The sequence below is a fragment of the Sinorhizobium sp. M4_45 genome (assembly GCF_002885915.1).
GTDB lineage: Bacteria > Pseudomonadota > Alphaproteobacteria > Rhizobiales > Rhizobiaceae > Sinorhizobium > Sinorhizobium meliloti_A.
The window spans coordinates 337,117-379,378 of sequence record NZ_NWVE01000007.1 but is presented as its reverse complement, the minus strand read 5'-3'; the positions used below and the strand labels follow the sequence as shown (position 1 = coordinate 379,378).

Annotated in this window: 36 protein-coding genes (1 of these 36 cut by a window edge); 20 read left to right on the top strand and 16 right to left on the bottom strand. The window is 62.5% G+C overall.

Annotated elements, in window-relative coordinates; genetic code table 11:
- Positions 1–179 precede the first annotated feature (179 nt).
- The gene (locus tag CN933_RS20875; protein ID WP_018099328.1) at positions 180–1,115 is read right to left on the bottom strand and encodes a sugar-binding transcriptional regulator; all 936 of its coding nucleotides are present in this window, start codon (positions 1,113–1,115) and stop codon (positions 180–182) included.
- Positions 1,116–1,488: 373 nt separating this feature from the next.
- Between CN933_RS20875 and CN933_RS20870 the strand changes: the two genes are divergently transcribed.
- The 12 genes from CN933_RS20870 (at position 1,489) to CN933_RS20815 (ending at position 13,979) form a co-directional block, all read left to right on the top strand.
- Positions 1,489–3,117 (top strand): ABC transporter substrate-binding protein, encoded by a 1,629-nt coding sequence (locus CN933_RS20870; protein WP_018099329.1) that lies wholly within the window; start codon positions 1,489–1,491, stop codon positions 3,115–3,117.
- 92 nt (positions 3,118–3,209) lie between these two features.
- Entirely contained in the window at positions 3,210–4,223 is a 1,014-nt protein-coding gene (locus CN933_RS20865; RefSeq protein ID WP_018099330.1) for an ABC transporter ATP-binding protein, read from the top strand.
- Positions 4,220–5,218 (top strand): ABC transporter ATP-binding protein, encoded by a 999-nt coding sequence (locus CN933_RS20860; RefSeq protein ID WP_018099331.1) that lies wholly within the window; start codon positions 4,220–4,222, stop codon positions 5,216–5,218. The genes CN933_RS20865 and CN933_RS20860 overlap by 4 nt, the downstream gene beginning before the upstream one ends.
- Positions 5,215–6,141, top strand: a complete 927-nt coding sequence (locus CN933_RS20855) for an ABC transporter permease (RefSeq protein ID WP_018099332.1) — start codon at positions 5,215–5,217, stop codon at positions 6,139–6,141. The genes CN933_RS20860 and CN933_RS20855 overlap by 4 nt, the downstream gene beginning before the upstream one ends.
- 17 nt (positions 6,142–6,158) lie before the next feature.
- On the top strand, positions 6,159–7,040 hold the full coding sequence (locus CN933_RS20850) for an ABC transporter permease (RefSeq protein WP_018099333.1): 882 nt from the start codon (positions 6,159–6,161) through the stop codon (positions 7,038–7,040).
- A gap of 11 nt (positions 7,041–7,051) precedes the next feature.
- Complete coding sequence (locus tag CN933_RS20845) at positions 7,052–7,804, top strand: glycerophosphodiester phosphodiesterase family protein (protein WP_018099334.1); 753 nt, start codon at positions 7,052–7,054, stop codon at positions 7,802–7,804.
- Positions 7,805–7,881: 77 nt separating this feature from the next.
- A complete protein-coding gene (locus CN933_RS20840) occupies positions 7,882–8,796 on the top strand; it encodes a TIM barrel protein (RefSeq protein ID WP_018099335.1) in 915 nt (304 codons plus the stop codon).
- Between the two features lie 377 nt (positions 8,797–9,173).
- Positions 9,174–10,001, top strand: a complete 828-nt coding sequence (locus CN933_RS20835; protein WP_018099336.1) for a transporter substrate-binding domain-containing protein — start codon at positions 9,174–9,176, stop codon at positions 9,999–10,001.
- A 67-nt stretch (positions 10,002–10,068) separates the two neighbouring features.
- Positions 10,069–11,349, top strand: a complete 1,281-nt coding sequence (locus CN933_RS20830) for an NAD(P)/FAD-dependent oxidoreductase (RefSeq protein ID WP_018099337.1) — start codon at positions 10,069–10,071, stop codon at positions 11,347–11,349.
- 17 nt (positions 11,350–11,366) lie between these two features.
- Entirely contained in the window at positions 11,367–12,338 is a 972-nt protein-coding gene (locus CN933_RS20825; RefSeq protein ID WP_026169099.1) for an amino acid ABC transporter permease, read from the top strand.
- The gene (locus tag CN933_RS20820) at positions 12,328–13,209 is read left to right on the top strand and encodes a DMT family transporter (protein ID WP_018099339.1); all 882 of its coding nucleotides are present in this window, start codon (positions 12,328–12,330) and stop codon (positions 13,207–13,209) included. The genes CN933_RS20825 and CN933_RS20820 overlap by 11 nt, the downstream gene beginning before the upstream one ends.
- A 14-nt stretch (positions 13,210–13,223) precedes the next feature.
- Positions 13,224–13,979: an amino acid ABC transporter ATP-binding protein gene (locus CN933_RS20815; protein WP_018099340.1), complete on the top strand. Its 756-nt coding sequence runs from the start codon at positions 13,224–13,226 to the stop codon at positions 13,977–13,979.
- A gap of 302 nt (positions 13,980–14,281) precedes the next feature.
- Here CN933_RS20815 and CN933_RS20805 read toward each other — a convergent pair whose 3' ends face one another.
- Together CN933_RS20805 and CN933_RS20800 are read right to left on the bottom strand one after the other, a co-directional pair.
- Positions 14,282–15,094, bottom strand: coding sequence for a PfkB family carbohydrate kinase (locus CN933_RS20805; protein ID WP_018099342.1), 813 nt, complete (start codon positions 15,092–15,094; stop codon positions 14,282–14,284).
- A 77-nt stretch (positions 15,095–15,171) separates the two neighbouring features.
- The gene (locus tag CN933_RS20800) at positions 15,172–16,185 is read right to left on the bottom strand and encodes an SIS domain-containing protein (protein ID WP_018099343.1); all 1,014 of its coding nucleotides are present in this window, start codon (positions 16,183–16,185) and stop codon (positions 15,172–15,174) included.
- Between the two features lie 218 nt (positions 16,186–16,403).
- Between CN933_RS20800 and CN933_RS20795 the strand changes: the two genes are divergently transcribed.
- A complete protein-coding gene (locus CN933_RS20795; protein ID WP_018099344.1) occupies positions 16,404–17,135 on the top strand; it encodes a GntR family transcriptional regulator in 732 nt (243 codons plus the stop codon).
- A gap of 72 nt (positions 17,136–17,207) precedes the next feature.
- On the opposite strand, the gene CN933_RS20790 is transcribed toward CN933_RS20795, so the two are convergent.
- Complete coding sequence (locus tag CN933_RS20790) at positions 17,208–19,202, bottom strand: putative bifunctional diguanylate cyclase/phosphodiesterase (protein ID WP_018099345.1); 1,995 nt, start codon at positions 19,200–19,202, stop codon at positions 17,208–17,210.
- 428 nt (positions 19,203–19,630) lie between these two features.
- Between CN933_RS20790 and CN933_RS20785 the strand changes: the two genes are divergently transcribed.
- Positions 19,631–20,674, top strand: a complete 1,044-nt coding sequence (locus CN933_RS20785; RefSeq protein WP_018099346.1) for a class I SAM-dependent methyltransferase — start codon at positions 19,631–19,633, stop codon at positions 20,672–20,674.
- A 150-nt stretch (positions 20,675–20,824) separates the two neighbouring features.
- On the opposite strand, the gene CN933_RS20780 is transcribed toward CN933_RS20785, so the two are convergent.
- The 6 genes from CN933_RS20780 to CN933_RS20755 form a co-directional block, all read right to left on the bottom strand.
- Positions 20,825–22,048, bottom strand: coding sequence for a tetratricopeptide repeat protein (locus CN933_RS20780; RefSeq protein WP_102762224.1), 1,224 nt, complete (start codon positions 22,046–22,048; stop codon positions 20,825–20,827).
- 141 nt (positions 22,049–22,189) lie between these two features.
- Positions 22,190–22,684, bottom strand: a complete 495-nt coding sequence (locus CN933_RS20775; protein WP_018099348.1) for a hypothetical protein — start codon at positions 22,682–22,684, stop codon at positions 22,190–22,192.
- 98 nt (positions 22,685–22,782) lie between these two features.
- Positions 22,783–24,135, bottom strand: coding sequence for an HlyD family type I secretion periplasmic adaptor subunit (locus CN933_RS20770; protein WP_018099349.1), 1,353 nt, complete (start codon positions 24,133–24,135; stop codon positions 22,783–22,785).
- Between the two features lie 2 nt (positions 24,136–24,137).
- Entirely contained in the window at positions 24,138–26,225 is a 2,088-nt protein-coding gene (locus CN933_RS20765) for a type I secretion system permease/ATPase (RefSeq protein ID WP_018099350.1), read from the bottom strand.
- 103 nt (positions 26,226–26,328) lie between these two features.
- Entirely contained in the window at positions 26,329–28,374 is a 2,046-nt protein-coding gene (locus tag CN933_RS20760; protein ID WP_018099351.1) for a hypothetical protein, read from the bottom strand.
- A 132-nt stretch (positions 28,375–28,506) separates the two neighbouring features.
- On the bottom strand, positions 28,507–29,061 hold the full coding sequence (locus CN933_RS20755; RefSeq protein WP_018099352.1) for a hypothetical protein: 555 nt from the start codon (positions 29,059–29,061) through the stop codon (positions 28,507–28,509).
- A gap of 1,009 nt (positions 29,062–30,070) precedes the next feature.
- On the opposite strand from CN933_RS20755, the gene CN933_RS20750 reads away from it, so the two are divergent.
- The gene (locus tag CN933_RS20750; protein WP_018099353.1) at positions 30,071–30,859 is read left to right on the top strand and encodes a helix-turn-helix transcriptional regulator; all 789 of its coding nucleotides are present in this window, start codon (positions 30,071–30,073) and stop codon (positions 30,857–30,859) included.
- Between the two features lie 295 nt (positions 30,860–31,154).
- Here the strand turns inward: CN933_RS20750 and hppD are convergent, their stop codons facing one another.
- On the bottom strand, positions 31,155–32,267 hold the full coding sequence (hppD, locus tag CN933_RS20740) for a 4-hydroxyphenylpyruvate dioxygenase (protein WP_018099354.1): 1,113 nt from the start codon (positions 32,265–32,267) through the stop codon (positions 31,155–31,157).
- Between the two features lie 130 nt (positions 32,268–32,397).
- Here hppD and CN933_RS20735 point away from each other — a divergent pair, with 130 nt between their 5' ends.
- Entirely contained in the window at positions 32,398–32,877 is a 480-nt protein-coding gene (locus CN933_RS20735; protein ID WP_018099355.1) for an Lrp/AsnC family transcriptional regulator, read from the top strand.
- A gap of 9 nt (positions 32,878–32,886) precedes the next feature.
- Here CN933_RS20735 and CN933_RS20730 read toward each other — a convergent pair whose 3' ends face one another.
- A complete protein-coding gene (locus CN933_RS20730) occupies positions 32,887–33,348 on the bottom strand; it encodes a MarR family winged helix-turn-helix transcriptional regulator (RefSeq protein ID WP_018099356.1) in 462 nt (153 codons plus the stop codon).
- 79 nt (positions 33,349–33,427) lie between these two features.
- On the opposite strand from CN933_RS20730, the gene hmgA reads away from it, so the two are divergent.
- The 4 genes from hmgA to purU all read left to right on the top strand — a co-directional run bounded on the left by hmgA (position 33,428) and on the right by purU (position 37,595).
- Entirely contained in the window at positions 33,428–34,789 is a 1,362-nt protein-coding gene (gene hmgA / locus CN933_RS20725) for a homogentisate 1,2-dioxygenase (RefSeq protein ID WP_018099357.1), read from the top strand.
- 80 nt (positions 34,790–34,869) lie between these two features.
- Complete coding sequence (locus CN933_RS20720) at positions 34,870–35,886, top strand: fumarylacetoacetate hydrolase family protein (protein ID WP_018099358.1); 1,017 nt, start codon at positions 34,870–34,872, stop codon at positions 35,884–35,886.
- 11 nt (positions 35,887–35,897) lie between these two features.
- The gene (gene maiA / locus CN933_RS20715) at positions 35,898–36,551 is read left to right on the top strand and encodes a maleylacetoacetate isomerase (RefSeq protein WP_018099359.1); all 654 of its coding nucleotides are present in this window, start codon (positions 35,898–35,900) and stop codon (positions 36,549–36,551) included.
- A gap of 159 nt (positions 36,552–36,710) precedes the next feature.
- Positions 36,711–37,595, top strand: a complete 885-nt coding sequence (gene purU, locus CN933_RS20710; protein ID WP_018099360.1) for a formyltetrahydrofolate deformylase — start codon at positions 36,711–36,713, stop codon at positions 37,593–37,595.
- A 46-nt stretch (positions 37,596–37,641) separates the two neighbouring features.
- On the opposite strand, the gene lpdA is transcribed toward purU, so the two are convergent.
- The 4 genes in view from lpdA to CN933_RS20690 are tightly spaced (at most 6 nt apart) and all read right to left on the bottom strand, a layout consistent with a single transcriptional unit that may run on beyond the window.
- Complete coding sequence (gene lpdA / locus CN933_RS20705) at positions 37,642–39,036, bottom strand: dihydrolipoyl dehydrogenase (RefSeq protein ID WP_018096636.1); 1,395 nt, start codon at positions 39,034–39,036, stop codon at positions 37,642–37,644.
- Positions 39,037–39,042: 6 nt separating this feature from the next.
- Positions 39,043–40,323 carry a dihydrolipoamide acetyltransferase family protein gene (locus CN933_RS20700; RefSeq protein ID WP_018096637.1) on the bottom strand — a complete coding sequence of 427 codons (1,281 nt, stop codon included), beginning with the start codon at positions 40,321–40,323 and terminating at the stop codon, positions 39,043–39,045.
- A 4-nt stretch (positions 40,324–40,327) separates the two neighbouring features.
- Positions 40,328–41,341, bottom strand: a complete 1,014-nt coding sequence (locus tag CN933_RS20695) for an alpha-ketoacid dehydrogenase subunit beta (protein ID WP_018096638.1) — start codon at positions 41,339–41,341, stop codon at positions 40,328–40,330.
- Between the two features lies 1 nt (position 41,342).
- On the bottom strand, positions 41,343–42,262 hold the 3' portion of the coding sequence (locus tag CN933_RS20690; RefSeq protein ID WP_026168781.1) for a 3-methyl-2-oxobutanoate dehydrogenase (2-methylpropanoyl-transferring) subunit alpha. Its footprint extends 313 nt past the window's final position; only the last 920 of its 1,233 coding nucleotides appear in the window; the start codon falls outside the window, past its right edge — the gene reads right to left on this strand; it ends in the stop codon at positions 41,343–41,345.

Here is a 42,262-nt window from a genome sequence, read left to right as displayed (position 1 = left end):
GGAGCAGCCCGGTAGCTCGTCAGGCTCATAACCTGAAGGCCGCAGGTTCAAATCCTGCCCCCGCAACCAAACACATACACATGCACGTACACACGAAAAGGCCCGCATCAGCGGGCCTTTTTGCGTTTGGGGGCTCCCCAGCGCCGATGCGGCCGTCGTCCAATGCGGATTCCGGTCCATCACCTCTGCAGCATCGCCATGGCGCTGTCGGCGTCGGTGATCATGATCGTCGGCAGCCTCGCCCGTGCCAGGGCCAGGAGAATGTCGTGCTTGTGCGAACCGCCCGAGGCGACGATGCGGCAAGGGATGCGGCGGTATTCGTCGAACTCGGGCGAGAGCACCTGACGGTTGAGCGGGTGATCGACGGGATTTCCTTCGGCGTCGACATACCGGCCGAGGAGATCGCCGACCGCACCGAGGGCTATGAGGTCGCTCACCTTCGTCCCCTCCGGAAGGCCATAGCGCACCTGCAGCGAGTGCTGCGACATGTCGCCGGCGCTGAGATAGGATATGTCGACGTCGCAGATCTGGCGGAAGGTCTTGCGGAACACCGACTGGGCAATCACGGCCTCGCGCGATTGCGGCGTTTCGGCATAGATCGGCGCGACGAAATAGTGGCATTGCGCCTTCAGCACCTCCGCGAAGCCGCGGACGATCTCGAAGGTGTTGATCTCCGAACCATGCGTCAGCCCGCCCATCATCGATCGGACATCGATCCTGGGCTCGTTGGCGGGCGTCATATGCTGCATCGTCTCGCGCAAGGTCGCTCCCCAGCCAACGCCAATGGAATGTGGTTTCCGCGCCTGGATCAGGCGATCGAGATAGGCGGCGGCTCCGCGCCCGATAACGGCATGAACAAAGCGCGGATCGGCAGGGGTGGGCATGACCACGGCATCATCCAAGCCGAAACGGTCACGCAGCCGCGATTCCAGTTCGACACTCTCGACAAGGGGCGAACTGAAGCTGACCCGGACGACGCCCTGCTCCAGCGCCGCGGCAAGAAGCTCGTTCACCCTCCGGCGTGTGAGATTCATGCGTTCGCCGATCTGGGCCTGCGTCAGTCCTTCCACATGGTAGAGCCAAGCGGCCTTGGCCATCAGTTTCTGCTGCCCCATGCACCCCCCTGCAACGTTGCGCGTCTGCTCAGACCGCATGTCATCCTTAATCGGGCAAGGCGACATGGAGAAGAGTTACATACGTCACATCAGTGTTACACATGTGAACTAATTGGCTTCTGACGATGTTCAGTTGGACGCCTTACTCCCCATGACTGCAGCTTCATTCATTGTCGCTTTGCACGGCGCGTCGACCGGCGGCGCGGATGGGCAGACGATCCCTCCGAAGGAGCTGAGGCGCCTAACGGCTCGCCGTCGAGCCCCTGTCACGAAAGTTTCACCCAAACATCAGGAAGACGACGTCTGGCGGAACTAGACCCGACGCTGAACGGCATCCGCGCGGGTGCTCGATTCCATCCAAAAGGAGAGTCTCATGCTTTCAATCAATCGGCGAGCCGCGCTCGGCCTCATGGGCGCGACTGCGGGCAGCTTGATCTTGCCGCGCTTCGCGTTCAGCCAAGGCAAGCGCCCGTCCGTTACCATCGCGGTGCAGAAGATCACCATCAACAATACGCTCGACGTCTGGAACGAGCAGTCGAATGTCGGCGAGCGCGTGTTCTTCCCAAACCTTTGGGAGGGCCTGATCCTGCGCGACTGGATGGGCAATCAGGGTCCGGTCCCCGGCCTTGCGACGGAATGGAAGCGTATCGACGACAAGACTCTCGAGCTGAAGCTGCGCCAGGGTGTGAAGTTCCACAATGGCGACGAACTCACGGCCGACGACGTCGTGTTCAGCTTCTCCGCGCAGCGCGTGTTCGGGGACACTCAGCCCGCAGGCGGCAAGACCGTTTTCGAGGATGAGCACAAGCCCGCAACCGCCAAGGAGCTGCCGGCAGTCGTGCCGGGCACCGGGCGGCGCCTGTGGCCGGCGCTTGCCGGCGTGGAGGCCGTCGACAAATATACCGTTCGCTTCCACAACGCGACGCCGGACGTCACCATCGAGGGCCGCCTTTATGCCTTCGGCAGCCAGATTGCCAACCGTCGCGCATGGGACGAGGCGGCGACCTATATGGACTGGGCACGCAAGCCGATCACCACCGGCCCCTATATGGTCGGCGAACATAAGCCGGACGTTTCCTTGACGCTCGTCGCCTTCGACGACTACTGGGGCGGCCGCCCCCCGCTGGAGCAGATCCGCTTCGTCGAGGTTCCGGAGGTTTCATCCCGCGTCAACGGCCTGCTCTCCGGCGAATACGACTTCGCCTGCGACCTGCCGCCGGACCAGATCGCCGCGGTTCAGGCCGCACCCGGATATGAGGTCCAGGGCTCGACGATCCACAACCACCGCATTTCCGTCTTCAATGTCCAGAACCCGACCCTTCAGGACCCGCTCGTCCGCCGGGCGATGACCCATTCGATCGACCGCCAGGCGATCGTCGATGCGCTCTGGTCCGGTCAGACGACCGTGCCGGCCGGCCTGCAGTTCCCCTTCTACGGTGACATGTTCGTCGAGGGCTGGACGGTTCCGGAATATAATCCGCAACTCGCCAAGGACCTCCTGAAGCAGGCCAATTACAAGGGCGATGCGATCCCGTTCCGCCTTCTCAACAATTACTACACGAACCAGACTGCGAACGGCCAGATCATGGTCGAGATGTGGAAGCAGGTCGGCCTCAATGTCGAAATCCAGATGAAGGAAAACTGGGGCCAGATCCACGACCCGTCCGGCACGAAGGGCGTGCGCGACTGGTCGGCCGGCGCCTCCTTCAGCGATCCGGTCTCCTCGATCGTCGCCCAGTTCGGCCCCAACGGCGAGGTTCAGCAGAAGAAGGACTGGGCAAATGCCGAGGCCAACCAGATGGCCCAGATCCTCGAAACGGAAACGGATCATGCGAAGCGCAAGAAGGCATTCGCCCGCATGCTCGAGATCTGCGAGCGCGAGGACCCGGTCTATCAGGTGCTTCACCAGAACGCGGTCTTCACCGGCATGAAGTCTTCGTTGAAGTGGAAGGCGGCGCCCGCCTTCGCCATGGACTTCCGCGCCGCCAACTGGGCGAGCTGAATTCGATCCAGCCGTGTTCCGGCAGCCCGGCGGCTGCCGGAATTCCTTGAGGACCGAGCGGCGATGCCGCGGTCGAACACCGGGAATGAGAAATGGGCGCTGCCAAATCGGATCTCGTAGCGTTGCGGGACCTGAAGGTCGCATTCGATGGCGTTCAGGTTCTGCATGGCATCGATCTCAATGTTGCCAAAGGAGAGGCTGTCGGCCTCGTCGGCGAGTCGGGATGCGGCAAGTCCGTGACCTGGCTCGCGGCTCTCGGGCTGCTTCCGGGCAAGGCGGCGGTCACGGGTTCTGTCCGGATCGACGGCCGCGAACTGTGCGGGGCACGCCGCGCGGCTCTCGAGGAGGTCCGCGGCGGGCGGATAGCAATGATTTTCCAGGACCCTTCGAGCTCTCTCAATCCCGTATTGCGCATCGGCCGCCAGATCGCCGAGGCGCTTTACATTCACCACGGTCTTCGCGGGGATGCGGCGCGCCTCGAGGCCCTGCGGCTGATGGACATGGTCGGCATTCCCGATGCGGCGCGGCGCTTCGACCTCTATCCGCACGAATTTTCCGGTGGGCAGTGCCAGCGCCTGATGATCGCGATGGCGCTCGCGGGCCAGCCGGACCTGCTGATTGCCGACGAGCCGACCACGGCGCTCGACGCGACCATCCAGGCGCAGATCCTCGATCTTCTGAACACGCTTCGGGCCGAGACCGGCATGGCGCTGGTCTTCATCAGCCATGATCTGGGCGCGGTCTCGCAGGTTTGCGATCGCGTATGCGTCATGTATGCCGGCCGGATCGTGGAAGAGGGAAGCGTGGCGCAACTCTTCTCGGAGCCGCGGCATCCCTATACGCGGGGACTGTTCGATGCCATTCCGCGCATCGACGGGCCGCGCGATCGGCTGATCCCTATCCGGGGGACTGTACCGAACCCGAAACATCTGCCTGCGGGCTGTTCCTTCTCGCCCCGCTGCCCCCGCGCCGTCGACGCCTGCGGGAGCGATTACCCGCATCTCGAGCCCCAAGGCGACGGGCGCCGCCTTGCCTGCATGCGCCCCGTACCGACGGTCACGCGCGGCGACGCCGAGAGAAGAATTCCCGAAGGGCTGATGTCGTGACTGCGCTCATCGAAGCGGACGAACTCGTGCGCATCTACGAAGTCCGGCGCGGGCTCTTCGGCCGCCCAAATCCCGTGCGTGCCGTCGACGGAATTTCGCTCGCGGTCATGCCCGGCGAGACGCTCGGAATCGTGGGCGAATCGGGGTCCGGCAAATCGACATTGGGGCGGATGCTTCTGGGGCTCGATCCGGCGCAGGCCGGCGAGGTGCGCTTCGCGGGAAGCCCTATGCCGAAATACGGCACCGCCGGGTGGCGGGCGCTGCGCGCCAAGATGCAACTCGTCTACCAGGATCCGCTTGCGGCACTCGACCGGCGCCTGACGATTGCCGCGCAAATCGGCGAGCCGCTCGATATTCACGGGCTCGTCCCGAAAGAACACCAGGCCGCCCGCATTGCCGAGCTGATGGCGGCTGTCGGGCTTCGTCCCGACCAGGCCGGGCGCTTCCCGCACGAGCTTTCCGGCGGCCAGCGGCAGCGGGCCGTCATCGCCCGCGCCCTTGCTTCGCGGCCGAAGCTCCTGGTGTGCGACGAGCCCGTCTCCGCCCTCGATGTTTCGATCCAGGCGCAGGTCGTCAATATGCTGCGCGACCTCCAGGAAAAGAACGGCATCGCCATGATCTTCATCAGCCACGATCTGAAGGTCGTACGCAACGTCGCCGATCGCGTCGCGGTCATGTATCTCGGCCGGATCGTGGAGGAGGCTTCTTCCGACGTGATCTTCCGGTCGCCGCAGCATCCCTATACGAAGGCGCTGGTTTCGAGCGTCCCGGTCCCGGGCAAGCCGCTCGAAGGCCGGGTGATCCTGCAGGGCGAGCCGCCGAACCCGGCCGACCGTCCCTCGGGCTGCGCCTTCCATCCCCGCTGTCCCGTTGCGCGCGACATTTGCCGCACGAGGGTGCCTTCACTTCTCCGGACCGGCAACGGCCGGACGGCCGCCTGTCATGCCGTGGCGGGCGAAACCGCCTCGGTCGAGACCATGAGGAGACGGGCATGATCCGCTTCGTTCTCGTGCGTCTGATGCGCGCCGTGATTACCATCCTGGCCGTGGTGACCTTCGCTTTCGTCGTGCTGCGCATGTCGGGCGATCCGGCCCAGGTGATGCTCGGTCCCGATGTGCCTCAGGACGCCGTCGATGCGTTCCGCAAAGCCTGGGGCCTCGACCAGCCGATCTGGATACAATACCTCGCCTATATCAAGTCGATCTTCACCGGAGATTTCGGCGTGTCCATGCGCGACAAGGCCTCGGCGCTCCACCTCGTCCTGGAGCGGGTGCCCGCGACGCTGCAATTGACGCTTCCGGCGCTGATCCTGAAGCTGATGATCGGTATCCCCGCCGGCGTCTATGCCGCGCTCCACCGCCAGAGCTTCGCCGATCGCGGCGTGATCACGCTGGCGATCATCGGCTTTACCGTTCCGTCCTTCGTCATGGGCCTCGTGCTCGTGCTGATCTTTTCGGTTCTTCTCGGCATGCTGCCCTCCGGGGGCCAGGATACCTGGATGCATGGAATTCTGCCGACGATCACGATGAGCATCGGCGGGATCGGCATTCTTGCCCGTTTCTCGCGCAGCGCCATGATCGAGGTGCTTGGGCAGCCCTATATCCGCACGGCCTCGGCGAAGGGGCTGAAATGGCGCGACGTCATCTGGAGCCATGCGCTTCCCAACGCCGCAGTCCCGATCGTCACCATCGTCGGCTTCATGGTCGGCTCGCTGATCGCCGGCGCGGTGGTGGTGGAGTCGATCTTCTCCTGGCCCGGTATCGGGCGGCTGCTGATCGTCTCGGTCAGCAACCGCGACCTCGCCGTCGTTCAGTGCATCCTGCTGATCATCGCTGCAGCAATGGTGATGTCGAACCTCGTCGTCGACCTGCTCTATGGCTGGCTCGACCCGCGGCTGCGTTCGCATGCCGGGCATTAGATCCAAGGAGATGCGCTATGGCTTCCGTTGATCTGGCAGAGAGATCGCCTCTTGCGGGATGGCTACGAGGCTCCCTTTCCTTCCTTCGCCGCAAGGTGCCGCTTTCGGTGGCCTTCGGCTTCCTCTGGCTCGCAGCGATGATCGTCATCGCGCTTTTTGCCGGGTATCTGCGCCCCTATGACATCACGGCGATGGATCTGACGAGCCGGCTGTCGGCGCCCGGAACGCTCAAGCACTGGCTCGGCACCGACGAGCTCGGCCGGGACGTGCTGTCGCGGCTGATCCAGTCGATCCGCGTCTCGCTGATCATCGCCTTCGGTGCGACGCTGCTTTCGGCGGTCTTCGGCACGGCGCTCGGCTTCGCGGCAGCGCGGTTCCGGGGCCTGACCGAGCATTTGGTCCTCGCGCTTGCCGATTTCCAGGCGGCCCTGCCATTTCTCATCATGTCGCTGGCGGTGCTGGCCTTCTTCGGCTCCTCCATGGTGCTGCTCGTCTGTCTCATGGGCTTCTACGGCTGGGAACGCTACGCGCGCATCGCCCGCGGCCTTGCGATCTCGGCCGGGGCGCAGGGCTATGCTGCCGCGGTGGTCCAACTCGGCGCCACCCCGGCGCGGGTCTATCTCCGCCATATCCTGCCCAATGTCGCATCGACGCTGATCGTGTCGATGACGCTGACGTTTCCGGAGATCATCCTGATGGAAAGCGGGTTGTCATTCCTCGGTCTCGGCGTGCAGCCGCCGGAAACGAGCCTCGGCAACATGGTCGGCTTCGGGCGCGAATATCTGACCCGCGCTCCCTGGATCATGCTCGCTCCGGCTGCCGTCATCATGCTCACGACCCTTTCCATCTCGCTTGTCGGCGACTGGCTTCGCGACAAGCTCGATCCCACCGTGCGTTAAGGACCAATCCCATGACCAAAATCATCGGTCACCGCGGCGCCCGCAATCTCTGGCCGGAAAACTCTCTGACGGGTTTCCGCAATGCGCTGCGGCTCGGCGTCGATGCCATCGAGTTCGACGTGCACCTGACCGATTCAGAAGAGCTGGTCGTCATCCACGACGCCACGCTGGACAGGACGGTACACGCGACCGGGCCGGTGCGCCGGATGACACCGGCGGTGCGGCTCGCGACGCCGTTGCGCGATACGGACGAGAGTATCCCGACCTTGAGTGACGTGCTGGGCATATTTGCAGCCCGGGACGGACTTCACTTGCATGTCGAGATCAAGTCCGACGAAACGGGAACGCCTTACCCTGGCATCGCCGCCCGAGTAGCTGAGGAGCTGCGGCGCTTCGGCGTCGACCACCGCTCCCATCTCACGTCTTTCGATAGATCGGTCCTCGAGGATTGCCGCCTCCATGCGCCGCATGTCGCGCGTCTCGTCTCCGTCAATGCCGACTGGGCGGCGCGGCAAGGCGGTCTCGCCGACTTTCTCGCGGCCGCCGACGACCTCGTGGACATCGTAGCGATCCACCACGAATTGATGGCGGACGAGTGGGAACTCATCCGTGGCTCGGTGCCTGTGCAGCGGCTTTGCGTGTGGACCGTCAACGAGGAAGCGGGCGTCCGCCGCTGGCTCGAAAGGGGGATCGGGCATCTGACCTCGGACAGTCCCGATCTGGCGCTCGCTCTACGTGGCGCCGAAGTCGCATCGATGCGCTAGAGGAAAAGGTGTAGCGGTTTCCGACAGCGTGTATTTTCCAGTCCGGTCGCAGCCGGTCATCTCAATGGGGACAGTCAATGAGCAATATCATCGCAACCGGCTTCAGTTCGGGTTCCGTCGACGGCGAACTGGAGAGCCTCGAGTCCGACCTGCGCCGACTGGGGGAACTCGGCGTCGACACGGTCGAGCTTGGCCTGACCAGCATCGACCTCATCGCCGGCGGAAGATTGATCAAGGAGCGCGTGGAGCGGCTTGTGGCGCTGACCCGCCGGTTTCCCTTTCGCTACACTGTTCACGGTCTCGTTTCCTCGAACTTCATGGATCCGGCAACGGCGGGCTATCAGCTGGAGGCGGCAAAGGCCCTGGTCGAGATCTGCGATCGCATCGGCGCCGGCATCATCGTTCAGCACGGCGGTCACCTGCGTGCCGAGCAGCTTTTCGAGCGGGCGGAGGCAGACCGGCGCGAGCGTGACGCTTTGTTCGAGCTCGCGGAATTCGCACGGCCCTACGGCGTGCGCATAGCGCTCGAAAATATCTTTTCGACGGCACCGGGACAGTATCGCCAGACACCGGCCGAGATCGCCGAGACGGTGAGGGCCGTCGACCATTCCAATCTGGTGGCGCTGATCGACTTCAGTCATGCCTATATCGAGTCCACCTATCGCGGTTTGAATTTTCGCGATCAGATCCGCGCCATGGCGCCCGTTGCCGGTCATCTCCACGTCCACGATTCCTTCGGCCGCCCGCAGGCCTTTTACCAGGCGTTTTATCCGCAGGAGGCGACGGCACTCGGCATCGGCGACCTGCACATGCCGCTCGGCTGGGGCGACATCGAGTGGGAGGATATCTTCCGTGAACTGACTTTCCTCCCGGAGACCGTGTTGATGATGGAGATCGGGCCGCGCTATCGCAACGAACAGGCCGAATGCCTGAAACGTGCGCAAGGGCTGATGCTGTCCAATGGCGGCCGTACCGCAACGGCCGCCGAGTGACCGCGATGTGAAGTGCTCGTCACATGCGAGGCGGGGCTCAGGCGGAAGCCGCCCCCCGCCTCTCCGCGTCCACTCCTTGGCGCGCTTTCGGGACAGTGTGTGGAGCCTAGCTCCCCGTCGCTCTCAACACCGCCTTATCCTTCGCGCTCCGGCCGAGTCCATCACCGATTCGCATCGTCTCATCATTTCGTTTCATGGACCCGTGCGCCATGCGGCCTTGACACCGCGTCAGCAGGATTTACTAATTCAGTTGTCAGACATCTTATAACTGGGAGCACGCTGCATGTTCCGCAGATCATGCAGCAAAGTCGAGTGCTACAGCGAATTTTGCGAGGCAAGCGACGCTGTAGGGCTGACCGATCGAAGAGGAGGATTGCGTGAAAGGACTAATTGCAAAGGTCGCTATCGGCGTTGCCGCACTGGCGTTCGTAACCGCCGCTCAGGCGGGTGAGACGCTCGACCGCGTCATGGGGAAGAAGGCCATGGTGGTCGCCACCAACAGCGGCTGGCCGCCCCAGAGCTATCTCGACGACAGCAACGAACTGGTCGGTTTCGATATCGACGTCTCCAAGGAGATCGCAAAGCGCCTTGGTGTCGAAGTGAGCTTCGAAACGCCCGACTGGGCGACCTTGACCGGCGGCCGCTGGCAAGGGCGCTACGATTTGGGTGTTGGCTCCGTCACCCCGACCAAGGCGCGTGCTCAGGTCATCGATTTCGTCGGCATCTATTACTTCAGCCCCTATGTTTACGTGCTGCACAAGGACAGCCAGGCGAAATCCGTCGCAGACCTGAACGGCAAGGTCATCGGCGTCGAAACGGCGACCACGTCGGAAGATTTCATTCGCCGCCGGCTGGAGATCGATGCGCCTGGCCTGCCGCCGATCGAATACAAGATCGAGCCGGGCGAGGTCCGCACCTTTGCCGATTCCATGCTGCCCTTCGACGATCTGCGTCTTGGCGACGGTGTTCGCCTCGATGCCGTCATCGCGCCGGAGCAGACAGCGCTCAACGCGATGAAAAACGGTTATCCGCTGCGCGTCCTCGAGGGCGAATATGCCTTCAGGGAGCCGTTGGTGGTCATCGCCGAAAAGGTCGATCCGGAGTGGACGAAGAAGGTTGGCGCCATCATCGACGAGATGAAGAAGGACGGCACGCTCGCGACGCTGACCACCAAGTGGTACGGCAAGGACTATAGCGCCGACTGAACCGATACCTGCGGGGGGCGGCTCGCTGCCCCTCCGCCTTGCCACCGCGGTCGACGGGCGAGAGAAAATGTCCTATCCCAATACCTATTACAAACAGACAATAGCCGAAACGAATGTCAGGCCGGCCCTCTCCGGGATGGTCGAATGCGATAGCGTAATCATCGGCGGCGGGCTCGCCGGTCTGACGACGGCGTTGCAGCTGGCGCGCGCCGGACAGTCGGTCATCGTTCTCGAAGCCGAAAGCGTCGGTTTCGGGGCCTCCGGCCGCAATGGCGGTTTCGTCAGCCCGGGTTTTGCCACCGGCAGCGACAACATCGCCCGGATGGCCGGGACCGAAGCGGCGCGACAGATACACCGGCTTTCGATCGAAGGCGTCGAATTCGTTCGCGAAACGATCGAGACGCTGAAGATCGAGGAGGCGAGGCCGCAGCCCGGCATCACGAGCGTATTGCGCTACGACGAGGGCGACAGCCTGAAGACGCATGCCGACGAGATGAGGCGCATCTACGGCTATGAGCTCGACTATCTCTCCACCGACGAGGTCCGTTCGGTGTTGAAGTCGAACCGATATTTCCACGCCTTGCGCGACCGCAAAGCCTTCCACATGCACCCGCTCAACTATCTTCGCGGACTGGCGCGCGAGATCGAACGCCTTGGCGGCCGGATCTATGAGGGCTCGGCCGCGACCGGGAGCGTGCTCGACAGTGCCGAGAAGACGGTGTCCACGTCGGGTGGAAGTGTCAGAGCGCGTCATGTCGTGTTCACCACCGGCGGTTACACGGGTCCTTTGAACGGACGGCTGAAACGTTCGTTCCTGCCGATCGCGACCTATGTCATGCTGAGCGAGGAAGCGCCGGAACTCATCCGTACCGCCATCGCCACCACGGACGCGATCGGCGACAACCGCCGCGCCGGCGACTACTATCGCCTCGTCGAAGGCGGGAAACGCCTACTTTGGGGCGGGCGCATCACCACCCGCGCGGCCTCGCCGGCAGCCTTGGCCGGGGAACTGCGGCGCGAAATGGTTGGGACCTATCCGCAGCTCAAGGATCTGAAGACCGAGCTCGCCTGGTCGGGACTGATGTCCTATGCGCGCCACCTCATGCCACAGATCGGAGAGATGCAAGCCGGAGTATGGCATTGCACGGCCTTTGGCGGTCACGGGCTGAACACAACCGCCATCGGCGGAAAGCTGGTGGCCGAAGGCATTCTGGGTCAGTCCGACCGCTACAAGCTGTTCAAGCCCTTCGGGCTCGTCTGGGCCGGCGGCTATGCCGGGCTGGCGGTGGCCCAGCTCACCTATTGGAAACTGCAAGCTCAAGACTGGTGGCGCGAGCGCGCGGCCTGAATGCCGGAGAGAACCAAATGATCGGTCGTATGATTCTGACGTATCCGGATGCAGCGCGGCGCACCGGGACGTTTCTCCTGCTCGCGCTGATAACCCTGACGATCTACAGCCTGGGTGTAAGCCCGGCCTGGATCGGCCTCGTGCTGCCGACAAGCTCGGAGTGGCTGGCCGCCAATCCCGCGCTCGGGCGGCTGGTCAGCGCGGTGATGATCGCCGTGATAGCGGCGCTGAACTGGAAGGCCCTGCGGCAGCTGCCTCGCCCCTGGCAGGTGGTCGGCGTCTGGCTGGAGCTCTTCGCGCTGCTGATGCTCTTCTTCTATTCCTTCAATCTTTCCTTTGCCTTCATCGCAAAGAAGATCAGCTTCCTGATTTCGCAGGGCGTCGTCACCACGCTCTACATCTCGGTGATCTCGATCGCCGTCGCGACCGTCATCGCGCTTGTGGGCGCGATTGCAAAACTGTCGAAGAACGGTGTGATCTACGGCCTCGCCACCTTCTACACGTCGCTGTTTCGCGGCCTGCCGCTCCTGATGCAGATCTATATCATCTATCTCGGTTTGCCGCAGGTGGGCTACGTCATCAGCGCCGTGCCGGCCGGCATCCTCGCGCTCTCGCTGTGCTACGGCGCCTATATGACCGAAATCTTCCGGGCCGGGATCGAGAGCATCCCGCGGGGGCAGACGGAAGGCGCGACCGCGCTCGGCTTGAACCCGAGCCAGACGATGGGCCTGGTGATCCTGCCGCAGGCGATGCGCGTGATCATCCCACCGACCGGAAACCAGTTCATCGCGATGCTGAAGGATTCCTCGCTGATCTCCGTCGTCGGCGTCTGGGAGCTGATGTATCTCGCCCGCACCCAGGGACAGACCGAGTTCCGCCACATCGAAATGCTGATCACGGCCTCGATGATCTACTGGATCCTTTCGATCGGCCTCGAATATATGCAATCGCGCATCGAAGCACGGTTCGGGCGCTTCAATGTCCGTTGACGCGACTGTCGCGCCGGCCGCGGCCGGCATGCCGCGCAACCTGCGCGCTGCCGCCCTGGGCCTCCTGGCGTTCGCCGTCTTTTCGGGCACGGATGTGCTGGTGAAGCTTCTCGCAGAGCGCTTCGTCGTGCCGCAGGTGACCTTCATGGTGACGCTCGCGGCGCTCGCGATGCTTGCCGTCTACGCCGGCGTCACCGGCACCACGGCGTCGCTCAGACCGCGTCATCCGGGGCTTGCGCTCCTGAGGGCGTTCCTGCTCGCCGTCGATACGCTCCTGATCCACTACGCATTTTCGGTGCTGCCGCTGTCGGAAGCCTATCTGCTCGCCTTCCTCACTCCGGTTCTTGTGGCGGTGCTGGCCTTCGCCCTGCTGGCGGAACGCCTGTCCATCGTTGCCTGGTGTGGCGTGGTCGTCGGCTTCCTCGGTGTTGCGGTTGCGCTCAGGCCGGGGATCGCGCCGCTCAATCCGGGCCACGCCGCGGCGGCGGGGTCGGCTCTCGTCTTTGCGCTCTCGCTCGTGCTGCTGCGGCGCGCCAGGGCGACGGAGAGCGACCTTGCCCTCGTCTCGACGCTGCTCGTCGTGCTCGCGGCGGTCGCGCTGGCGGTTGCGTCAATCGGCGGCGGATTGGCGCCGGTCGGGCCGGGCGATCTGCTGATCGCCTTCTTCGCCGGCCTCTTCATGCTCGGCGGTCATCTGCTGCTGGTGCGCGCCTTCCGCATGGGCGACGCCTCGGTGGTTGCGCCTTTCCAATACAGCCAGATCGTCTGGGGCTGCCTCTACGGGGCGCTGTTCTTTGCCGCCCCCATCGAACTGCACACGGTCGCGGGCGCCCTCGTCATCGTGCTTTCCGGCTGGCTCGTCCTGAAATAATCCTGGAGACAACAATGCCCACATCGATCGACATCGCTTCGCCGGAGATCACACTCAGCGGCGTACATAAGTGGTACGGCCAGTATCATGCCCTTGACGATATCAACCTGTCCATCGCGCCGCGGGAGAAGGTCGTCATCTGCGGACCCTCCGGTTCCGGCAAGTCGACGCTGATCCGCTGCGTCAACCGGCTCGAGGCGCATCAGCAGGGCCGCATCGTCGTCGGTGGCGTCGAAGTCGGCGAAGATGAGCGCAAGGTGGATGCCATCAGGCGCGAAGTGGGAATGGTGTTTCAGCAGTTCAATCTCTTCCCGCACCTGACGATCCTCGAAAACTGTATTCTGGCGCCGATGTGGGTCAAGCGCTTGCCGCGCGCCCAGGCGACGGAGATCGCGATGGACTATCTCAACCGCGTGCGCATTCCGGAGCAGGCGAACAAATATCCGGGCCAGCTTTCGGGCGGACAGCAGCAGCGCGTCGCGATCGCGCGGGCGCTCTGCATGAATCCGAAGGTCATGCTCTTCGACGAGCCGACCTCTGCACTCGACCCTGAAATGGTCAAGGAAGTGCTGGACACCATGGTGGCGCTCGCAAACGAGGGCATGACGATGGTCTGCGTCACCCACGAAATGGGCTTCGCACGCCAAGTCGCGGATCGGGTGATCTTCATGGATCAGGGCCGCATCGTCGAAGAGGGCGAACCGGACGAATTCTTCGCGCATCCGAAGACGGATCGGGCGAGCCTGTTCCTCAGCCAGCTCCTGCACTGATGCATATCGCAGGATTGTGCGCTGCCGTCGCCGCTGGCGGTGCCGGTTGTCGGTGAAGGCACAGAGGGCGATACGGGGTCATGTATCGGCCCCCTCAGACCATGGGGTTGAACAAACGCACTCCGGTCGTTTCAAAGTCTTTGGTGTTGCGGGTGACCAGGGTAAGTCGGTGCGCGGCGATGGCGGCGATGAAGGCGTCCATCGCCCCAATGGGTCTTCCATCGGAGGCGGCGAGGGCGACGATGCGACCCCATTGATCCGCCGTTCCCGGCGATGGCACCGGCAACGCAGGCAAGCCGACGTCAGATCGATTGCGGTTCCTGCGGGAAGCCGCCGACATGCGTGCAGGTATTCGCGGCCAGGTCCCTGCCGGCTGCGAGGCATGCGGCAAGGGTGCGCCCTTCCAGGCGGGCGGCGATGAAGCCGGCGATAAAGCTGTCGCCGGCGCCGGTCGTGTCCACGACTTCGACCGGACGAATGCCGGCAGATGCGATATTGGTGCCGTCGCTCGCGAGCGAGCCGAGCGCACCACGCGTGACCACCGCAAGGCAGGCTCCGCGCGCGAGAAATTCGCCGGCCAGCCTCTCTGCACTGCTTTCGTCCTCGCCGGCCGAACCGAAGGCGATCGAAAGGCCGTCGACGTCGAGATCTGCGGCTGCCGCATTGACCGAGACGTCCTGGGAGATGCTGACGCCTGCGGCAGATAGCGCACGGCGCAACACGCCGCCGTCGTCCAGCCAGCCGATATGCACATGGTCCATGGTCTTCAGCAGCTCGATCTCGCCGGCATCGGGGCGATATCCGGCACAGGCGCCGAAGTCTTCATGAACGAAGATGCGGTCGCCGGCAGGTGTCACGTCGATATCCGTGTAGGCCGTGTTGGTGTCGCGCGCGAGCAGGTGGTCGACATTGACGCCGTTCGCGAGCAGCAGTCGGCGAACCTGGGCGCCGTCGGAATCGCGGCCGACGGCGCCGAAATAGAAGGATCCGTGGCCGAGCCTTGCAAGTTGAACGGCGACATTGATGGCATTGCCGCCGACATAGGATTGGCTAAGCGGCGCGCGATAGCGGTCGATGCAATTGTCGCCGACGGCCGCAAATCGGAATCTGGTCATGGAATTCTCTTGTTTCGCCAGCAGGGCCGCGAATGCCGAAGCAGTCGCGACCGTGCTAGTTCATTGGGCGTCTATGCTCAATAGGCTACGCGCTTGTAGTAACGCCGCGTCGTCAGCGGGTGGTTGCGCATCACTTCGAGATGCGCGCTGATGCGCTCGAGCACGGTTGCAAGAACGATGGGCGAAACGAGGCCGCGCACCTCTTGCGAAATGCCTGGCAGCGCAAAGTCCGCCGTGTCGAGGACCGTCAGCCTGTCCGTGTAGTTGGGCGCGAAATTCTGCACCCGGTCGGCAAGCGGCCGCAGAGCGTCTTCGCCCTTGAAGAGGATGACGCTGACGCCCTTTTCCACGAGCTCGAGCGTTCCATGGAAGAAGTCCGAGGCATGGACCGGGCGTGTCCGGATCCACTGCATCTCTTCGAGGATGCACATGCCGTAGTAGAACGCCTCGGGCCAGGCGTTTCCGGCGCCTGTGATGATGTGGTAATCGGAGCCTGCCAGAACACGGGCGAAGGCCTCGGCCTTGTCCTCGTAGCCGCGCTTCACTTCGAGGAGAAGCTCAGGAAGTCTTTCCAGTTCAGCGGCGATCTGGTCGTAGTTCTCGATCTCGCCGCGGTGACGCATGATAGACAGCGCGATGAACAGGGACTGCAGGTAGAAGGACTCGCAGGACGTGTCGTCTTCGGCGAAGTTGACGAAGGCATGGGTGCCACCCTTGCCGAGGGGCGTTTCCTCGTGACCCACCAGCGACAGGACTGTCGCGCCGGCCTCCTTCGCCTTTGCCAGCAGAGCCACGCTCTCCTTGGTCGTGCCGGAGAGCGACGGTATGACGACGATCGACTTTTCCGTCAGGTTGACCGAACCGGTAATGAAGAGCTCGGCCGGCAGGTCGATAAAGGCCGGAAAGCGCGACCTGCGCTGGAGCAACTGGGCGGCCGGCTGCATGAGAATGGCGGCACCGCCGGTCCCGAGGAAGAAGACGTTTTCCGCACCCTTTTCAAGGCAGGAGACGATGACGTCGTCCAGGCGTTGACGCAGGGCAACGGCGCCCGACTGAATGCGTAGAAATCTCTGTTCGTCAAAATTCAGCATGGTTCTCTCTCGACAGTTGGTGGCGATCGCCGGCTGGCACCGGCAATGTTGTAAGACAACTGACAACATTGCCTGAGAATGTCAAGGGAGATAATCGGCCGGATACACCTTCTGCCAGCGAGCTCCCGTAAGGATATAGGGTAGCAGAACTGTCCCTTGACCTTCCTGGATTTGTCAGACAAGAAGGATCATATTTTGCCGTCATTTGGAGAGAGGAATTGCCCGAGCCGCTTCGCGACACGCGCACCCTGGTCATACAGCTTCGCGACCGCATCGCCGATCTGATCCGGGAGCAGGGGCTCGCTCCGGGCGACAAGCTTCCGACGGAGGCGCAGCTCACGGAGCGTTTCAGGATCTCCCGCCCGGCGCTGCGGGAGGCATTGAAACTACTGGAACAGGATGGCGTCATCTATGTCGAGCACGGCCGCGGCCGGTTCGTGTCGGCGATGTCTGCGGTCCATGTCGAAAGGCCGATCACCGTCTTCGAGAGCGTCACCGACATGACGCGCCATTATGGCTATGCGACCGTCAACAAGGTACTCTCGATCGCCGAGGAAATGCCCGACGTGGTCACGGCGGGGCAGTTGCAGCTTGCAAATGGCGAACGCGTCATCCGTCTCGAGCGGCTGCGTCTGCACAAGGACGAGCCGATACTCTATTGTCTCGACTACATCCCGCGCAGCATCATTCCAAACCGCCTTTATGACATCGAATGGGGCGGCTCGCTGCTCGATCTGCTCGAGCAGTACAGACACCGGCCGCGCATGTCCGCTGCTACGGTCACGGCAGTAATGCTTCCTGAGGACGTGGTGGAGCGCAACGATCTGCGGGATTTCGGGCCGGCCCTGCTGATCCGCGAGACCTGTTTCAATGCAAGCGGCGTGCCGGTCGTTTATTCCGTCGACTACCACCGCGGCAGTCATTTTTCCTTCAGCCTCGCGCGGAAGTAGCGATCCGCGGTCGTACAGCGGTTGCGAAGAGGATGGGGGGAGCGTCCCCTCCGCCCTTGCCCGTCGGTCCGATCAATGCGGACCCGCGCGGGTCCGGCGCTTGTCTGTCGGTGGGGGCGGCTGGAAATTTCGCGCAGGCGCGGGCCGCCCCACATGGAAACCCTGGACGTGGTCGATCCGGAATTGCCGCATGAGCGCGAGCTGTTCCTCCGTCTCGACACCCTCGACCAGGATCTTGTGCCCGCGGTTTCGCACCAGGCCGATAATGTCCCTGAGCATCGCCTTGCCCTTGGGCGTGTCGCAGTCGTGAAGGAACGATCGGTCGATCTTCACCGTATCGAAGTCGATCAGGCGCAGCCATGACAGGCCGGCGAAGCCGGTTCCGAAATCGTCGAGCCATATCCTGATACCCAGCGTCTTCAAATCGGCGATGCAACGCAGGATATCGGAATGCATCTCCATCTCGAGCCCCTCGGTGATTTCGAAGGCGAGCCTGCTGCCGGCCACACCGGTCTCGCCGAGAATGGCAGCGACCGAAGCCGCGAAGCCTGGCGATCTCAGTTGGATCGGCGAGACGTTCACGCTGACGACGGGCACATGCTCGCTTGCCAGGAGTTCCTGGCACACCACGCCTATCACCCAGCGGCCGAGATCGAGGATGGCCCCGGTCCGCTCGGCAATCGGCACGAAGAGGCTCGGAGGGACGGACGTGCCGTCCAGCATCTTCAGCCGCATCAGGGCCTCGACCGCGTCAACGCGGCCGGTGGCGACGTCACGTATGGGCTGATAGACCAGTGAGACGAGATTCTGGTCGATCGCAATTTTCAGGAGCGCGGCGATGTTCTCGCTCTCGTCGCTGCTTTGCGGGTCGTTCGGATCGAAGAGGCGCGCACAGTTGCGGCCGTTCGCCTTTGCCCCGTAGAGAGCGCGATCCGCCTCATGGATCAGTCTCTCGAGCTTCGAACCGATCTGGTTGCGGGTGAAACCCGCGCCGACGCTCACCGTCACGATCGACATGCCGTCGCGCCGCTGTTCGTGCGGCAGAGCGAGGGTCTCGACGCTGTGCCGTACGGCTTCCGCCAGATCCGCCGCCTGCTCCCGCGTCTTCAGCCGTGCCAGCACGATGAATTCCTCGCCGCCATAACGGCCGATCGACCCATCGTAGGGCGCGATCGACTCCTTCAGCGCATTGGCAACGAGAACGAGGCAGCGATCGCCTTCCTGATGGCCGTAAAAGTCGTTGTACCTCTTGAAGAAATCGACGTCGATAAGGATTGCCGCAAAGCTCTTCCCGCCTCTCTGCCAGTCGCTCCAATAGTCCCGGAGCTTCTGATCGACCGCGCGGCGGTTGTCGAGGCCCGTGAGCGAATCGGTATGCGACAGCCGCAGCAGCGCTTTTCCGCGGTCCGAGGCTTCCTTCTGCTGGATCTTCGCCTCGAAGGCATTGAGAAAGACCTTGTAGCGCTCCCGGTTGAGTTTCCAGTTCACATAGGACGTGAAGACGAAGCACGAGACGTAGAAGGTTCCGAAGGCGACCTGATAGGATACGCTTTTCGGTATATAGAATACCAAGGCAAGAAAGAACGTGGCGAGGACGATTCCCGAGGTTACGACCGACAGGCGAAAGTGGAAACTGAAGAATAGATTGGCGCCCATCATGAATATCGCGCCAAAGATCATATAATAGGAAATACTCTCGGTCTGGCTGGTCATCAGCGACGGAAACAGCCAACCCCAATAACCCGCCACCAGTGCGCCTGCGCAGGTGAGATCGAACCACTTCGTCTCGGCATCCAGCCGAAACAACACCTCGATGGCGGCAATCGCCGTAGCGCCCACCGCAAGGCGCGCCAGGATTGCATAAAACGCGACGTCGGGAACGAGCAGGATATCCGTGGCCGCGAACAGCAGATAGACGGCCACGGCCACCCAGAGGCCCTGGCGGCTTGCCGTCCGGCGCGCGACTTCGCCTTCTCTGCGATAGAGCGTTTGCAGCTCTACAGATTGCAGTCTGGGCGGCTGCGCCTGCAGATCGATCTCAATTCCCTCGGCCAACGTGTGCCTCATGCACCGATCCCAATCGCTTTGCGCCGCCCGCCGCGAGGCTGAAACTCCTTGCGGCGGTCGACGCGTCCTGGATCACGATGATTTAGATCGGTTCGACCTGAAACCATGAGCGTAATCGATTCCAAAAAGTTGAGACGCGGGGTGCGGGCGGAAAACCGCACACACTTTTCCTTTTCCGGCTCTTGTCGCTTCACGCCCCATCCAATCCCAACAAGCACCCTACGAAGACAGTCAGGAACGTCCGGCACAATAGTCGAGGCAAATTAAGTTTTGCTGAATTGTCAAAGATCAGAAGAGCGCTCAATAGTGTATTGAAACAATCCAATACCTGTTTTTATTAACCATATTATTCGAAAACTTGAAACCCGGCTGGCGCGGTGCCGGGTCCTGGGCATAATGTTAACAAACAGTTAACGGATGAGTCACGCGTGAGCCAATTTCAGATCGTACTAGACGGCGAGAGCCTTATTACGCCCGCCGCCATCGCAACCGAATTCAATTCCCAGAGAATCGAGTTTTACGAAGAACAGCTGGCGACAGCAAAGGCCGAGATTGCGCTGATTCTGAACATCGCGCAGCAACAGTTCGAGCAGCAGCGAGACCCTGCGGAGATAATACATCGGATTGCCGGGTCTCTTCATGATGTGCGCAATAAATATCAGCCGAGCGTCTGGCAGGAGCTGATACCACTGATCCAGAATCACACGGTGTCGGAATTCTTCCTCCAGGACCCGTTTACGCGCTGGTCGTTCGAAAAGCCCCGGGGTTATTCCGGCGACGCCCAGTTGCTCGACTTCATCTATGGACATCCGAGCATTGCGGGGAATGTCGCAAGGGCCACGCCGCTCGGGCGAGCACTCTACGATTACACCAAGGACGCCTCATCTTCGGTGGCCGTGCGGGAGCGGCGCGACCTGCTGACGCGCCATGTCGACGAGATTGCGGCGACGCGGGGAGGGGAGGCCGAGATCCTGACGATCGCCGCCGGGCACCTGCGTGAGGCCAACCGCTCGGCAGCCTTGCGGGAGGGTAGCCTGAAACGGTGGGTCGCCCTCGATCAGGATCCGCTGAGCGTCGGTTCGATCGCGCGCGACTTCACGGGAACTCGCATCGAGGCAGTCGACGGGTCGGTCAAAAGTCTTCTGACCAGGTCACAGGAGCTCGGCCAGTTCGATTTCATCTATGCCGCCGGGCTTTACGACTACCTCACCGAAAAGGTGGCGGTGAAGCTCACGCGGAGATGCCTGGAAATGCTGAAGCCGAACGGGGTCTTCCTCTTTGCCAATTTCGCGCGCGACATCCATGTCGACGGCTACATGGAAACCTTCATGAACTGGGCGCTGCTGCTTCGATCGGAGTTCGACATGTGGCAGATCATTCATGCCAGCGCCGACAGGGAAGCCATCGAAGCGCGCGTGCAGTTCGGTGCGAACCGCAACGTCGTCTACGGGATCATTCAGAAGCGTTCCTAAAGCTGAGCGGGATGCGGAAAAGCGTGTGCCGTTTCCGCCCGCATCCCGCTCCAACCTGTTGGATTCGATCAACATGATCGAGATCCCGCAGCGACTGCGCGCGCCCCGGCAGCACGCGCCGCTGTGGCGGGGTGCGGACAGGAACCGGTTTCAGTGCTTCAATTTCGAGGCCTTCCAGCCATATGGCGACGGTCTCGCATGCAGATGGGCGGATGAGCCGGCGGGCAGCAGAGGTGTCAGGAGCGGCTGCGCAGCTGCCGTCAACCGAATCGCATCCTCGTGCGCCTGCATCTCCTGCTCCGGCTCGGGCTCCTGCTCCTCATCCTGCTCCTCCATGCCGGCGACACCCCTCAGGCGGATCAGGATCTCCTCTGCCCTCGTCTTGCAGAGGACGTGGTTCGCGTCGTCGGATACGATGTCGTGGAAGCTCTGGAAGGTGGCGATAGCGGCATCCCTTTGGCCCGAAGCCAAGCGCGCGACCGCGAGTTTGTAGCGCAGGATGCCTCGATGCGGGTAGCGGGCAAGCAGCTCTTGAAACGTCTTGCCCGCCTTGCGGTAGAATGCCTGCGCCATTTGCGTGTCGCCGAGCCAGTGGAGAACGTCGTCCGCGTTCGGCACTGCCGGCAGCAAGGTGCGATAAAGATGCTCCGCCTCTCCATATTCGCCCACGTCGCTCAAGAGATGCGCAAGGCGACAGCGCGCCTCGATATGTCCCGGAACGGTGCGGATCAGCTGCCGATAGCCCGCTTCGGCTCCGTCGAAGTCGCCGAAGGCGTGCAGCGCCACCGCCCGCTCCAAGACGATGCCCAGGCTGCGGCGATTGAGGCAGTCGCGCAGGTTCCTGCCCGTGAGGGTTCTAAGAAGCATACTGCGGAGGCGACGCCCGCAGGCGTCGATCCTCTCTCCCTCGTCGACGGTGTCGACGCGCGCAAACTCCCCTTCGGGAAAGGCATCGAGCAACCGTTCGAGCCGCGCCGAGGCCGCGCCGCAGCGGTCGAATCGGATGCTTGTCCAGTTTTCGGACGCGAGGATGCCGGCGAATGCGTCCGCCGCCTCGCTTTCAAGGCCAGGTGCGCAGAGAAAACCGGTGCGTCCGGTTCCGTGATTGCCGATCATCAGAATTTCGTCGACGAAGAGACCCGTGTCCTCGTCCTGAGAGGTCGCCAGCTCGAGCGGCAGGAACGCGTCGTACCGTTTTCCGGCGGCGCGGTTTTTCCAGGCCAGAATGAGCCACCTCTCGCGGTGCGGAAGGTATTCCTGCAACCAGGGCCAGGAGAGAAAAGCGTGCGCTTCCGGATCTGAACGATATATCTTGTTCCAGTTTCTATGATTTTTTTTAAATTCTTCGATGCAGTCGATAACGTGGACTGTCATTGTCGTCTCTTTGCGGCAATATACTCGATACACGCCAAAATCGTTACGTTAGTGAATAATTGAATACAATAATGCTTCTGTTCAGTATACACCGTCCAACTGCGCAGGACAACTACCGAGTGCCGGTATTCGGCTGCTCCCCTATATCGAGCGCTCGTCGAAGTTCGGTCTCGATCGAATGAACGTCCACAGACGTCTGCTGATATCGGTGATCTCGCGAACCGCATTGTCGAGACGCGCCAACTCGCGGGCATCGAGCTGTTCGACCTTGCCGTAGCGCACGTCCTTCTCGCCTTCGACGAGCCGCATCAACTGCGTGCTCGAAATCTCGCCCTGCTCGTCGACGGAGTAGATGCAATGATTGTACTTGTTGCGCATCTTCGATTGCTGCTTCAGCCGCACGGTAATGGCGAGCACCTCGTCGCGAGTCGCCGCCGGGATCCGCGGCAGCTTCGCCAGGCGCTCTGTCAGATCGATTCGGGCGCGGGTCGTATTCAGCGTCAGGAAAACGACGATGGCCGCGTCCTTTTCCACCCCCAGAAGGTGGGCGATCACGTAGATGAGCAGGCTTTCGGTGTTGGTCCACACGTAGTTCAGGCGACCAACGAGCAAAAGCACATCCTGTGCAGCCGCCATGGCGATCTCCAAGCGGTCCCGAGAATGATGCGCCGGAACCGGATTTGCGCACTTGCATATTCCGCCGATCGAAACCGTCTTCCATAGACGTCCTGCATTCAGGTCTCCTTGAACGCGCGCGACATGCTGTCTGTGATGGGCTTCGTCAGATACTCGAAGAAGGTGCGCTCCGATGTGGTGATCAACACTTCGGCCGGCATTCCGGGCACGGGGTGAAAGCCGTGGATGCGTCCGATCTCGCTCGCAGGCACTTCGACGCGCACGATATAGACGTCGCGCTGCTGGCCGCCGGCTACTTCCTCCTCGATCGAATCCGCCGAGACGTAGAAGACCTTGCCTTTCAGCACCGGCGTCGTGCGGCGGTTGAGTGCCGAAAGCCGGATCGTGGCATCTTCGCCGACCTTGAGCTGATCGATGGCGGTGCGCAGCAGCTGCGCCTCGATGATCAGCGGGACATTGGCCGGCAGGATCTCCATGATCGGCTTTCCGCTTGCGATGACCCCGCCGGCCGTATGGAAATAGCTGCGTACGACGGTGCCGTCGACAGGCGAACGGATGGTGGCGCGGCCGAGCACTTCGGACGCCTCGCGAACCTGCTCGCGTACGCTGTCGAGATCGGCCTCGGCCGCTTCGAGGCCGTCGAGCGCCGCCTGCTTGTTGGTATTGACGGCGATGACCGCCTCCTGGCGGTAGCGGTCGATCTGCGTGTAGCTCTCCTTGACCTCCGATTCGAGCCGGCCGATCTCGCCGATCGCGTCGGCGATCGCGCGGTCCAACGCCATGAGTTCCGGGCGCCGGATCAGGCCCTTGTCGGCGAGCTTGCTCTTGGCCTCCCGCTCCTCGTTGAGAATCTCCAACTGCCGATTGAACGATGCCTGCTGCAGAGCGTATCCCCTGGCCCGGAATTCAAGCGAACGAATGTTCTGGTCGATCAGGTTCAGCTGGTCGCGCAGCTTGATCTTCTTGCTCTGGAAATTGACGTTCTGGCTTTCCATGATGGCGCGAATGTCGGGATCGTCGGCCTGCCGGGCGACGATTTCGGGTACGCTGAAGGCATCTTCGCCCACCGCCTCCGCCCTCAACCGCCCGACGACTGCCTCCAGGCGGAGGCGCTTGAGGTTGAGCATACGGGCGTTGGCCCGGGCGACCGTCTGATCGAGCTTCACGAGAATGTCGCCGGCCTTGACCTTGTCGCCCTCGGCGACCAGCAGTTCCTCGATGATGCCGCCCTCCAGATGCTGGACGATCTTGTTGTTGCCGTTGGCGACGAAGCTTCCCTGGGCGATGATTGCCGCGGCAAGCGGTGCCGCGAAAGCCCAGTAGCCGAAACCGCCGAAGGAGATCGCGATCAGCGCCAGGCCAACCAGACTGTGGAGCCGGATCGAACGGGGGACCTCGGCATACCACTCCGTCGGATTTCGAGGTTCGGTGCTCCGCCTGTCGCTTTGCATCGTCAATCTCCGTGAATGCGGGATTGCCCGCGGTCGCCTTCGGCCTTTGCGCCAAGCGCGGCGAGCACCTCGTTTCGGGCGCCGAACATCGCCACCGTTCCTTCGTGCAGCACCATGATCTTGTCGACACATTGCAGGAGAGCAGGGCGCTGCGTGATGGTGACGGTGGTGATGCCCTCCTTCCTCGCATGCACCAGCGCGCGGGCAAGTGCGGCCTCGCCATTGCTGTCGAGGTTCGAATTCGGCTCGTCGAGAACGACGAATTTCGGATTGCCGAAGAAGGCGCGCGCCAGAGCTATGCGCTGTTTCTGACCGCCCGACAGCGGGGCGCCGTCAGCGGCGACCACGGTCTCGTAGCCTTGCGGAAAGGTTGCGATCAGTTCGTGCACGTCGGCGAGCACCGCCGCCTCATAAACCATGCTGTCGTCCACATCCTCACGCATGCGGCAGATATTTGCCTTGATCGTTCCCGGAAAGAGCTGAACGTCCTGGGGAAGGTAGCCGATGCTTTCGCCGAATTGGCGCTGATCCCAGTTGCGCAGATCCATGAGATCGAGACGAACACTGCCGGATGTGGGCAGAATCGAGCCGACCAGCATCTTGCCGAGGGTGGTCTTGCCGGAGCCGGAATTGCCGATGACCGCAAGCGATTCCCCCTTTGCCAGCGAAAAGGAGATGCCGTTCAGGATCACGCGCTTCTGCGGCGGCGGTACGAAGAGGATGCGCTCGACGTCGAGCCGGCCTTCCGGCTTCGGCAGACGCAGCCGCGGGAAGTTCAAGGGCGAGGTGAGCAAGAGCTGCCTGATTCGCTGATAGGCGGCGCGGGAGTGGTTGAGCTGGTTCCAGCCCTCGATGGCTCCTTCGACGGGCGCGAGCGCACGCCCGGCAATGATCGAAGCGGCGATCACCATGCCGCCGGTCAGTTGCCCTTCCATCGCCAGATGCGCTCCCCAGCCGAGAAGCGCCACCTGGGTGAACATCCGCACGGCCCTGGATGCGCCGGTGAAGATTATGTTGCGGTCCTGAGCGTAGACCTGCGCCTTGAGCGAGGCCGCCGTCTCCTGGCCCCACATTCTCACCGCTTCCGGAATCATCGCCAGCGCATTGATGATCTGGGCGTTGCGCGCCATCGAATCGAGATGGAAATTGGCCCGGCCGAGCGAGGCATTGGCTTCGCTGAATGGTTTTGTCGTCGCCTTCTGATTGAGATAGGCGATGACGATCAGAACCGTACAGCACAGGATGACGATCATGCCAAGTTGTGGCTGTATGAGGTAGACCACGATCACGAAGAGCGGTGTCAGCGGAGCGTCGAGGAAAGCCGTAAGCGTGCCGGAGGTGATGAAGGCGCGAAGCTGCTGCAGGTCGCCCAATATCTGGTAGTCCCGGCCGCTTCCGTGCAGCGAGGCCCGGGCTGCCGCACTGAGGATCGGTGTGCCGAGCTGGACCTCGATTTCGACGGCGGTGCGCATCAGGATGAAGCGGCGGATCGCGTCGAGAATGACCTGAAGCGCCACGGCGCCGAGCACGGCGACCGTCAGCATGACCAGCGTGTCCTGCGAGCGGCTCGTCAGGACCCGGTCGGAGATCTGGAACAAATAGATCGGGATGGCCAGGACGAGGACGTTGATGGCCAGGGTGAAAGCGATGACGATCAGCATGTTGCGCCGGACAGCGGCCATGCCGTTGTGCAGGCTGGCGGCGAAGTTCGCCGGTCCCATGCGCTTGTGAAGCGTGCTCCTGCCGCCGCCGTCTTCGCTCGCTTTCCCTTCACCTGTTGCGCTGCGTTCAACCGGGCGAAGGTCGTCTTGCTTCATCGGGCCCGGGTGATTTTCGATCGTTCGCGGCAGCCCCGGGGCCTGTCGTCTTTCCACCTTGGGAACGTCGCCCTCGTCGCGGCACGCATCGGCCGATGCCGATGCTTGCTTTTGCTCCGAGAACCTTGCCGCGTCTGCCTTTCCGTTCGGCCCTGGCGGCCTTTCGAAGGGTGCCACAGCCTCGGCTTCGGCTATCTCGGGCAGCTCCAGCCGTGCGACATCCCGGCGCTGCGGCTTGCCTCGCCCGGCATACCACTTCGACATGTCGTTCATGCTCGCTCCCCTGCGCTTGGCCCTTGAAGTCGTTTCGGTCAGGACCGTCCAACGGATCTCCGTTCGAAGCTGTGCAACCCTGAGAGCTCGAAGCGGATCGGCTTCAAGCCAGTATCGTATGCATGACGTCGCTCCACTGGCTGCCGGACAGGTCGGTGCCGTGATCGCCGTCCATGTCTCCGCCCTGCGGCGCCGTATCCTCGCCGATAAAGGCGATGAGTTCGGTCGTCAGACCGTCACTGTCCCGCTGAAGGTCCGGCATTCCGTCGACTATTCCCGATTGGATGAGCACTGCGTCGGAATAGATCTCGCCGCCGACATAGGTCGTCCCGCCGGAGTCGATGATCTCTGCGACGTTGAAGACGCCATTGTTACCCGTATGCACCGCGACCGAGGCCTCCGGTCCGTCTTCGAGCAACCTGCCCGCGGCAAACGAGACGGCGTCGGCGTCGCCGAGAATGCTGACCTGTTGGACGATCGTGACGTCATAGAGATTGCCGGTGATGAACAGGATGTGCAGGTCGGCATAGCCTTCGAAAGCATTGTCGCGCAGGAGTTCGTCCGGCAATGTGCCGTCGCCCTCGTGCATCTGGCCGGCGGCCTCATGAAAGTAGTCCGGCATCGCCTCGAAGCGGACGCCGGAGCTCACGTTACCGATCGAGGCCATGTTCCAGACAAGATTGCCGCCGGTGTCCAGCGCGATGCCTTTGCCGGCGGATACGCCTGCGATCTCGTCATTGTCGTAGAGGATGGAGATCTGGCTGATGATGTCGAGATCGACCAGGCGGCCGCCGACGAGGATCAGATCGTAGTGCTCGGCTATGCCGAGAAACGACGCGACGTTCACTGCCGTGTTGCCGCCGCTGAGCACGGTCGTCTCCGCACCCGTCCTGGTAACGGTCAGGCTGTCATTGTCGCTGGCGAAGTTGTACTGCTCGACCCAATGGACGATGGAAAGATCGCCTTCGACGACGTTCACGCGCCAGCTTGTCGGGAATGTCGAAGATTCGGCCGGAATCTCCGCTTCCTGGGGCAGGCATGCCCCGGTTTCTCCGCCACCGAAGCTTGCTATGTTCAGTGCGACGGTCGTGGTCATCGTCGCGCATGTACCGGAGATCGCGCCGTCGAGCGTGTCCCTGTCGGCATAGACGTAGGATTGCGAGATGACATCGATTTGATGGTAGTCACCCATCACGGCGGTCACGGGTGGGGCCTCCACAGCGCCGACGACGCTGGCAACATTGGCGACGACATTGGTTCCCGCATGGATGTCGAGGTCGCCGTTCTGGAGCGGCTTGGCTAGAGGCGTCCCGGCGGGGTGAGCAGTGTGCTCTCGCCCCGGAAGGTTGTCGCGCAGTTCCGGCGCGGCGTCGGCGCGGGTGCCGTTGACATAGGTGCCCTCGATGCGTTCTGCGATGAGAACGGCATCGCCCGCCTCGTTCTTCACCAATTCGTCCGGAGAGGAGGCCTGCGGAAGGTTTTCCGGTCCGCCTGTCGCGGGCGCGGGCGGAACGGCCTGTTGGCTGGCGCCCGCAAGGGAGGCAAGTGCTTCAAGTTTCGCAGCCACCGCGGCGAAAGAGGCGGGCGCTTCGGCGGCGCCGATCTGCGCGAAGGGCGAGGCTTCAAGGGCTTCCGCGAGAAAGACTTCGAGCGTCTGGTCCACATGCGTCAGGTTGCGCGGCTCCCCAAGCATTCCGGTCAGGTTCACGACATCGTCGTCATGGAGGGTGCTTGCCTGATAGATATGGCTGAAGCCCGGGTCGGGACCCGCAGGAGGCATCGTATCCGTGGCCTCGGGGCCGTTGCCGGAGATGCCGTGGTCCTCCCTGGACCGGGCATCCACCTGTCCGGCTTGCGCCGCGGCGGCCGGTTGGTCGAGGTGATGCCGTGACGGGGCGGCATGATCGGCGGAGTCGAGCCGGGCAATGTCGTAAGCCCGGAGTTCGTAGGAGATCTCGGGATCGTAGCTTTTCAACGCGAAGTCAGACCGGAAATCAGCCGACTGTACGTCGTCGGAGTCCTCCTTTTGCGCAGTCTTCGGGGTTTCATATCCCTGCAGGTATTCAAATCTCATACGAGCGTCATCAATCGCCGTGTTGAACAGCCCTATGAAATGCGCAACGATCTCGTTGATCTTCTCCGAATGCATGGTCCGATCCTTCCCCTTTCCGCAACAAAGGGTGCCTCTAACCTCTTTTTTTCTTCAATCGGATACGAGTGAAGGAAACGTGCTGGCGTTCGTCCGCGACCGGTATCCAGCACGGCCGGTGCATCCGGTCGTTCATTCGACGTCGCTATCCGACCCCGCCGGGGTCACGCCCGGATCGCCAACGGTGGTGCTGACGTCGGCGTTGCTGAGAAGGTTCGCGCCCTGGACGATTTCGTGGTGGAAGTCCGGACTTGCCGGGCCGTGCGGCGTCTCCGTCGAGGAGTGGGATGCACCCTCGTCGCCCTTGAGATCCCAACCGTCCGTGGTGAGGCCGTCGCCACCAGGTTCTCCGCTGCCTGTGCCGGGATCGGTATTGCCGCTCTTGCCGGCGTCATAGGCGCGGTCCTGATCGGCCAGGCTATTGGCCTGGGCGAGGCTGAACCCGGCTTCGTAGATGCTGGCGCCGTTGCCCAGAACATTGTCGACATTCAGGGAAAAGGAAAAGCCGTCGCCGAGGGAGAAGGCAAAGTCACCCCCGGCGGTCTCGGTGAGACTGGTGCTGCCACCGGCAACCGACCTGCTGGACGTGTTCATCGCTACGCCATCGGCAAGCGCACCCGTCTTCAGCTCGTCATCGGCACTGAAGTTGTCGTGGAGCCCAAGATTCTTCTGTGAGGAATCGGGCATAAGCACTTCCTCATAAGAGGGGGAGCCAGCACCGAAACCCTTCATCTTTTATAGGATTCTTGAGGCGCTGGCTCTTTTGGCGGTTTAGCGGAAATGAATCTTCCGTCTCTGCTTGCAATGTCATTTCAGCGCGATACTAAGCACCTAAATTCATACGTATGGTAACGCATAGTCATAATATTTGTCATATAAACGTAAATATCTATATTTCCGATCTTCTACGCGAAACAACGACCGAAGACGCACAGAATGTTGGTGCGACCATTGGAGTTTGATCTGGAACGCAGTCGAGTGAAAGTTACCTATTGTGGTTATGAGACTCGGCGCCGGCCCATCTCGGATTTTTCGCTCGATGTTCGATGCGCGGCAACCGACGCACTCGTTTCGAGTGCAGCTCGCGATCGCCTCGCCATGCCTGTGCATGTACCTCGATCGATGCGGTCAGCTAACGCACTGAAAATACTTGACAATCGTAATCTCGGTCGTGCAGTTCGTTTGCCCGGGCACGCTTGAATTGCGGAGCGAAGGCCGGCTGCAGGGTTCGTTGGCGGAAAGTGCGTCGGGCATCTGCCTCAGCACGCGATCGACCGAACTGACCGCGCCCGCATTACCTTCGCGATAACCCGATGTGAGTATCGACCTCGTCGGACGGAGTGGCGAATTCTTGTCCGAGTTACTACGACGACCATATCGGGTTTGACGAGGCGCCGGGTGCGGTTCACCCCTCAAAAGCGAGGGTCCGGCGAAAGGCAAGAGCGGCGTTGCCGATCCCGCACGAATTTCGCGGATTCGCCCAAAATTGGTTCGTTCTTGAACGATTTAGACAGGATTGTGGCCGCCACCTAATCCTTTTGGGCGGTTTTACATCCCCCATATTTACGATACATTAGCCAACATAAATTCTTTTTTTCCAGAAATTTTTTTAATCCAAGCAATTTTCACAACGCGGGCCTTTCTCCACATGGGTAAAAAACCCGTAAAAATCAAGGGGAAGTCCGAGGAGGGGATAATGTATCGTGCGAGTTCGGGGTTGGGCGGGTTCGAAGACAGCAAAAGTGTAACACCCAAAAAAAGCAAAATAGTCATGCTAGCCAGGACGGACCTCTTCGCCGAGTGTCTGACCCAGGCGATCGGCGCACGTTTTCAGGACCAGGAAGTGGTGCGGCTTTCGGACGCCGACAGCCTTCTGGACGGCAACCTCGTAGGTGTGACGCTGGTCATGCTCTACCGCGTGCCGATGGCGAACTTTCCATCGATCATCAGGATGATTCATGAGTTCCACCCGAAAGCGGCCGTCGGTCTGCTGGTCGAAAACGCGGAAGGGATCGACGCATCGGTTTCGCATCTGGTCGAGGAGGGGATGATCCACGGCGTGTTGCCCTTGAATCTCCACCTCGACGTTTGCCTTACCGCCATCGACCTCCTGATGAAGGGCGGCGAACATTTTCCCGCCGCACTGCTCAGGCGCCTTGCGCCGAAGAATCCTGGAGAGCGGGACCTCGCCACCCAGGACGAGACGGCCTCTGAAGGCGTCGATCCGGAGCGCGGGAAAGGATTTGGCCAGGTCGTCCTCACGACACGCGAAATCCAGATCCTCGATCTCATCTGCATGGGCACGCAGAACAAGATCATCGCAGATCGCCTCGGACTGTCCGAAAACACCGTCAAGGTGCATGTGCGCAACATCTACAAGAAGATGAACGTGCGCAATCGCACCGAGGCAGCCTCCCGCTATTTCAGAAACGACGGAGGCTTGGGCCCTTCCCGCACGCCGTCGCCGACGCGCTGGCGCAACTGACCGTCAGAGCCTTGAGCAGTCCAAGGTGCTAACAGCGCCCTTTGCGCGTCTGATAAGACGCGCGGCGCTGTAGAAAGTTTTCGGAGGACTGCGATCTCTCTCGTGCTTGTCATAGGGATGAGAGCAGCGCCACGTCTGCGGCGCGGAAAGCGTTCTTTCAGCCCAAGGACTTGGCCTGGCTGGATTCCTGTGACGAGCACAGGAATCCGGAAATCAGGCAAGCGGCGGCGGGTGGCCGGAATCTCAACAGGCCTTGACGCGCGGGCTGCCGCGCGGCGTGTCTGCGGCGCAGCCGCTATTCCGCGGCCTCGTGGCCAAGGGCGCCGCGCCGGATCTGGTCGGCTTCGATCGATTCGAACAATGCGCGGAAATTGCCCTCGCCGAAGCCCTCGTCGCCCTTGCGCTGGATGAATTCGAAGAAGATCGGACCGATCACCGTTCGCGAGAAGATCTGCAGCAGGATCTTCGTCATGCCGCCGTTCACCACGCCCTCGCCATCGATCAGGATGCCGTGTGTCTTCATCCGGTCGATCGGCTCGTCGTGTCCGTGAACACGCTGATGGGACATTTCATAATAGGTTTCCGGCGGCCCCGGCATGAACTTCAGACCGTTTGCGGCGAGCTTGTCGGTCGCATCGTAGATCGCCTCGGTACCGACGGCGATGTGCTGGATGCCTTCGCCTTTGTACTTCTTCAGATATTCTTCGATCTGGCTCGTGTCGTCCTTCGATTCGTTCAGGGGAATGCGGATCTTGCGGCAGGGCGAGGTAATCGCCCGGCTGACGAGGCCGGTGATGCGGCCATCGATGTCGAAGAAATGGATCTGCTTGAAATTGAACAGTTCGCGGTAGAAGGCCCACCACTTGTCCATGTTGCCGCGATAGACGTTGTGGGTCAGGTGGTCGAGATAGTAGAAGCCGACTCCGGCCGGCTTCGGATCACGCTCGCTCAGCCATTCGAACTCGGCGTCATAGGCTGATCCCTTTTCGCCGTAGGTTTCCACGAAATAGAGAAGCGAGCCGCCGATGCCGACGATCGCCGGCACGTCCAGGCACTTGTCGCTGCCGGTATAGGCTTCGGCGCCTTTGGCAACGGCATGTTCGAAGGCGTGCTTCGCGTCGACGACGCGCCAGGCCATCGAGGGGGCGCAGGGCCCGTGCTCGCCAACGAAGCGCATGGCATGCGATCCGGCCTCCGCGTTCAGGACATAGTTGATATCGCCCTGCCGCCAGACGGTGATGTCCTTGGTCTTGTGCCTGGCGACCGGCAAATAGCCCATGCGGCCGAAGAGCTCCGCAAGCTTCTCAGGCTCCGGGTGGGCGAACTCCACAAACTCGAAACCGTCCGTCCCGGCGGGGTTTTCCGCCGAAATCGCCGGCGGCGGTGCGTCATGGGGGAACGGGCCCATCGTCAGTCTCCTCTTATCCTCCAAACTCTGCTGGATTATGGCGCAGTTCCGATGCATGGTGCTTGTATTCTTGCGCGATTCGCGGTGATCGGCGCATGAATTGTGCAGAGAAGCGTTTGAGGGTGCATGAATGGAGCTGCTTGACGGATTCGACCTCAAGATCCTGAGTGAACTGCAGCGCGACGGTCATCTGACCAACAATGAATTGTCCGAGCGCGTCGCGCTGTCTCCTTCGCAATGTTCGCGCCGGCGTACGCGCCTGGAGGCGGAAGGATTCATCACCGGCTATCAGGCGCAGATCGACCGTCAGAAGCTGGGGCTTGATCTGATGGTGGTGATTTCGGTCACGCTGGCCACGCATAATCGCGACAATGCCAAGCGTTTCGGCAATCTCGTCTCGGCTCTGCCGGAGGTGCTGGAGGCCTATGCGCTGACCGGTGAAATGGACTACCACCTGCGCGTCGTGACGCCGGATCTTGCCGGGCTCTCCCGTTTCGTCAACGAGGTCCTGCTGCCGCATGACAGCGTCCAGCACGTCAAGACATCGATCGTGCTGGAGACGCTCAAGAGTTTCGAGGGTCTGCCGATACCGGCGCGGATGAAGGGGTAGGCGGCAGAGCTAGGGAAGGGCCTCGCTAGGATTGTTTATCGCCCGTTCCACGGCGCCCAGGCCCTGCGAAAGCGCCTCTATATTCTCTGCCCCAAGCACGGAATGCAGCTCCGTTTGATAGTCGCTCGCAAGCTCGGTCAGCTCCCTGAAGGCCTGCCGGCCCGCCGGCGTCAGCGCCAGATGCTCGAAACGGCGGTCTCGTCCGTCCTGCTCGCGCTTCAACCAGCGGCGCTGCTCGAGGCTGAAGACCGCGCGGCTTACTTTCGTCTTGTGCATGGCGGAGTGCGCGCCGATTTCGGTTGCCGTCATGCTGCGGCGGGAGCTGCCGAGTGCCGCAAGCGTTCGCCATTCCGGCCGCGTCAGCTGGTAACGCGCTTTGTATTGTGCGGCAAAGCGCAAGGCGACGAATTCCGCCGCCCGGTTCAGCCGATAGGGCAGGAAGTTCTCCAGTTCGAACCGCTCTTCGGCCATGGCCTTCCTTCCTTGATAGTTACAAAATCGATAGTTACGGTTGTAACTAATATAGCGAAGAGAAGAGGAGGCTCAAGCCATGTTGGAGAAAGCGGAAAAACAGCGGCGGGTAGGTTCGGGTCAGCAGCGCACAGCCGGCTATATGCCTGGATTCGGCAACGACTTCGAGACGGAAAGCCTGCCCGGAGCGCTGCCGCAGGGGCAGAACAGCCCGCAGAAATGCAATTACGGCCTTTATGCCGAACAGCTGTCCGGCTCACCCTTTACGGCACCGCGCGGCACCAACGAGCGCTCCTGGCTCTACCGTATCCGACCGAGCGTCCGCCACACCGGGCGTTTCCGCAAGATCGACTATCCGCATTGGAAGACGGCGCCACATGTGGGCGAGCATTCCCTGGCGCTCGGGCAGTTGCGCTGGAGTCCTTTGCCGGCGCCCCCGGAGAGCCTGACCTTTCTTCAAGGCATCCGCACCATGACGACGGCGGGCGATGCGCTGACGCAAGCCGGCATGGCTGCGCATGCCTATGCCTTCAATGCCGACATGGTGGACGACTACTTTTTCAACGCCGACGGCGAGCTGCTGATCGTTCCGGAAACGGGCGCGATCCAGGTTTTCACCGAGCTCGGCAGGATGGAGGTGGAGCCGTCTGAAATCTGCCTCGTACCGCGCGGCATGATGTTCAAGGTCACGCGCCTCGGAGAGGAGAAGGTCTGGCGCGGGTACATCTGCGAGAACTACGGCGCGAAGTTCACGCTCCCGGATCGTGGCCCGATCGGCGCCAATTGCCTCGCCAATCCGCGCGACTTCAAGACGCCGGTCGCCGCCTACGAGGACAAGGAAACGCCCTGCCGGGTACAGGTGAAGTGGTGCGGCTCCTTCCATTTGGTCGAGATCGGCCATTCGCCCCTCGACGTCGTCGCCTGGCACGGCAATTACGCGCCCTACAAATACGACCTCAAGACGTTCTCGCCGGTCGGCGCGATCCTGTTCGACCATCCCGATCCGTCCATCTTCACGGTGTTGACGGCCCCTTCCGGAGAGGAGGGGACGGCCAATGTAGACTTCGTCCTATTCCCGCCCCGCTGGCTGGTCGCCGAGCATACGTTCCGCCCGCCCTGGTATCACCGCAACATCATGAGCGAGTTCATGGGCCTGATCTACGGGCGCTACGATGCCAAGGAGGAAGGATTCGTTCCGGGCGGCATGAGCCTGCACAACATGATGCTGGCGCACGGACCGGACTTCTCCGGCTTCGAGAAGGCGTCGGACGGCGAGCTGAAGCCGGTGAAGCTCGACAACACCATGGCATTCATGTTCGAGACCCGCTTCCCCCAGCAGCTGACGACGTTTGCGGCAGAGCTCGAGACTCTGCAGGACGACTACATGGATTGCTGGTCCGGCCTCGAACGGAAATTCGACGGCACGCCGGGAATCAAGTGACTTCCGCCGCCGAACCGTGACATGCTGCAATATCCGCGCCGCCCCGGCGAGAATCAACAACGCATCGGGAACACCACTCCATGAAACTCGCAACGCTGAAAGATTCCACCCGCGACGGCAAGCTCGTCGTGGTCTCGAAAGACCTGACCCGCTGCTCGGAGGTGGGGCATATCGCCCGCACGCTGCAGGCGGCGCTTGACGACTGGGCGCATGCGGGACCGCGGCTGGAGCGCGTCGCCGAGGGGATCGAGACCGGGGCGCAGCCGACCATGCGATTCCATGAGCACGACGCCGCCTCGCCGCTGCCGCGCGCCTTTCAGTGGGCGGACGGATCGGCCTATGTCAATCATGTCGAGCTCGTCCGAAAGGCGCGCAATGCCGAGATGCCGGCAAGTTTCTGGACCGATCCGCTGATCTATCAGGGCGGCTCCGACAGTTTCCTCGGCCCACGCGATCCGATCCTTATGGCCGACGATGGCTGGGGCATCGATATGGAAGGCGAAATTGCTGTCATCGTCGACGACGTGCCCACGGGCGCGACGCTCGAGGAAGCAAGGGCCGCGATCCGACTCGTCATGCTCGTCAACGATGTCTCCCTGCGCGGCCTCATTCCTGGAGAACTCGCCAAGGGATTCGGCTTCTATCAATCGAAGCCGTCTTCCGCCTTCTCGCCGGTCGCCGTGACGCCGGAGGAACTCGGCGAAGCCTGGGATGGCGGGAAACTGCATCTGCCGCTCCACGTCGATCTCAATGGCGAGCCCTTCGGGCGGGCCAATGGCGGCATAGACATGACCTTCGATTTCCCGCAGCTGATCGTGCATGCCGCGCGAACGAGGCCGCTTTCGGCCGGCACGATCATCGGCTCGGGCACCGTTTCCAACAAGCTCGAGGGCGGGCCGGGCAGGCCGGTTTCCGAAGGCGGGGCCGGCTATTCGTGCATCGCCGAATTGCGCATGATCGAGACGATCGAAGGCGGGTCACCGAAAACGCAGTTCCTGAAATTCGGCGATGTCGTGCGCATCGAGATGAAGGATCGCACCGGCCACTCGATTTTCGGCGCCATCGAACAGAAGGTCGGAAAATACGAGCGCGGCTGAGGTCGGACAGCGTGGAGACGGGTGTGGCGAACGAAACCGTGCTTTATGACTATTGGCGCTCGTCGGCGAGCTACCGGGTGCGGATCGCGCTCAACCTGATCGGCGAAGCCTATCGCTCCGTCCCGGTCGACCTGCTGGCAAAGGCTCATGGCGCGCCGGAGCATCTCGCCCGGAATCCGCAGGGACTGGTGCCGGTGCTCGACATAGACGGCGAGCGCCTCACCCAGTCGCTCGCCATCATCGAATATCTTGCGGAGACGCGGGATGGGACGGGTTTCCTCCCGTCCCATCCCGTCGACCGGCAACGCGTCCGCGCGCTTTCCTATGCCGTGGCGATGGATATCCATCCCGTCTGCAATCTCGGCGTCGTCGCTCATGTGATGGCGGGCGCGGGCGACGGCGAGGTTGCGCGGCGCGAGTGGATGCAGAAATTCATCGGCGAGGGTCTCTCTGCCTTCGAGCGTATGCTGGACCGCCCCGCGACCGGTGAATTCTGCCATGGCGATCGTCCGACGATGGCGGATCTCTGCCTCGTGCCGCAGGTCTACAATGCACGGCGCTGGGATGTCGATCTTTCGGCGTGCCCGCGGATCGTTGCCATAGATCGCCGCTGCGCCGCCATCGACGCCTTCCGCAGGGCGCATCCCGACCGCGCAAAACCTTGAACCCCGTTTCGGATGCGATTTCGTCATTCGCACATCGGTGTGGCCTGTTCCGCCAAGCCGATGTCGCGAATGGATCGGCGGGCCGCAGATCGCCGAGCTAGTTTTTGCGCGACTGCCCGTGTAAGGGCGTGGGAACACCTCAAAACGAGAGATTCATCGATGAAAAGCTATGTGCTGACCGTCAGCTGCAAATCCACTCGCGGCATCGTCGCCGCCATCACCGGCTATCTCGCCGAAAAGGGCTGCTATATCAGCGACAGCTCGCAGTTCGACGATTTCCAGACGGGCCTGTTCTTCATGCGTCTCACCTTCATCAGCCAGGAAGGCGCCAAGCTCGAAGATCTGCGCGAAGGCTTCGAACCGGTGATCAAGCGCTTCGAGATGACGATGGAGATCCGTGATTCCGAGGAGCGCATGAAGGTGTTGCTCATGGTGTCGCGCTTCGGCCATTGCCTGAACGATCTTCTCTACCGCTGGAAGATCGGCGCCTTGCCGATCGACATCGTCGGGGTCGTCTCCAACCACTTCGACTACCAGAAGGTGGTCGTCAACCACGACATCCCCTTCCACTGCATCAAGGTGACGAAGGAGAACAAGCCCAAGGCCGAAGCCCAGCTGATGGACGTCGTCGAGCAGACCGGCGCCGAGCTGATCGTTCTTGCCCGCTACATGCAGGTGCTTTCCGATGCGCTCTGCAAGAAGATGTCGGGGAAGATCATCAACATCCACCACTCCTTCCTGCCCTCGTTCAAGGGGGCGAACCCCTACAAGCAGGCCTATGAGCGCGGCGTGAAGCTGATCGGCGCGACGGCCCATTACGTCACCGCCGATCTCGACGAGGGACCGATCATCGAGCAGGATATCGCCCGCATCACCCATGCGCAGTCAGCCGAGGACTACGTCTCGATCGGCCGCGACGTCGAAAGCCAGGTGCTGGCCCGCGCCGTGCACGCCCATATCCACCACCGCTGCTTCATCAACGGCAACCGCGTCGTCGTCTTCCCGCCGAGCCCGGGTTCCTACGCGTCGGAGCGGATGGGCTGAGGCCTGGTCGCCGGGCTCCGCAAGGGGCCTGGGACGCCGGGTCCGCTCACATATGCAGAGCGTGCCCGAGCGTCTTGAAGGCCGCCTCCTGGAAGGCTTCCGATTGCGTCGGATGCGCATGGATGGTACCGGCGATGTCCTCCAGCCGCGCGCCCATCTCGATCGCCAGCGCAAAAGTCGCCGACAGTTCCGAAACGCCATGGCCGACAGCCTGAATGCCGAGGACCAGGTGATTGTCGGCGCGGGCGATGACCCGCACGAAGCCGTCCTCGGACAGCGTCGTCATGGCGCGGCCGTTCGCCTGGAAGGGAAATTGGCCGATCTTGACGTCGATGCCGGCAGCGCGCGCCTCTTCCGGCGAGAGGCCGGAGGAGACGATTTCCGGGTCGGTGAAGCAGACCGCCGGAATGCAGCGCTTGTCCCAGCTGCGCTTATGACCGGCGACGATTTCCGCGACCATTTCGCCCTGTGCCATCGCCCGGTGCGCAAGCATCGGCTCTCCGGTCACATCGCCGATCGCATAGATGCCGCGCATCGAAGTGCGGCACTGGTCGTCGATGCGGATGAACCTGCCCGATCGGTCCAGATCGATCTCTTCAAGCCCCCAGCCGTCGGTCACCGGCCGGCGGCCGACGGTGACGAGAACCTTCTCCGCCGGGACCTCGAAGGCGCGGCCGTTCTCCTCGACAAGCAGGCCCCGCCGGTCGGCGGAGAGCCGTTTGGCCTTGGTGCGGGTGAAGACCTCCACACCGAGTTCGCCGAGCCGCTTCATCACCGGCTTTGAGAGGTCGGCGTCGTATTGCGGCAGGATCCGGCCCAGCGCCTCGAGCACGGTGACCTTGGAGCCCAGCTTGGCGAAGGCGGTTCCGAGTTCGAGACCGATATAGCCGCCGCCGATCACCGCGAGCGTCTGCGGCACGTCCGTCAGCGCCAGAGCCTGGGTCGAGGAAATGACGCTTCCGCCGAAGGGAAGGTCGGGAAGCGCGACCGGCGCCGAACCGGTCGCGATAACGATCGCTTCCGCCCGAATGCGCTGAAGCCCGGTTTCCGTTTCCACATCCACCGTCTTGCCGTCGACGAAGCGTCCCTCGCCGATGACCGCCTTGACGCCCGCCTTCTTCAGGAGCCCCGTGACGCCGCCGTTCAGCCGTCCGACGATGCCGTCCTTCCAGGCGATCGTTCGCCGGAGGTCGATCGCCGGAGCACTCAACGAAAGGCCGAGCGGGTTCTTGCCCGAGGCAGCCGTGCGGAGCCTGTGATATTCGTCCGCCGCGTGGATCAGCGCCTTCGACGGAATGCAGCCGACATTCAGACAGGTGCCGCCAGCCTTCGCTTTCTCGACGATCACCGTGTTGACGCCGAGCTGGCCGGCGCGGATCGCCGCGACATAGCCGCCGGGTCCGGCGCCGAGAACCAGGAGCTTGCAGGAGATTTCCTTCATGGATGCCTATCCTTCAACGAAAATCAGCGCCGGCGTTTCGAGCAGCGTCTTCAGGCGCTGGACGAAGACCGCGGCATCCCAGCCGTCGATGACCCGGTGATCGAAGCTCGACGAGAGATTCATGATTTTGCGCGGGACGAATTGCGCGCCGTCCCAGACGGGCCGGACGGCAATCTTGTTCACGCCGACGATCGCCACCTCCGGATGGTTGATGACCGGCGTCGTGGCGATTCCGCCGATGGCGCCGAGCGAGGAGATGGTGATGGTCGAGCCGGTAAGCTCGTCGCGCGTCGCCGTTCCGGTGCGGGCCGCCTCCGCCAGCCGGTTGAGCTCGGCCGCGCAGTCCCATATCCCGCGCGCCTCGGCATGGCGCACCACCGGAACGGTCAGCCCGGCGGGCGTCTGGGTGGCGATGCCGATATGGACGGCAGCGTGGCGGTGAATGACGCCGGCATGGTCGTCGAACGTGGCGTTGACGCCGGGCTGCTCGGCGACGGTCTTCGCCAGCGCGCGCATCAGGAAAGGCAGGATCGTGAGCTTGGCCTGCTCCGGCTTGCGGTCGCGGTTCATCGTCGCGCGCAGATCCTCGAGCGCCGTCATGTCCACCTCTTCCACATAGGTGATGTGGGGGATGCGTGAGGTGGAGAGCGACATCTTTTCGGCGATCCGGCGTCTGAGGCCGGTCATCCTGACCTCCTCGACGGCGGTCTTGCGGACGAGCCCGGCCTGCGCCGGCAGCGGCCCGGCGCCACGGCTGATGAAGAGATCGAGATCCTCATGGGTGATCCGGCCGGCCGGCCCGGTGCCGGCCACCTGCCTGAGATCGATGCCGCTCTCTCTGGCGCGCAGCCGCACTGCCGGGGAGGCGAGTGGCTTTGGCGAAAGATCCGTCGTTTCGCGCGGCGCCGGCGCGGTTCTCGGCGCAGGTTTTTCAGGCTGCGGCGGCGCCTTGGCCGCAGGCCGGGAGGAGACGGCGACGGGCTCGTCCAGCACGTTTTCGGCCAGCGCCTCCGGGACGCTGTCCGGGACAGCATCGCCCGCCTCGCCGGCGGTCTCGATCCTGACCAGCGGCGCCTTCACCGCGACCGTGTCGCCGACCTCCGCTCCGAGCCACAGGACCTTGCCGGTGACTGGCGAGGGGATTTCGACCGTGGCCTTGTCGGTCATGACGGCGGCGAGCACCATATCCTCGCGCACCGGATCGCCGGGCTTCACATGCCACTCGACGAGCTCGGCCTCCGCGACACCCTCGCCGACGTCCGGCATCTTGATGATGAATTCACCCACCCGGTCAGCCCTCCATCGCTTCGGCGAGCGCACGCCCGACGCGTGCCGGACCGGGGAAATAATCCCACTCCTGCGCGTGCGGATAGGGCGTGTCCCAACCCGTTACCCGTACGACCGGAGACTCGAGGTGATAGAAGCAATGTTCCTGAACGAGAGCGGCGAGCTCTGCACCGAATCCCGAGGTCAGCGTCGCCTCGTGCACGACCACGCACCGCCCGGTCTTCTTCGCGGATTGCACGATCGTCTCGAGATCGAGCGGCAACAGACTGCGCAGATCGATCACTTCCGCGTCGATACCGGTCTCCTCGGCTGCCGCGAGCGCCACATGCACCATCGTACCATAGGCGATGACAGTCACGCCTGATCCCTTGCGGCGTATCTCGGCCTTGCCGATCGGGATCGCATAGTGGCCGTCCGGAACGTCGCCGAGCTCGTGCTTGGACCAAGCCGTGACCGGGCGTTCGTGGTGGCCGTCGAAGGGGCCGTTATAAAGCCGCTTCGGCTCCAGGAACATCACGGGATCCGGATCCTCGATCGCCGAGATGAGCAGACCTTTGGCGTCATAGGGATTCGACGGCACGACGACCTTCAGCCCGCAAACATGGGTGAAGAGCGCCTCCGGGCTCTGGCTGTGGGTCTGGCCGCCGAAGATGCCGCCGCCCGTCGGCATGCGCACGACGATCGGGCAGGTGAAGTCGCCGTTGGAGCGGTAGCGGATCCGCGCGGCCTCCTGCGTGAGCTGGTCGTAAGCGGGATACATGTAGTCGGCAAACTGAATCTCGACGCACGGTTTCAGCCCGTAGGCGGCCATGCCGATGGCCGTGCCGACGATACCGGACTCGCTGATCGGCGTATCGAAGCAGCGCGTCTTGCCGTATTTCGCCTGAAGCCCCTGGGTGCAGCGGAAAACGCCGCCGAAATAACCGACATCCTCCCCGAAGACGACGACATTTTCGTCGCGCGCCATCGAGACGTCCATGGCGCTGCGCACCGCTTCGATCATCGTCATTCTGGCCATGTCAGTACCCCGCCTTCTGCCGTTGACGGCGGATATGCGGCGGCATCTCTGCATAGACGCCTTCGAAGATATCCCGCACCGACGGCCTGCCGCCGGCATGCAGCGTTCCGTGGCGTTCCGCTTCCTTCTGTGCCTGGATCACTTCGTCCATGATTTCCGCCTCCGCCTGCGCATGCCGCTCCTCCGACCAGGCGCCGCGTAGGATCAGGTGCTTCTTCAGGCGCAGGACCGGGTCGCCGAGCGGCCAGGCTTCCGATTCCGTTTTCGGGCGATAGGCGCTCGGATCGTCGGAAGTCGAATGGGCGCCGACGCGGTAGGTCACGTATTCGATCAGCGTCGGACCGAGATTGAGCCGCGCCCGCTCGGCCGCCCAGCGCGCCACCGCATAGACGGCCAGGTAGTCGTTGCCGTCGACCCTGAGCGCCGGAATGCCGAAGCCCAGGCCCCTTGCGGCGAAGGTGCCGGAACCGCCTCGGGCGATACCCTGGAAAGTGGAGATCGCCCACTGGTTGTTGACGATGTTGAGAATGACGGGCGCCTTGTAGGTGGAAGCGAAGACCAGCGCGGAGTGAAAATCCGACTCGGCAGTCGAGCCGTCGCCGATCCAGCCGGCGGCGATCCGCGTATCGTTCTTGATGGCGGATGCCATGGCCCAACCGACGGCCTGGACATATTGAGTGGCGAGGTTGCCCGATATCGTGAAGAAGCCGTGCTCCTTGGAGGTGTACATGACGGGCAGCTGCCGACCATGGCAGGGATCGAGTTCGTTCGAGAAGATCTGGTTCATCATCTCGACCATCGGGTAGTCGTCGGCAATCAGGAGCCCCGCCTGGCGGTAGGTCGGAAAATTCATGTCGCCCTTGCGAAGCGCCTTGCGGAAGGCGCAGCTCACCGCCTCCTCGCCGAGATGCTGCATATAGA

What these genes read in the sequence shown, in the direction of transcription:
- CN933_RS20875 (WP_018099328.1), bottom strand. Translation starts at nt 1,115, where the DNA reads ATGGGGCAGCAGAAACTGATGGCCAAGGCCGCTTGGCTCTACCATGTG.
- CN933_RS20870 (WP_018099329.1), top strand. Translation starts at nt 1,489, where the DNA reads ATGCTTTCAATCAATCGGCGAGCCGCGCTCGGCCTCATGGGCGCGACT.
- CN933_RS20865 (WP_018099330.1), top strand. Translation starts at nt 3,210, where the DNA reads ATGGGCGCTGCCAAATCGGATCTCGTAGCGTTGCGGGACCTGAAGGTC.
- CN933_RS20855 (WP_018099332.1), top strand. Translation starts at nt 5,215, where the DNA reads ATGATCCGCTTCGTTCTCGTGCGTCTGATGCGCGCCGTGATTACCATC.
- CN933_RS20850 (WP_018099333.1), top strand. Translation starts at nt 6,159, where the DNA reads ATGGCTTCCGTTGATCTGGCAGAGAGATCGCCTCTTGCGGGATGGCTA.
- CN933_RS20845 (WP_018099334.1), top strand. Translation starts at nt 7,052, where the DNA reads ATGACCAAAATCATCGGTCACCGCGGCGCCCGCAATCTCTGGCCGGAA.
- CN933_RS20840 (WP_018099335.1), top strand. Translation starts at nt 7,882, where the DNA reads ATGAGCAATATCATCGCAACCGGCTTCAGTTCGGGTTCCGTCGACGGC.
- CN933_RS20830 (WP_018099337.1), top strand. Translation starts at nt 10,069, where the DNA reads ATGTCCTATCCCAATACCTATTACAAACAGACAATAGCCGAAACGAAT.
- CN933_RS20825 (WP_026169099.1), top strand. Translation starts at nt 11,367, where the DNA reads ATGATCGGTCGTATGATTCTGACGTATCCGGATGCAGCGCGGCGCACC.
- CN933_RS20820 (WP_018099339.1), top strand. Translation starts at nt 12,328, where the DNA reads ATGTCCGTTGACGCGACTGTCGCGCCGGCCGCGGCCGGCATGCCGCGC.
- CN933_RS20815 (WP_018099340.1), top strand. Translation starts at nt 13,224, where the DNA reads ATGCCCACATCGATCGACATCGCTTCGCCGGAGATCACACTCAGCGGC.
- CN933_RS20805 (WP_018099342.1), bottom strand. Translation starts at nt 15,094, where the DNA reads ATGACCAGATTCCGATTTGCGGCCGTCGGCGACAATTGCATCGACCGC.
- CN933_RS20800 (WP_018099343.1), bottom strand. Translation starts at nt 16,185, where the DNA reads ATGCTGAATTTTGACGAACAGAGATTTCTACGCATTCAGTCGGGCGCC.
- CN933_RS20790 (WP_018099345.1), bottom strand. Translation starts at nt 19,202, where the DNA reads ATGAGGCACACGTTGGCCGAGGGAATTGAGATCGATCTGCAGGCGCAG.
- CN933_RS20780 (WP_102762224.1), bottom strand. Translation starts at nt 22,048, where the DNA reads ATGACAGTCCACGTTATCGACTGCATCGAAGAATTTAAAAAAAATCAT.
- CN933_RS20775 (WP_018099348.1), bottom strand. Translation starts at nt 22,684, where the DNA reads ATGGCGGCTGCACAGGATGTGCTTTTGCTCGTTGGTCGCCTGAACTAC.
- CN933_RS20770 (WP_018099349.1), bottom strand. Translation starts at nt 24,135, where the DNA reads ATGCAAAGCGACAGGCGGAGCACCGAACCTCGAAATCCGACGGAGTGG.
- CN933_RS20765 (WP_018099350.1), bottom strand. Translation starts at nt 26,225, where the DNA reads ATGAACGACATGTCGAAGTGGTATGCCGGGCGAGGCAAGCCGCAGCGC.
- CN933_RS20760 (WP_018099351.1), bottom strand. Translation starts at nt 28,374, where the DNA reads ATGCATTCGGAGAAGATCAACGAGATCGTTGCGCATTTCATAGGGCTG.
- CN933_RS20755 (WP_018099352.1), bottom strand. Translation starts at nt 29,061, where the DNA reads ATGCCCGATTCCTCACAGAAGAATCTTGGGCTCCACGACAACTTCAGT.
- CN933_RS20750 (WP_018099353.1), top strand. Translation starts at nt 30,071, where the DNA reads ATGTATCGTGCGAGTTCGGGGTTGGGCGGGTTCGAAGACAGCAAAAGT.
- hppD (WP_018099354.1), bottom strand. Translation starts at nt 32,267, where the DNA reads ATGGGCCCGTTCCCCCATGACGCACCGCCGCCGGCGATTTCGGCGGAA.
- CN933_RS20735 (WP_018099355.1), top strand. Translation starts at nt 32,398, where the DNA reads ATGGAGCTGCTTGACGGATTCGACCTCAAGATCCTGAGTGAACTGCAG.
- CN933_RS20730 (WP_018099356.1), bottom strand. Translation starts at nt 33,348, where the DNA reads ATGGCCGAAGAGCGGTTCGAACTGGAGAACTTCCTGCCCTATCGGCTG.
- hmgA (WP_018099357.1), top strand. Translation starts at nt 33,428, where the DNA reads ATGTTGGAGAAAGCGGAAAAACAGCGGCGGGTAGGTTCGGGTCAGCAG.
- CN933_RS20720 (WP_018099358.1), top strand. Translation starts at nt 34,870, where the DNA reads ATGAAACTCGCAACGCTGAAAGATTCCACCCGCGACGGCAAGCTCGTC.
- purU (WP_018099360.1), top strand. Translation starts at nt 36,711, where the DNA reads ATGAAAAGCTATGTGCTGACCGTCAGCTGCAAATCCACTCGCGGCATC.
- lpdA (WP_018096636.1), bottom strand. Translation starts at nt 39,036, where the DNA reads ATGAAGGAAATCTCCTGCAAGCTCCTGGTTCTCGGCGCCGGACCCGGC.
- CN933_RS20695 (WP_018096638.1), bottom strand. Translation starts at nt 41,341, where the DNA reads ATGGCCAGAATGACGATGATCGAAGCGGTGCGCAGCGCCATGGACGTC.